This is a genomic window from Azohydromonas caseinilytica, from assembly GCF_012927045.1.
GTDB classification, from domain to species: domain Bacteria; phylum Pseudomonadota; class Gammaproteobacteria; order Burkholderiales; family Burkholderiaceae_C; genus Azohydromonas; species Azohydromonas caseinilytica.
In genome coordinates this window covers 1-42,830 of the sequence record NZ_JABBFW010000038.1, presented here as the reverse complement: position 1 = coordinate 42,830, position 42,830 = coordinate 1, and the positions used below count along the sequence as shown (strand labels likewise).

Annotated in this window: 35 protein-coding genes and 2 pseudogenes; 20 read left to right on the top strand and 17 right to left on the bottom strand. The window is 69.7% G+C overall.

Annotated features, from left to right (window positions below; translation table 11 throughout):
- Positions 1-166: 166 nt before the first annotated feature.
- The 8 genes from HHL10_RS27560 to peaA all read right to left on the bottom strand — a co-directional run bounded on the left by HHL10_RS27560 (position 167) and on the right by peaA (position 9,857).
- Positions 167-787, bottom strand: a complete 621-nt coding sequence (locus HHL10_RS27560; RefSeq protein WP_169163623.1) for a fibronectin type III domain-containing protein — start codon at positions 785-787, stop codon at positions 167-169.
- Positions 788-1,509: 722 nt separating this feature from the next.
- Positions 1,510-2,877 (bottom strand): flavin-dependent monooxygenase QhpG, encoded by a 1,368-nt coding sequence (gene qhpG, locus HHL10_RS27555; protein WP_169163622.1) that lies wholly within the window; start codon positions 2,875-2,877, stop codon positions 1,510-1,512.
- A complete protein-coding gene (qhpE, locus tag HHL10_RS27550; RefSeq protein ID WP_169163621.1) occupies positions 2,870-3,532 on the bottom strand; it encodes a subtilisin-like serine protease QhpE in 663 nt (220 codons plus the stop codon). The genes qhpG and qhpE overlap by 8 nt, the downstream gene beginning before the upstream one ends.
- Positions 3,529-5,274, bottom strand: a complete 1,746-nt coding sequence (locus HHL10_RS27545; RefSeq protein ID WP_169163620.1) for an ABC transporter ATP-binding protein — start codon at positions 5,272-5,274, stop codon at positions 3,529-3,531. Before HHL10_RS27545 ends, qhpE begins: the two co-directional genes overlap by 4 nt.
- A gap of 7 nt (positions 5,275-5,281) precedes the next feature.
- Positions 5,282-6,394: a quinohemoprotein amine dehydrogenase subunit beta gene (gene peaD / locus HHL10_RS27540; protein ID WP_169163619.1), complete on the bottom strand. Its 1,113-nt coding sequence runs from the start codon at positions 6,392-6,394 to the stop codon at positions 5,282-5,284.
- A 40-nt stretch (positions 6,395-6,434) separates the two neighbouring features.
- Positions 6,435-6,755, bottom strand: coding sequence for a quinohemoprotein amine dehydrogenase subunit gamma (qhpC, locus tag HHL10_RS27535; RefSeq protein WP_169163618.1), 321 nt, complete (start codon positions 6,753-6,755; stop codon positions 6,435-6,437).
- Positions 6,752-8,185 carry a quinohemoprotein amine dehydrogenase maturation protein gene (peaB, locus tag HHL10_RS27530; RefSeq protein ID WP_169163617.1) on the bottom strand — a complete coding sequence of 478 codons (1,434 nt, stop codon included), beginning with the start codon at positions 8,183-8,185 and terminating at the stop codon, positions 6,752-6,754. The genes qhpC and peaB overlap by 4 nt, the downstream gene beginning before the upstream one ends.
- A gap of 37 nt (positions 8,186-8,222) precedes the next feature.
- Complete coding sequence (peaA, locus tag HHL10_RS27525; RefSeq protein WP_169163616.1) at positions 8,223-9,857, bottom strand: quinohemoprotein amine dehydrogenase subunit alpha; 1,635 nt, start codon at positions 9,855-9,857, stop codon at positions 8,223-8,225.
- A gap of 375 nt (positions 9,858-10,232) precedes the next feature.
- Here peaA and HHL10_RS27520 point away from each other — a divergent pair, with 375 nt between their 5' ends.
- On the top strand, positions 10,233-11,264 hold the full coding sequence (locus HHL10_RS27520; protein WP_169163615.1) for a helix-turn-helix domain-containing protein: 1,032 nt from the start codon (positions 10,233-10,235) through the stop codon (positions 11,262-11,264).
- 35 nt (positions 11,265-11,299) lie between these two features.
- Here HHL10_RS27520 and HHL10_RS27515 read toward each other — a convergent pair whose 3' ends face one another.
- Positions 11,300-12,121, bottom strand: a complete 822-nt coding sequence (locus HHL10_RS27515; protein WP_235971836.1) for a TorF family putative porin — start codon at positions 12,119-12,121, stop codon at positions 11,300-11,302.
- Between HHL10_RS27515 and HHL10_RS27510 the strand changes: the two genes are divergently transcribed.
- The 7 genes from HHL10_RS27510 to HHL10_RS27480 all read left to right on the top strand — a co-directional run bounded on the left by HHL10_RS27510 (position 12,120) and on the right by HHL10_RS27480 (position 17,937).
- On the top strand, positions 12,120-12,365 hold the full coding sequence (locus tag HHL10_RS27510; protein ID WP_169163613.1) for a hypothetical protein: 246 nt from the start codon (positions 12,120-12,122) through the stop codon (positions 12,363-12,365). The two genes, HHL10_RS27515 and HHL10_RS27510, sit on opposite strands and share 2 nt — an antisense overlap.
- 31 nt (positions 12,366-12,396) lie before the next feature.
- On the top strand, positions 12,397-13,425 hold the full coding sequence (locus HHL10_RS27505) for an AraC family transcriptional regulator (protein ID WP_169163612.1): 1,029 nt from the start codon (positions 12,397-12,399) through the stop codon (positions 13,423-13,425).
- Positions 13,426-13,626: 201 nt separating this feature from the next.
- A complete protein-coding gene (locus HHL10_RS27500) occupies positions 13,627-14,877 on the top strand; it encodes an MFS transporter (protein WP_169163627.1) in 1,251 nt (416 codons plus the stop codon).
- 174 nt (positions 14,878-15,051) lie between these two features.
- Positions 15,052-15,285 (top strand): hypothetical protein, encoded by a 234-nt coding sequence (locus HHL10_RS27495; protein WP_169163611.1) that lies wholly within the window; start codon positions 15,052-15,054, stop codon positions 15,283-15,285.
- A 129-nt stretch (positions 15,286-15,414) separates the two neighbouring features.
- Positions 15,415-16,218 carry an AmmeMemoRadiSam system protein B gene (amrB, locus tag HHL10_RS27490; protein WP_169163610.1) on the top strand — a complete coding sequence of 268 codons (804 nt, stop codon included), beginning with the start codon at positions 15,415-15,417 and terminating at the stop codon, positions 16,216-16,218.
- Entirely contained in the window at positions 16,215-17,288 is a 1,074-nt protein-coding gene (amrS, locus tag HHL10_RS27485) for an AmmeMemoRadiSam system radical SAM enzyme (protein ID WP_169163609.1), read from the top strand. The genes amrB and amrS overlap by 4 nt, the downstream gene beginning before the upstream one ends.
- A gap of 409 nt (positions 17,289-17,697) precedes the next feature.
- Positions 17,698-17,937: a hypothetical protein gene (locus HHL10_RS27480; protein WP_169163608.1), complete on the top strand. Its 240-nt coding sequence runs from the start codon at positions 17,698-17,700 to the stop codon at positions 17,935-17,937.
- 11 nt (positions 17,938-17,948) lie between these two features.
- Here HHL10_RS27480 and HHL10_RS27475 read toward each other — a convergent pair whose 3' ends face one another.
- Positions 17,949-18,974, bottom strand: coding sequence for a methyltransferase (locus HHL10_RS27475; RefSeq protein WP_169163607.1), 1,026 nt, complete (start codon positions 18,972-18,974; stop codon positions 17,949-17,951).
- A 325-nt stretch (positions 18,975-19,299) separates the two neighbouring features.
- On the opposite strand from HHL10_RS27475, the gene HHL10_RS27470 reads away from it, so the two are divergent.
- Positions 19,300-19,812, top strand: a complete 513-nt coding sequence (locus HHL10_RS27470; RefSeq protein WP_169163606.1) for a hypothetical protein — start codon at positions 19,300-19,302, stop codon at positions 19,810-19,812.
- A gap of 55 nt (positions 19,813-19,867) precedes the next feature.
- Here HHL10_RS27470 and HHL10_RS27465 read toward each other — a convergent pair whose 3' ends face one another.
- The 3 genes from HHL10_RS27465 to HHL10_RS27455 form a co-directional block, all read right to left on the bottom strand.
- Positions 19,868-20,179, bottom strand: coding sequence for a cupin domain-containing protein (locus tag HHL10_RS27465; RefSeq protein ID WP_169163605.1), 312 nt, complete (start codon positions 20,177-20,179; stop codon positions 19,868-19,870).
- Positions 20,180-20,260: 81 nt separating this feature from the next.
- Positions 20,261-21,274 carry an AI-2E family transporter gene (locus tag HHL10_RS27460; RefSeq protein ID WP_169163604.1) on the bottom strand — a complete coding sequence of 338 codons (1,014 nt, stop codon included), beginning with the start codon at positions 21,272-21,274 and terminating at the stop codon, positions 20,261-20,263.
- A gap of 85 nt (positions 21,275-21,359) precedes the next feature.
- On the bottom strand, positions 21,360-22,310 hold the full coding sequence (locus tag HHL10_RS27455; protein ID WP_235971834.1) for a cytochrome c oxidase assembly protein: 951 nt from the start codon (positions 22,308-22,310) through the stop codon (positions 21,360-21,362).
- A gap of 210 nt (positions 22,311-22,520) precedes the next feature.
- On the opposite strand from HHL10_RS27455, the gene HHL10_RS27450 reads away from it, so the two are divergent.
- Genes HHL10_RS27450 through HHL10_RS27425 form a run of 6 tightly spaced genes read left to right on the top strand, consistent with a single transcriptional unit; the run spans position 22,521 to position 30,769 of the window.
- Positions 22,521-25,649 carry a response regulator gene (locus tag HHL10_RS27450; protein WP_310734692.1) on the top strand — a complete coding sequence of 1,043 codons (3,129 nt, stop codon included), beginning with the start codon at positions 22,521-22,523 and terminating at the stop codon, positions 25,647-25,649.
- A 16-nt stretch (positions 25,650-25,665) separates the two neighbouring features.
- Complete coding sequence (locus tag HHL10_RS27445) at positions 25,666-26,514, top strand: CheR family methyltransferase (protein ID WP_235971833.1); 849 nt, start codon at positions 25,666-25,668, stop codon at positions 26,512-26,514.
- Positions 26,511-27,104, top strand: coding sequence for a chemotaxis protein CheB (locus tag HHL10_RS27440; RefSeq protein WP_169163603.1), 594 nt, complete (start codon positions 26,511-26,513; stop codon positions 27,102-27,104). Before HHL10_RS27445 ends, HHL10_RS27440 begins: the two co-directional genes overlap by 4 nt.
- Positions 27,101-28,321, top strand: a complete 1,221-nt coding sequence (locus HHL10_RS27435) for a hybrid sensor histidine kinase/response regulator (protein ID WP_169163602.1) — start codon at positions 27,101-27,103, stop codon at positions 28,319-28,321. Before HHL10_RS27440 ends, HHL10_RS27435 begins: the two co-directional genes overlap by 4 nt.
- Positions 28,318-29,151 (top strand): alpha/beta fold hydrolase, encoded by an 834-nt coding sequence (locus tag HHL10_RS27430; protein ID WP_169163601.1) that lies wholly within the window; start codon positions 28,318-28,320, stop codon positions 29,149-29,151. The genes HHL10_RS27435 and HHL10_RS27430 overlap by 4 nt, the downstream gene beginning before the upstream one ends.
- 4 nt (positions 29,152-29,155) lie before the next feature.
- Positions 29,156-30,769 carry a hybrid sensor histidine kinase/response regulator gene (locus tag HHL10_RS27425; RefSeq protein ID WP_310734691.1) on the top strand — a complete coding sequence of 538 codons (1,614 nt, stop codon included), beginning with the start codon at positions 29,156-29,158 and terminating at the stop codon, positions 30,767-30,769.
- Between the two features lie 72 nt (positions 30,770-30,841).
- Here HHL10_RS27425 and HHL10_RS27420 read toward each other — a convergent pair whose 3' ends face one another.
- Positions 30,842-31,051 (bottom strand): hypothetical protein, encoded by a 210-nt coding sequence (locus HHL10_RS27420; protein ID WP_169163599.1) that lies wholly within the window; start codon positions 31,049-31,051, stop codon positions 30,842-30,844.
- A 234-nt stretch (positions 31,052-31,285) separates the two neighbouring features.
- Entirely contained in the window at positions 31,286-32,140 is an 855-nt protein-coding gene (gene trfA, locus HHL10_RS27415; protein WP_169163598.1) for a plasmid replication initiator TrfA, read from the bottom strand.
- Positions 32,141-34,318: 2,178 nt separating this feature from the next.
- On the opposite strand from trfA, the gene HHL10_RS27410 reads away from it, so the two are divergent.
- The 4 genes from HHL10_RS27410 (at position 34,319) to lon (ending at position 39,072) form a co-directional block, all read left to right on the top strand.
- Entirely contained in the window at positions 34,319-34,957 is a 639-nt protein-coding gene (locus tag HHL10_RS27410; RefSeq protein WP_310734690.1) for a nucleotide-binding protein, read from the top strand.
- Complete coding sequence (locus HHL10_RS27405; protein WP_169163596.1) at positions 34,954-35,973, top strand: ParB/RepB/Spo0J family partition protein; 1,020 nt, start codon at positions 34,954-34,956, stop codon at positions 35,971-35,973. Before HHL10_RS27410 ends, HHL10_RS27405 begins: the two co-directional genes overlap by 4 nt.
- 209 nt (positions 35,974-36,182) lie before the next feature.
- A complete protein-coding gene (locus HHL10_RS27400; RefSeq protein ID WP_169163595.1) occupies positions 36,183-36,590 on the top strand; it encodes an Hsp20/alpha crystallin family protein in 408 nt (135 codons plus the stop codon).
- Positions 36,591-36,639: 49 nt separating this feature from the next.
- The gene (lon, locus tag HHL10_RS27395; RefSeq protein ID WP_169163594.1) at positions 36,640-39,072 is read left to right on the top strand and encodes an endopeptidase La; all 2,433 of its coding nucleotides are present in this window, start codon (positions 36,640-36,642) and stop codon (positions 39,070-39,072) included.
- Between the two features lie 242 nt (positions 39,073-39,314).
- On the opposite strand, the gene HHL10_RS27390 is transcribed toward lon, so the two are convergent.
- Positions 39,315-40,883, bottom strand: coding sequence for a methyl-accepting chemotaxis protein (locus HHL10_RS27390; RefSeq protein ID WP_169163593.1), 1,569 nt, complete (start codon positions 40,881-40,883; stop codon positions 39,315-39,317).
- A gap of 676 nt (positions 40,884-41,559) precedes the next feature.
- Between HHL10_RS27390 and HHL10_RS27385 the strand changes: the two are divergent.
- Positions 41,560-42,527, top strand: a pseudogene (locus HHL10_RS27385) (helix-turn-helix transcriptional regulator).
- Here the strand turns inward: HHL10_RS27385 and HHL10_RS27380 are convergent.
- A pseudogene (locus HHL10_RS27380) lies at positions 42,481-42,830 on the bottom strand (MFS transporter); the annotation flags it as partial. The pseudogenes HHL10_RS27385 and HHL10_RS27380 overlap by 47 nt on opposite strands.

Sequence of the window (42,830 nt, the reverse complement as noted above, 5' to 3'; positions counted from 1 at the left end):
CACCAGCGCAGTCCTTCACCGATCGCCGTCAGACGCAGCCAAGACCGCGTTCATTGCGATACCGCGGCAGGACTTGAACCTCGGCGCGCTGGGTAGCCTCCGAAAACTCTGCCGCCCACGCTCCTAGATCCGGCGCAGCCCTGGAAACAGCCTCCCGCCCTGGAATTCAGGGAATCTTCTTGGTGGCTTCGGCCGAATAAGCGCTTTCCTTGCCGGAGGCATCGACCGAGGTCACCGCGAAATAGTAGGTCTTGCCGCCGGGCAAGGACGGGATGGAATAGGTGGTGTTGGTGACGTACAGCCCGGAGCCCTTGGGCTGGTTATAGGCCTGCGGCGAGGTGCCGTAATACACGCGGTAGCCGGCGACACTGCCCGAGGGCGCGCTCCAGCTCAGCAGCGCCGAGCCGGTGGTCGGCGCGGGGGCCGAAACGGACTCGGTGTAGTGATCACACTGCTTGCGGATGCCGGGGGCGGGATCGGCACCGAAGGTCGCGACGCTGCAGGTCACGGTACCGAGAATGTATTTGCCCACCCATTGCGTGCCCGTGCCGAAGCGCACGTAGCGGCTGCGGCCCAGCGCGAAATAACCGCCCTCGTCCGCCAATTTCGTCCAGGTACCGGCGGAGGTGGGCGTTACCTCGGCGGCAATCTCCACGGCATTTTCCGTATCCGACATCGCGGCCTGCGCCTGAGCCTCGGAATCGCCGCCACCACAGGCGCTCAGAAGGGTGGCCATCGCGAGCGCGGAAAGCAGTGCGATGTTCTTGTGCCGGATCTTGGATTGCATGGTGTCAGTAAATTCAGACCAAAGACTGCCCAGGCCGATCCGGGAAGGACAAGCCGGGAACGATTATTTATTTCGTCCGCCGAAAAGCCAGGATGGGTACAGCCTCAGGCACGAAATGCCCGCGCCATACTCCCGCCCGACGCTTTCAAGCTCCAGAAACTCATGGGGATATGCCCGCATTTCGACCGAGCCCGGCCAAAATGAAAGGGAGGTGTTACAGGATGCACAACGCCTGCGGCACGCAGCCGCAATGCAATGACGGCAAGCCGTTAAGCCGCCGCCGCACGTCCACCCTTTTTCACGCCACAGGTCGTGAAACCAATCACGGATTTTGACCTAAACTTTCAGAATCTTGGCGCATGAGATGGTGTCGGAATGCTGCCGGCCCGAACCCGCAAGGCTTTACCGACCAACACTTCAGAGAGGTAAACGGAGTTTTTTTATTACTTAACTCACACTTTGGTTCAACATCACCAAAATTATCAAGGCCAACGCGATAAGTGGAGAATGATTTTCCCGTCGCTTCCGCAATCCTGGACCAAACCAAGGAAAACGAAATTCCGGCATTGGTCGATAATCGAAACTACTGGCCGCTTGCCGCTCCAATTAAATAACCATTGAAAATGCAAGCGGCCTATTGCCTCCAAGAAGCAATAGGCTCACGGCGGTGGCGAAGGCGCGGCGCGTGCGGGCCGTGGCGCCCGTCGCGTCATCCGCCCGCCTCAAGCGGCGGCTGTGCGGTCGAGCCGGTGCGCGCGCAGCCAGTGCAGCGCCTGCCGCACCGCGTCCGGCGCGCCGCCGAGCTGCCGGGCGAGCTGCGGCAGGTCGGGCTCGGCCGGGCCGGCCTGCAGCGCCTCGTGCAGGCGCGGCAGCTCGATCCCGCCGAGGAAGCGCACCCCGCGCGGGTGCTCCGGCGTGCGCACCACGCGCCGCTCGACGATGAAGCCGTCCTCCACCACCGGCTGGCTCACGAAAGCCGCACCGGCTGGCGGCTGCGGCGCCGGGCTCAGCAACGGTATGTGGCCGAGCGCGTGCACACCGCGCCAGAACGGTTCACCGGCCCAGCGCGTCTCGGCCGCGTAATGCCCGGCCGCCGTGCGCAGCCGCTCCAGGAAGATCTGCCGGATACGGTCCTCGTGATAGCCACGGGCCAGCGTCGCCAGCGCCGGGCGCTGCAGCAGCGTGCGGATCGTCGGCGCGGTGGCCAGGGCGCCGGACAGGGCCTCGAACAGGCCGTGGCCCGACAGCGGGTCGCAGGTGTAGGCTGCATCGCCCACGCGCAGCCCGTCCTCGAGGCCGCACGCGCCGCGCCAGACGGTCTGGATGCCGCGCACGCCGATGTCACCCGCCGGCTGCAGCGGGCCCAGCAGCGCGTGCGTGGCGGACAGCCGCGCCAGGGCCGCGGCATGCGCCGCGTCCGCATCGCCGCCCTGCGCCTTCAGGCGCTGCGGCTGCATGACGAGCTGCACCGTGGCGGCGCCGTCGGCGTCCAGCGTGCCCCAGGCCCAGCCGTCGGCAAAGGATTCGGTGAAGGTGCTGCGCCGGCCGCGCCGCTGGGTGCGGAAGGCGCGCGTCAATGCCAGCGCCGGCGCGCCGGCGTAGCGGTCCGGCGCCCACTTGGGCGCGCTGCGCCCCCGGCTCTCCACCACGAAGCGCGCCGTCGTCATGCGCGGTACGCCTGGGGCATTTTCCCAATGGATGCGCCAGTCGCCCGGCCCGCGGTGCTCGGCCTGCCGCACTCGCCCGTCTTGCAGCGCCACGCCGGCCTGCCGCGCGTCCCGGGCCAGCGCGGCGTCGAAGGCTTGGCGCTCGACGATGAACTCGCCGTTCATCTCCACCTGCGCGCCGGCCCAGCTCGACAGCCGCCGCCAGGGCGCGCCGGCCAGCGCCAGCGCGGTGTCGCAGCCCAACTGCCGCAGCCCTTGGGCCGCCCGGTGCGACAGGCCCTCCACCGCCGGCTGCAGCCGCGGCCGGCCGATCACCAGCGGCTGCAGTCCCAGGCGCCGCAGCGCCAGGGCCAGCATCAGCGCGGCCGGGCCGGCGCCCAGGATCACGATGTCCGCCTCCGCGGCGCTCCTCACTTCAGGCATGGCGTCGCTCCGGTCCCACCCGGCTGGCTTCTTGAAAACAGTGCTGGCGCATGGCCAATGCCGGCAGGCCCTGCGCCAGCAGCGCTGAGGCCCGGCCGCTGAAGCGCGCCGCGGCGTAGCTGGCGCCGCCGCCCCGGGCCGGCGCGCCAGGAACCAGGAAGGGGCAGGCGCCGACATCCACCTCCGGCTGCCCCAGCCAGGACAGTTCACCCGGCCCGCAGCGCGCATCGCCCGACACCGCGATGCAGTCCGCATACGCCGCCGGCCACACCGGTCCACCGCGCGCCGGCGCCGCCGCCACAAGCAGCACGCCGGCCGCATGCGCCGCGGCACAGGCCCGCTCCAGCGTCGCGCTGCGGGTGCGAAGGCCAAGACTCATGTTGACCAGGTCCACGCCCTGGCCGACGAGCCAGTCCAGCGCCGCCACCACGTCGTCCACCCCGGCGTCCAGGCGCTGGTGAAACACCCGGGCGCCGAGCAGCCGCGCCGTGGGCAGGCCTTCCAGCACCAGCCGGGCCACATTCGTGCCGTGGGCGAGCGCGGCAGCGCCGAAGGCGTCCGGGCTCGGGCCACCGAAGCTCCTCACCGCCTCCACCGAGGCTGACAAGGCCGGCGCCACGCCGCCGTCAATCAAGCCGATGCGCACCGTCTTCATGAGCGCTGCTCCACCGCCGGCCCCGGCAACTCGATCACTTGGTCGAACTCGCCCTCGTGCGTCGAGCGGTGCGAGACGACGATGCGCGTGCAACCGGGCAGCAGCGCGCCGATGCGCCGCAGCGTGCGCAGCTCCAGGGCCTCGTCCAGCGCCGAGGTGCCCTCGTCGATCACCAGCACCGCCGGGTTCATCAGCAGCGCCCGGGCCAGCGCCACGCGCTGGCGCTGCCCGCCCGAGAGCGTGGCGCCGCGCGGGCCCACGACGCTGTCCAGGCCCTGTGGCAGCTGCGGCAGGAACTCCGTGACGCCGGCCGCCTCAGCGGCGCGCTCCACCGCCTCGCGGGTCGCCTCGGGCCGACCGTAGCGCAGGTTCGCCTCCAGCGTGCCGCCGAACAGCGCCGCCTCCTGCGCCACCACCGCCACGCGGCGGCGTAGCGCGTCCCGATCCAGCGTGCGCAGGTCGGTCCCGTCCAGCAGCACCCGGCCCTGGTCAGGGTCGAAATGCCGGTGCAGCAGGTCCACCAGCGTGGACTTGCCGCAGCCCGAGGGGCCGCGCAGCAGCACCCGGCTGCCGGCGGGGATGCGGCAGCTCAAGGCCTCCAGCGCGGGGCGGGCGCTGCCGGGCCAGGTGAAGCGCAGGTCGCGCAGCTCGATCTCGCCGCGCAGGCCGTCCAGGCCCGCGCCGCCCGGCCGCGGTGCCACGTCCGGCTGGCGGGCCGTCAGGTCCGTGATGCGCTCCATCGCCACCTTGGCGCGCTGCCAGGCCAGCACCAGCCCGGTGAGCGTCTGCACCGGCGCGCTGGCGCGCTGCACGCAGCTGGCGAAGGCCACCAGCAGGCCCAGCGTCACGGCCTCGCCGCGCAGCATGGCGAGGCTCCCGGCCACGAAGATGCCGATCACGCCCAGCGACACCAGCAGCGTCGGCAGCCCGCCGCCGAGCTGTCCGAGCAGTTGCAGCCGCAGCGACTCGCGCCGCAGCGCCGCGTGCAGGGCGGCCAGCTGCTCGCCCTCGCGCGCCTCGGCCACATGGGCCTGGATGTGCTTGACCGCGCCCAGGCGCTCGACCAGGAAGGACGACACCTCCACCCCCGCCTGCCGCGCGCGGCGCGACAGCGCCTCCAGCCGCGGGCGGATCAGCGCGCTCAACAGCGCGTTCAACGCCACCAGCACGGCCAGCATCAGCATCAGCTCGCCATTGAGCAGGCCCAGCACCAGCACCGTGCCGACGAGCGTCAGCACGGCGTTGAGCGCGGTGAGCATCGAGTCGATGGCGAAGCGCTGCACCTCCCCCAGGTCGCCCTCCAGCCGCGCCATCAGGTCGCCCTGGCGCGCCTGGGCATGGAACGCGGGCGAGAGCGCGAGCAGGTGCGCGAACAACGCTTCCTTGAGGCCATGCAGGATGCGCATCGAGGCCAGCACGTGCAGGCGGCGGCAGGCCAGGCCGATGCCCAGCGCCGCCAGCGCCAGCGCCACCATGGCCGCGCCGCTGCGCACGATGGCGCCGGCGTCGCGCGCCAGCACGCCCTCGTCGATCAGCGCCTTGGTCAGCAGCGGCTGCGCCAGGCCGGCGGCCACCGCCAGCAGCGACAGCGCCAGCACGGCCAGCAGCTTCCAGCGCTCGCGCCACAGCAGCGGTTGCATCCAGCCGCGCAGCACGCGCAGACCGCGCGCGTCCGGGCCGTTGCCGGCCTCAGTTTGGACCGCGGGCCAGGCCGCGGCGCGATACAGCCCCCGGGCAGCCATGGCGTCCTCAGCGCTTGACCACGCGCAGCGAGGCGATGGACTGGTCAGCGTTGCCCGGCATGTTCACCGCGCCCAGCTTCTTCATGCTGCGGCTGTCGTAAAAGGCGACCACGCCGCCGGCGCCGCCGAGGTAGACCTCGCTCCCGTCGGTGGACATGTTGACGCTGTAGAAGGAATGGTCCAGGTCCACGCGCTCCGACTTGCCCGTGCGCAGGTCGGTGCGTGTGAGCTGGTTGAACACGGTGAACACCTCGTCGCGCCTGACCGGGTTCACGACCGAGGAGAACAGCACCACCGAGGCGTTCTCGAACTCCTTGAAGCGCACCTGGTCGGTGGCCAGGTCCAGGGTCCAGAGCCCGGCCTTCACCGCGTCGGGGCTGTCGGGCTTGCGGTCGGTGCGCGGCACGAAATACGGCGTGACGAAGACGTTGCTCTGCTCGCGCTGCAGCCAGAAGTTCAGCGTGTCGGCCTGGCCGAAGTGGGGTCGCTGCCAGGAGCGGAAGGGGTGCGAGCCCTGGACCGCGCCGGTCTGCGGATCGAGCTTGAGCATCTCCCAGCCGAAGGCGTAGAGCGTCTTGCCGCCCGGCGCCCACAGCAGGTTGGACACGCGCCGCGGCGCCGGCAGCTTGCGCACGGGCTCGGCGCCCAGGCCGGAAGCCGTGTCGTAGACGGCGATGTGCGGCTCCAGCGGGCGCAGCTCGCCGGGCAGGATCTCGTTGCGCACGGTGTAGACGGCCAGCTCCTTGCCATCGGGGCTGATGTCGATGCCGTTGAAGGATTTGCCCCGCACGGCGCCCTGCGTCAGCTCGGCGCGGAACACCTCCTTGCCACTGTCGATCTCGATGCCGGAGACGGTCTCCCAGTGGTTGTGCAGCACGTAGGCCACCCGGCCGTCGGGCGAGATGGCGATGGCGCCGGGCCCGTGGCTCCTGGAGCTGTTGGGCAGCGGATGGGCATGGACGAGCCTGCGCTCCTGCGCGTCGATCACCACCAGCGTGCCGGGACGGCAGGCGGTGACGATGTAGTCCTTGGCGGCGGCGGCGCCGGCCAGCGCCGCCAGCAGCGCGGCCACGCCGGCCTGGAGGGCGGCCTGATGCCAAGTGGGTTGCGTGTTTCTCATGGGGTTTCCTCGACAACCGAAAGCTGGAAAAGCCGCGGGCTCACTTGGGAAACACCGAAGGCAGCTTCGCCCAGTCCTGCGCGGCGCTGTCCACGCCCTCGCTCCAGCCGCGGTGGCTGTTCATGCTGTCGGGCACTTGGGCCGGCCACCAGCAGGGGTCGGAGCAGCCGTAGAGGTCGGCCTCCATGGGCTGGCACAGGCCGGCCACGCCGCCGAAGGCGTCCAGCTCCCAGCCGGGGTCGAAGGTGGTGGTGCAGCCCACGACGGTGGTGGACAGCGCCACCACCTTCTCCACGCCCTCCTCGTCCGGGGCCTGGTCGATCTGGTGGGCTTTCTTGTTGAGGGGCTTGAGGCGGTTCACAGCTCGGTGCTCCTGTGGCTGACGTGGCGGTGCAGAAAAGCGGGGTTCTTGTCCATGAGATCCAGGTAGATCTCGATGCCGAAGTCCACCCACTCGCGCAGCAGCTCGCAGTAGTGGTAGACGGGCGAGTGCGGATCGCTGAAGTGCGCGTAGGACTCGTGGTAGCAGCCGCCGGCACAGAGGTTGCGGATGCGACAGGTGGAGCAGCCGCGGCCGGAGCGGTCCAGCGCGTCCTCCAGGAAGCGGCCGAGGGCTTCCTTGGCAATGCCCTCGCGCACGTTGCCGAAGGTGGGCAGCTCGGAGCCGGTGAAGCGGTGGCACAGATTGAGATCGCCCTGGTGGTCCACCGCCAGCAGGCCCAGCCCCGCGCCGCAGGGCAGCGCCTTGCGCCGGCCCTCGTAGAGGTCGCTCATGAGCTGGTGCATGTTCGAGAAGCCGATGTTCTCGTTGCGCAGCGCGGCGTCGCGGTAGGCGCGGCCCAGGCGCTTCATGGACTCGAACAGCGCGCGCAGCGCCTCGCCGTCGAGGTTGAAGGTGTCCACCGGGTTGCTGGTCACCGGCGCAAAGCCCACCTCGGCAAAGCCCAGCTCATCCTTGAGGTGGCGGTGGATGGCCTCCACGTCGGTGTAGCCGGCGCTGAGCGTGACGCGTGCGCCCACCGGCTTGCTGCGGTAGCGCGACAGCAGCAGCCGCGTCTTGGCCGCCACCACCTCATACGTGCCTGCGCCGCCGATGGTCTTGCGCCGGCGGTCGTGCACCGCCTGCGGGCCGTCCATGCTGATGGAGATGCCGAAGCGGTGCGCATCCAGCCAGTCGATCAGCGCCTCGGTGAGCAGCGTGGCGTTGGTGGTCAGCGACAGATCCAGCGCCTTGCCCTCCTCCGCGCAGCGCCTCTCGGCGTACTCGGTGGCGGCGCGGATCAGCGGCATGTTGCTCAGCGGCTCGCCGCCGAAGAAGACGATGCTCACGCGCTCGCGCCGGGCCCCTTCGCGCAGCAGCAGCTCGATGGCCTGCTGCGCGGTGTCCAGCGCCAGCTTCTGGCCCTTGCTGGGCGTGGTGAGGTCTTCCTTGTAGCAATAGGTGCAGCTGAGGTTGCAGCCGGTGTTGACGTTGAGCACCAGCGTGCTGAGCGGGAATTCCGTTACCTTCACGTCCGGGCCGGTGTCGGGCACGGCCGGGTCCGGGCGCAGCACGCCCAGGGCGCGCAGGTCCTCGATGGCGCCGCTGACCGAGGCCGGCGAGGCTTGGCCGTCGAAGCGCCGGCGCAGCTCCTCGGCATGCACGGTGGAGAGCGGGCGCACGAAGTCCAGCACCTCGGCGGTGACGGGATCGAGATCGAACAGGCCGGTGCTGGGGATGTGCAGCAGCACGCGGCGGTCGGGCAGCTTCAAGTCGTGGAAGCTGTGGGCATCGACATGCAGGGGGGCCATGGCGGGTCTCCTGGTGAATGGCTTTCGGCTCGGGGCTTCAGCGGATCGGCGGGTCGTTCCAGCGCTGGACCGTCACGTACAGCGGCACGGAGGCGCTGAGCTGGCGCCGGCCGTCGCTGACCCTGGCGGTGGCCTTGAGCTCGCCGGCGTTGTTGGTGCCGAACCTGCGCGCCGGGTTGGGGCCGGCATCGGCGGGCCAGAACAGGCCGTTGGCCTCGATGCGGCCCACGGCGAAGTCCAAGTCGCCCATCTCCGCCGCCGCGGCATGGAGGTTGTCCAGCGACCACTGCGCCGGCAGCGCGCCGATGCGGATGTCATCCTTGGTGCCGCGCTTGCCGTCGGGCCCGGACGCATAGCCAATGGCTTCCAGTTGCGCCGGCATCTTCGCGCGCGAGCCGCCGTTGCCGCCGAGGCGCGCGAAGGGGTGCTCGGGCTCCACCTTCACGTAGTCCACGCGCCGGTACACCGGCAGCCCCCCGGCAAGCAGCGCCTCGCCCACGCGCACGCTGCGCAGCCCATCCCTGGCGCCGCTTCGGGCCGCCACTTCCACGACCAGCCTGTCGCGCTGGCGCTCCACGACCTTCAGCACGCGCAGGTCCGGGCCGAGCTGCAGGTCACCGTCTAGGTTGGCGCCGTGGATGGTGAGTTGCCGGGTCTCGCCGGCACGCAGTGCCGCGGGCTGTACCGACAGGATGACGGCCGGGCTCTGCGCCTCGGCGCGCACTGCCACCAGGTCGCCGCCCAGCACGTCGTTGTCCGCGGCAAACCAGCGCCCGGCCATGCGCTGCCCGCCCGGCTCGATGCCCAGCACCTGCTTCACCTCCCCGGTTTCGCCCTGGCGCAGCGAGGCGCGCCATTCGTGCTTGGTGTAGACGAGGCTGCGGCCCTCGGCCTTCTCCACGCGCCCGTCGGCGTAGCGCAGCGTCATGGCCACGGCGTAGCGGTCCTCGCCGCCGGGCTGGATCTGGGCCTCGCCCTCGTAGGCGCCCCAGCCCGGCCGGTAGCCGGCCACGCGCCAGCGCCCGCTGGGATCGGCCGCCGGCGCCGCCTGCCACGCGCGCCAGGCGGGCGTGTCATAGGTATTCAGCTTCGCCAGCACGCCCACCACCTCCTTCGAGGCGATGTCGAACCAGTTGCGGTCGCGCCCGCCGGCCGAATACTCGATGGACGGAAATTGCCCGACATGGAAATTCACCAGCCGGCCCCAGTCCTGCGGCGTGCGGCGCTGCAGCTCGATGCGCGCCGCGGAATGGCAGCGGGTGCAGGTATCGGCCACCACCTGGCTGGCCGGCGCACGCTCCAGGAAATTCGGGCGCCGCTCCAGGATGTAGCGCCGGTCCTGCGTTTCCTGCGGCGCCAGGCCGAAATTGTCGGCCAGGTATTTGACGACCGCCTGCCGCTCCTCGGTGCTCAATTTCACGCCATGCGCATACTCCATGCGCACCACCGTCATGTCCCAGCCTTCGGGTGTGCGGCGGCCGTCGCTGATGCGGAACCAGCGGTTTTCACCCTGCGCCGCGTGGCAGGCCACGCATTTGGTATTGATGAGGTCTTGGCCCGACAGCACCGATTCCGCCGACCAGGCTGGCCCGGCGCCCAGTGCAGCCAATAAGCCGGCCGCCGCCAGCGCGACGGAATAAGCCTTGGACAAGCGATTCGAAACTCTGTACATGGCGGGCCTGTTGCGTGGTGAATGGAGACTTTCAATATCCGGCACCGCGGTGCACCGTTCGAGCGTGCGACGCACCGGGCCAGTGCAGGCACTTTAGGAATTTGACGGGGCGCGGGGTATCGCAAAACGGCCAAGCGCCGAGCCGGACTATCAAGAAACGGCCAAGCTGAAACGGCGCAAGCTGCGGGCCATCCCCAATGGCATTCCGACGGCCCGCGTCTATGCTTGGCAGCGGCAAAACCACTAAAACGCACGCCCTACGGGACGTGACGCTACCCCCGCCGCGTCACTCAAGGCGCCCTTGCCGGCCTGCAGTTATTCCTCCATGGCGTATCTCTTGCGTACCGGTAGCGCAGCCCAATCAGCAGTCACACCATGCACAGTTCTGTTTCAACTGCGTGGCCCCGGCCCGGTGCAACGCGCACCAGCCTGATCCGCTCCACCGAGGCGGAGGACCCTTTTCTCCAAGCCCGCAGCCTGGACCGCTGGTCACAGGAATACACCCAGCTCACCAGCGGCCTGTTTTTAGGGCGGACCGTGGATTTGTCCCTGGGTCCGGTCCAATTGTTCCGCGAGACCATGAACCAGGCGGTGGACCAGAAAAGCCATCCGCTGTCCGAGGCTTATACGGTGGGCATGGCATTTCAGGCCGGGGGTACCTGGCAAAACAGGGAATTGGGAGCCGACACGCTGTTCATATTGCCGCCGGGCGAGCCGGCCCGGCTGCGCACGCCCGCTCATTCGGACATCGTGGTGGCCACGATCGACCGCCTGGAATTCCAGCGCCAGGCCCAGCAGGAACTCGGCGTCGAAGCCGATTTCCTGTTCCAGGGCCCCATGGCCCGCCGCCTCGACGGCGCGGCCGCGGCGCGCTTCCGGGCCACGCTCAACCGGTTTCTGCTGTGCGCGCTCGATGCACCGCAAACCCTCGATGCCGCTGCCGCGCGCAAAAGCATGGCCGATGGCGTCATCCAGGCCTGCCTGCAGGCGCTGAACCAAGGAGCCGAGGCGGAAAAGCCCTCGCGCGACGGGCACCGGGTGCATCGCGCCATCGTGGAGCGGGCCCGGGAACACATCCTGGCCCACCGCGAAAATCCGCCCACCGTGGCCGACCTGTGCGCTTACCTGAACATGAGCCGACGCGGCCTGCATTACGCCTTCATGCAGGTGCTGGACATCAACTCCGTGACCTTCATCCGCAACGTGCGGCTGCACGCGGTGCGCCGGGCCCTGCTGCAAGGGGCGCCCTCGGTTTCCGCCGCGGCACGCGAATGGGGTTTCTGGCACCTGGGCATGTTTTCCTGCTACTACAAGGAATTATTTGGTGAGCTGCCCTCGGAAACCACCAAGAAATCTCCTCAGCTCAAACCCGTGCGCTGGCTGGCCACTGACCTTGTACTGAATTGATTGAAGGGGCCGGACATTTCATCCGGCCCGGCATTTCAGAACGAATGGCTGACGCTGGCCAACCATTGGGTGCCCACCACGTTGCGCCCACGCCCGTCAGCATCGAAAAAAGTCCATAACGGGACACCATCCTTTTCAGCGTGACCATTGTGATGGCTGGCACTCAAGGACAATTGCCAAGGCCCGATCGTGCGGGTCAGGCCTAGGCGTAGATCGGTGAAACTGTAGTCACCCAGCTCATGCACATCCTGCCGCCCGGCATGGAGATTCAATACCCAGCCCGGCGCCAGCTCGGGATTCCAGTTCAATTCCAGGTACGTCGAGCCTCGCGTGGAGGCTTCCCTGCCGGTAAAGGGGTCGAAAGCCAGGCCCGCAAACCGCTTGCTGATCGCGTAGCTGGCTGCGGCGCTGACACTGCCTTTTGACAATCCCAGCTTCAGCTCCTGCGTGTCGTACTTGATGCGACGGCCATCGACCGCGTAATAAGCGCCCGGAAACCAGTAGCTGAAAATGCCCAGGTCGGCCACATAGCCGCCACCCAACTCCTGGCGATAGCCGCCGTACAGGTCGATCTCCGAGCCCGAGCCGTTGTTGTAGGCGGCATGGGAAACGCCGGAGCCCCAGAGGCCGGCATACCAGCCGCTGGCATGGGAGAAATCCACGCTGGCCTGGACCGTCGGTTTGCCCTGGGTTTGCGAGATGCCGCGAAACAGGTATTGAGATATCAGCGCGACGCTGCCGCTCGTGGTCCACGCGGCGGCAGTATCCTGGTTTTCTGCCTGCTGCGCCTGCGCGCCGGCATTCAGCATGAAGACGCCGGCCAGTGCCGCGCCCACGAAGGTGGAAAGGGAGGTCATGGAATATTTCCTTTTGCGCATGGCGCCGTCTTCACCGAAGAACGAGGTTTTGGAAGGCAGCGCTTTTCAGCGTCCGGCCCGGACTGCCTGGCAAGTCCTGCAACCTGGACGTGGAATCAATATCGGGGCCCGGCAGACGAGCGGGTATCAAGAAACGGCAAGGCAGGCGGCGGCACTGTCGGGATTCGGCCAGACATCCGCCGGAGCCGGGGCACTGGAGGCCATGGCCGTGGGCGCCACCTAGAATCCCTGCCTTTTTCGGAACGGCCCAGGGCATGACCGCGGCGCAAGACAAAGGCACGATCTCCATAGGCCTGGTGCACGAGGCACTGCAGGTAGCCATGGAACGCGGCCTGGATGTGCGCGCGGTGCTGGAGCAAGCCGGCATCGACGCCGGCCTGCTGGACGCGCCCAGGGCGCGCGTGCCGGCGCTGGCCTATGCGCGGCTGTGGGCGGCGCTGGCCGATGCGATGGACGACGAGTTCTTCGGCATGGACCGCCACCCCGTGCGCCGCGGCAGCTACCGCCTGATGTGCCACGCCGTGCTGAGCTGCGACACGCTGGGCCACGCCCTGCAGCGCATGCTGAGCTTCCTGCGCGCGGTGCTGGACGACCTGCACGGCGAGCTGCGCGTCGAGGGCGAACACGCCCTGCTCATCGTCCACGACCACGGGCCGCCGCGGCGCATGTTCGCCTATGCCACCTGGTTGATGCTGGTGCACGGCCTGGCCTGCTGGCTGGTGCGCCGCCGCCTGCCGCTGCTCGACGCCGCGTTCCGCTGCCCCGAGCCAGCCGAGGTCGCCGACTACCGCACGCGCTTTTGCGAGCGGGCCAGCTTCGGCGCGCCGCTGACGCAGGTGCGCTTCGACGCGCAGCTGCTGGAGCTCAAGGTGGTGGAGAGCGAGGACAACCTGCGCGCCTTCCTGCGCGGCGCGCCCGCCAACCTGCTGGTCAAGTACCGCAACGAGGCCAGCCTCAGCGCCGCCATCCGGCGCCGGCTGCGCAGCCAGGGGCCCGACGACTGGCCGGAGCTGGACGAGCTGGCCCGCAGCCTGGCCATGTCCGGCACCACGCTGCAGCGCCGCCTGCGCGACGAGGGGCTGAGCTACCAACGCCTCAAGGACGAGCTGCGCCGCGACATCGCCATCGAACTGCTGTGCAGGGCCGCGTTGCCCGTGGCCGACGTGGGCGCGCGCGTGGGCTTCCAGGAAACCAGCGCCTTCCACCGCGCCTTCAAGAAGTGGACCGGCGTCAGCCCCGGCCTCTACCGACGCGGCCGCCACGGCGCCACCGCCGAGGCTTGAGCCGGCGGCTACGCCGTGGCGGTGGTCCAGCGGATTGGCTGTCCCGCTGGATGGGACCGGCGGCCTCTGAACGGGAATAAGTAGAAACCCTAGGCCGTCTGCGACTTGCTGCACCGCAGCAAACTCGGACGGCGCTCATGGTCGGAGTCGAAGGTGGTTTTGGCAGGGCGCGTGTCGCTGTCGCCCAACCCCGTCCTGCCCATGCATTCATCCCCGTCGCTGTCCGCTTCCTCGTCTTCCGCTGCGTCTTCCTCTCAAGCCGTTCCGGCCGCCGCCGCCGCGCAGCGCCAGCGGGCGTTCTGGCCGGCGGTGGTGGCGCTGGGCGTCGGCGGCTTCGCCATCGGCACGGGGGAGTTCGTGATCATGGGTTTGCTGCCCGAGGTGGCGCGGGACCTGGGTGTCAGCATTCCGCAGGCCGGCCATGTCATCAGCGCCTATGCGCTGGGCGTGGTCCTGGGCGCGCCGGTGCTGGCGGTGCTGGCCGCCGGCTGGCCGCGCCGGACCCTGCTGCTGGCGCTGATGGCGCTGTTCGCCCTCGGCAACTTCGCCAGCGCCCTGGCGCCGGGCTACCTGTCGCTGAACCTGCTGCGCTTCATCGCCGGCCTGCCGCACGGCACGTACTTCGGCGTGGCCGCGCTGGTGGCTGCCGCGCTGGCGCCGCCGGAGCGCCGTGCCAGCGCGGTGGGGCTGGTGATGTCCGGGCTGACCAGCGCCACGCTGGTCGGCGTGCCGATCGCCGCCTGGCTCGGCCAGCATGTGGGCTGGCGTGCGGCCTTCGTGCTGGTCGGCGCCATCGCGGTCCTGGCCTGCGTGCTGGTGCGCCGCGGCGTGCCGGACCTGCCCGCCGCGCAGGGCGCCAGCCCGCTGCGCGAACTGGGCGCGCTGGCCAAGCCCCAGGTCTGGCTGACGCTGGGCATCGGCGCCATCGGCTTCGGCGGCATGTTCGCGGTGTTCAGCTACATCAAGCCGACGCTGATCGAGGTCGCCGGCCTGTCCATCGACGCCATGCCGCTGATGCTGGCGCTGTTCGGCATCGGCATGGTGGTGGGCAACCTGGTGGGCTCGCGGCTGGCGGACAAGTCGCTGCGCGGCACCATCGCCGCCCTGCTGGTGTGGAACGCCGTGGTGCTGGGCAGCTTCGCGTTCACGGCCGGGCAGCCCGTCACGGCCTCGATCAGCGTGTTCCTGATCGGGACCATCGTGGCCATCGCGCCGGCGCTGCAGATCCGGCTCATGGACGTGGCGGGCGAGGCGCAGACGCTGTCGGCGGCGCTCAACCACTCGGCCTTCAACATCGCCAACGCCCTGGGCGCCTGGCTGGGCGGCGTCGCCATCGCGGCCGGACTGGGCTGGACTTCCACCGGCTGGGTCGGCACCGCGCTGGCGCTGGGCGGCATGCTCATGTTCGCCGCCTCGCTGCTGCAGGAGCGCCGCGCCGCGCGCAGGGGCTGAGACGCTGCGGCTGGCCCATCCCACTCAGGCATTTGCGCGATCTCCTGCAGCGGTTACATCCTCGAACACAGTCAATAGGGTAAACCCTAAGCTGTTCGTTTATAATTGCTGCATAGCAGCATGAAACTGCCGCATGGGGAGAGCGTTTCTCCCTCACCGAGTTGGGAGGTTTCCATGATGTATTCGAGCTTTGACATCGGCACGGTCCGTGTTCAAGCCAAGCCGGTGTCCGCACCGGTGGCCGCCGACGGCGTGAAGCGTGCCCTGCGCGCTGCCTGGAACCTGCTGGAGCGCCTGGGCCGGGCCCGCGCCCGCCGCGAGATGCTGCAGGTGGCCCGTGAGCTGCAGGCCAGCCGCCCTGAGCTGGCCGCGCAACTGCGCCGCACCGCCACGCAGAGCTGGCTGTAAGACGGGGACGGCGCCTCGCGGCAGCGAGGCGCCCGGGGCGCTGGGCGAAGCGCCACAACCCTGCCGCGGACAGTGTTCCGCGTTGCTCCCGCCGACCGCGCTGGGCACAGTCGGCACCAGGAGTTCGCCATGCCAGCGCTGCGCCCTGCCGTCGTGGACGGCCTGTTCTATCCCGCTGCGCCCGCGGCGCTGCGCGAGGACATCGATGCGCTGCTGGCCGGCGCGCGCGCGCCGCAGCCGTCCCGCCCCCCAAAACTGCTGATCGTCCCGCACGCCGGCTACAGCTACTGCGGGCCGGTGGCCGCCGCGGCCTATGCGCTGCTGCAAGGACTGCCAGCTCACGGCGTGCGCCGCGTGGTGGTGCTGAGCCCGGCGCACCGGGTGCCGTTGCGCGGGCTGGCGGCGCCGACGGCGCAGGCCTTCGCCACGCCCTTGGGCGAGGTCCCAGTGGATCAGGCGGCGCTCCAGGCACTGGCGGACCTGCCTCAGATCCGCCGCGACGACCATGCGCATGAGCACGAGCACGCCATCGAGGTGCAACTGCCCTTCCTGCAGGCGGTGCTGGACGACTTCTCGCTGGTGCCGCTGGTGGTGGGCCGCGCCGTTGCCGACGAGGTGGCGCAGGTGCTGGAGCGGTTGTGGGGCGGGCCGGAAACCCTGGTGCTGGTCAGCTCCGACCTCTCGCACTACCTGCGCTACGAGGACGCCCAGGCGCTGGACCGGGCCACGGTGCAGCGCCTCCTGGCGCGTGACGCCACCCTGCAGCCGCACGAGGCCTGCGGCGCCGCCGCGATCAACGGCGCGCTGCTGATGGCGCGGCGCCATGGGCTGTCGGCCCGGCTGCTGGACCTGCGCAACTCCGGCGACACCGCCGGCGACCGCGAGCGCGTGGTCGGCTACGGCGCCCTCGCCTTCCAGGAGGCCGATGCATGAGCGGGCACCCGGCGCGCTGGTGGCACCGGCTCGACGATGGCCGCCTGCAGTGCGACCTGTGTCCGCGCGACTGCAGGCTGCACGAAGGGCAGCGCGGGCTGTGCTTCGTGCGCCGGCGCGTGGACGAGGCCATGGTGCTCACCACCTACGGGCGCAGCTCGGGCTTCTGCATCGACCCGATCGAGAAGAAGCCACTGAACCACTTCCTGCCCGGCTCCAGCGTGCTGTCCTTCGGCACCGCCGGCTGCAACCTGGCCTGCCGCTTCTGCCAGAACTGGGACATCTCCAAGAGCCGCGAGATGGACCGCCTGATGGACCAGGCCTCGCCGCAGGCCATCGCCCAGGCTGCACGCGCGCAGGGAGCGCACAGCGTGGCCTTCACGTACAACGACCCGGTGATCTTTGCCGAGTACGCCATGGACACCGCCGACGCTTGCCGGGCACTGGGCATCCACAGCGTGGCGGTGACGGCGGGCTACATGCACGCGGCGCCACGGCGCGAGTTCTACGCCCGCATGGACGCCGCCAACGTGGACCTGAAGAGCTTCAGCGAGGCCTTCTATTTCAGGCAGACCGGCGCGCACCTGGCGCCGGTGCTGGACACGCTGCGGTACGTGCACCACGAGACGCGCTGCTGGCTGGAGATCACGACCCTGCTCATTCCCGGCCTCAATGACGGCGACGCCGAGCTGCGGGCGCTGGCGCGCTGGGTCGCCGACGAGCTGGGCCCGGAGGTGCCGCTGCACTTCACGGCCTTCCATCCGGACTACAAGCTGCGCGAGCTGCCGCCCACGCCGGCGGCCACGCTCACGCGCGCGCGCCGCATCGCGCAGGACCACGGGCTGCATTTCGTCTACACCGGCAACGTGCATGACGCCGAAGGCGGTACGACGTATTGCCCGGGCTGCCAGGCCGCGCTGGTGCAGCGCGACTGGCACCTGGTGACCCGTTGCGAGCTGCAAGCCGACGGCTTGTGCCCGCATTGCGGCACGCGCGTGGCCGGGCATTTCGGGCACGTCGAGCGCGGATTCGGACGGCGCCGCATTCCGGTGCGCATTGGCCTGGCTTGAGGCCCTTGAGGCTGACCAACTCAAACCGAAAAACCGGTTTCTCGCGCCCCATGGAAGGGGCTGAACACCGTCCATCGAGGCTCAACCACACCACGGCTGCCTCAATTTTGGGCACACCCCTCCAACCTCAATGAAATCAATGGCTTGCGCACGCCGCGTGCAGGTACACCACAGACTTGTCCACAGCGGCGGGGGGTAACTGCCGTCGGCACGCGGGCCGCGCGGCCCGCCGGTGCAAGACCGGCGCCGCATGGACTCCAGGGCGGGCCTGTTCGTGGTCCGCAACAGCGCGCCGCCGTCATTCGTGAACAACTTCACGGGGTCGGACCGAGACGGAGTCCCGCGTGTCCCGGCCCCTGAGTGGCATCAATACCCTTGGGCGACTCCAAGAAGTAATGAGGACCAGCCGATGAGCGCATACCGACAGTTCACCGTTTCCTTCTCCACGCCCGAGGGCGAGGAGCAGTCCGCACGGATCGAGCTGTCGAGCAGCTGCGCCGCCCTGGCCGACAACACCCTGCTGGACAAGGTGCTGGCCGACGCGCTGCTGCGCTGGGAAGAGGTGTCCGGGGTGGAGGTCGTCGCTGTCGAGCTCAAGGAGCGCGGGCTCCAGCTCAACGGCTCGGAAGAGCAGGCCTGCCATGCCTGAAGTTGCGCGGGCTACTTGTAGGCCACGGCCGCGCTGCCCGGACCGGCCAGCGGAATCACCTCGGTGCGCGTGAAACCCACCTCACGGGCCCAGCCGGCGAAGTCCGCGCCGGTGTAGTCGAAGGCGTCGCCGAACTCGATGAGCATGTTCAGCGACATCAGCAGCCCGAAGGCGTTGTGGCGGCGCTCGTCGTCGATCAGGTTGTCCACCGCGATGAGGCAGCCGCCCGCGGGCAGCGCCGCGTAGGCCTTGCGCATGAGCTGCAGCTTCTTCTCCAGGTTCCAGTCGTGCAGGATCATGCCCATCGTGATCACGTCGGCCTGCGGGAAGTCGTCGCGGAAGAAGTCCAGGGGCCGGGCCTGCACGCGCGCGGCCAGTCCACGGCGCTCGATGTGGCGGCCGGCAATCACGCTCACCTCGGGCAGATCCAGCGTCGTGCAGCGCAGGTGCGGGTGGCGCGCGGCCACGATGCATGACAGCTGCCCCGTGGCGCCGCCGATGTCGGCCAACGTGCGGTAGGGGCCGAAGTCGAACTTCTGCGCCAGCAAGCTGAAATTGCCCGCCGAGATGCCGCTCATGGCGGCCATGAACTGCTCCAGCCGCGCCGGGTCCTCGTACAGCTTGGCGAACATCGGCTCGCCGCTGTGCTTGATCTCGTTTTGCGGCTGGCCGGTCCTGAGCGCTTCGGTGAGGTCACCCCAGAACGGGTACAGCCGGGCGTTGGCCATCTCCAGCATGCCGCCGATGTAGGCCGGCGAGCCGCGGTCGAGGAAATGCTGGGTCTCGGGCGTGTTGCTGTAGGCCGCCTGCTCGCCCCGGCCTTCGCGGCGCAGGAAGCCCAGGGCCAGCAGCGTATCCAGGAAATCGGGCACCGCGCGCGGATGCAGCCCCAGCTGCCGGCGCAGTTCCTCGCCGGTGCGCGGGCCGTCGGCCAGCGCCGTGAACAGGCCCAGCTCGACGGCCGACAGCAGGGCCTTGGAGCCCCAGAAGGCCGTGCCGGTCTGCAGGATGCGGTCGGGGGACAGGGAAGCGGTCATGGGAGTCTCCTTCGCGTGCGGTGCGTGGTGCCTGGACGGCGTGCAGCGGCGCTGCAACGGGGAGGCAGTGTCCGCAGCGCGGTGCCCGGGCGCATCGCCCGGAGGGTGGCAACCGGCTCCCGCCGTCGGGCCCCTCTTGCGGGCCGGCAGCCGCCATGCAAGCAGGGCCCGCCCGCACAGGCCGTTTCTGAGCGCCACGCTCCCACCCCTCGCCCGGTCGGGCGGCATCACGGCTCACCGCTTGCTGTGACCCGGACCACACCGGCCAGCGCCCGGGCCGCCGCCCGCACGCTCCGGTCGTCCCCGGCTTCACGAGGAGTGAGACATGCAGGCAGCAGACAGGGTTCGGGGCGTGCTGGCCGCGCTGGCCCTCGGCACGGCGGCCTTGGCGCAGGCCCAGACCGGCGGAGACGCGGGGGGCAGCAGCGGCAACCCCAGCGGCAACAGCACGCCGACCGGCCCGGGCGGCAGCAGCGGCGGCGCCATCGTGGTGGCGCCGCCCCAGGGCGGCTCCGGCCTCGGCGGCAGCGGTGCCCCGGTCGCGCCGGGCCAGGCCGGCCAGCGCGACGGCGGCTCGGGCACGGGCCTGGACATCGACGGCCGCGTCATCGACGGTGCCAACGGCGGCGGCAAACCGCCGGCCAGCAGCAAGACGGTACCGGACAAGCGTCCGGGCACGGGCGGACACCCGGGCAGCGGCTCGGCCGGGAGCGGCAGCGCCACGACCACCAGCCCCTCCACGCCTCCGGCTTCGACACCCGGGCGTGGCGGCAGCCCTGCGCCGACCGGTTCGAACAGTTCAACGGATTCGACAGGAAGCAGCAGCGGCGCGCGCTGACGCCTTCAGACTCCCGGTCGCGGCCCCGCCCGCGCGCGTCACAAGCGCATCGGGCTCACACCGAGCCTTCCTTCTCGACCACCAGCACCCGGGCCGCTCCGCGCGGATGCGCCACGTGCTCGCAACCCTCGTCCGCGAAGAAGACGTCCCCGGTCTCCAGCACGGTTGAGCGCTCAACGCCCTCGACGCGCCAGCGCATCTCCACGGCGCCGTCGAGCACCGCGAACACCTCCTGGCCGTCGTTGACGTGCCAGCGGTAGGGCTGGTCGGTCCAGTGCAGCCGCACGGTGGTGCCGTCCATGTTGGCGATGTCCAGCGCGCCCCAGGCCCGGTCGGCCTGGAACTCCTTGGCTCGGACGATCTTCATGCGCTCTCCTTCGGATTCGTGATCAACGGTCCGCAAGTATGCGCAGGCCCGCGGACGGCCGAGTGGGAGGTGCCGGGCCGCTCAGGCGCGTTCGCCCTCGGCAGCCGGCTGGCGCTGCGGCTCGGCCTGCGGCTCCCGGTCGCCCAGGACGTCCTCGACGTAGAGCTTGGTCACGAACACCCGGGCCACCACCATCATCGGCGTGCCGAAGACCACGCCGACCGGTCCGAACAGCACGCCGAAGATGAGCGTGGACAGCAGCGTCAGCACCGGCGGCAGCCTCACCGCCCAGCGCTGCACGAAGGGCTGCAGCAGGTACTCCTCGACCTGCTGCAGCGCGAAGAACAGCAGCGCCACGTGCAGCGCCGCGCGCGGGCCCTCGATGAAGGCCAGCAGCACTGACAGCACGCCGGCCACGATGGCGCCGAAGAAGGGCACGAAGGTCAGCAGCCCCGTGATCAGGCCCAAGGCCAGCGCCAGGGGCGCGCCCAGCAGCGCCAGCCCGACGGCAGTGGTCACGCCCAGGAACAGCATCGAGAGGCCCTGCCCCAGCAGCCAGCACCCCAGTGCCTGGCCGCTGGCGTCCAGCGCCCGCACCGCGCGCTGGCGGCAGGCCGGCGGCACCAGGCGCAGCGCGCCGCGGCGATAGCCCTGCACGTCGGTGGCGAAGTAGACGCTGACGATGGCCATCAGCACCACGCTGCCCACCGCGCCGAGGGTGGTGGTCGTGGCCGTGGCCAGCCAAGTGCCGGTGCTGTCCGAGCTCATGGCGCTGCGCACCACCTCGATCAGCTGCTGACCAAGGGCATGGCTGCTCAGCCAACGGTCCAGCAGGGTCAGCGCCTGCGGCAGCTCCTGGCGCAGCCGCGAGAGCTGGTCGGCCAGGGCCCCACCGGCAATGGCGAACACCGCGGCGAGCAGCGCCAGCACCAGCAGAGCCGCCAGCAGGCCCGAGCGCTGGGGCGAGAGCCTGAACCGGCGCTCCAGCCGCCGCGCGATGCCGCGCAGCACCGCCGCGAGCACGATGCCGCCGAAGACGAGCACCACCACGTCGCGCAACAGCCACAGCAGCGCCAGCAGCAGGACGACGGCCACGGAAAGGGTCAGCTTCTGCGGGAAGGTCCGGGTGTCTTGAGGTGCGGCGGGCATGGTGATGGAGGGCGCGGGGCGGGCCGGGCGCTCAGCCTCCCGGGCTCGTGGTCGAGAGCGTACGGGCGGCATCCATCCAGCGCGCGAACAGCACCAGGGCCGCCACCATGTACACCACCCCGCCCGGCACCCACATGATCAGGCCGCCGAGCTGCTGGTCCTCCAGCGCGCTCAGGCCGCCGTGCGCGGCCTGGGCCGCGTACACCGGGTACCAGAGGCGTTCCGACATGGTCAGCAACGCGCCAAGCACCGCCGTGTGCAGCGCGGTGGTGAACAGGTAGAAGACGGCCACGCCCTGCCGCGAGCGCCCGCCGCCGGCCTGGAACAGGCCCCACCAGAACAGCAGCGCCGAAATGAAGAAGCTCAGGTGCTGCAGGTCGTGCACCCCGTCATGGCGTACGGCGGCCTCGAACAGCACCGGTGCATGCCAGGCCCACAGCACCACCGCGTGCAGCCACCAGGCCGTCAGCGGCGCGCCGAGCACGCGCACCAGCGCCTGCAGCCCGGACTGGCGCGTCCAGCGCGCGGCCGGCGAACGCCAGCGCTGCGGCAGCCCCCACACCAGCGCGGCCAGCGGACGGCCCAGCACCAGCAGTGGCGCAGCCACCAGCATCAGGACCTCGTGCTGGACCATGTGCAGCCAGAAGCGCTGCTCGCCCAGCGCGTCCAGCGGCGACAGCACCGCGGCGCCCGTGGCCAGCCAGCCCAGGGCGAAGCCCGCGGCCTCCCAGCGCCTCAAGCCGGCGCCGACGCCGGCCCCGCGCCACAACCGCGCAATGCCCAGGCCCGCCAGCGCGCCCACGGTGAGCCACAGCGCCCACAACCAAGCCTGCGGCGCCCAGGCCTGCCACAGCGGCCGGGTGTCTGCATGCCCCACGGCATGGGCAGCGACCATGGGCGCGGCCAGAGCAGCCAGCACCGGCAGCGCCTCGCGCAGGCAGCGCAGCCAGGGCATCGCGGCGGACGGTGGAGGTGCGGGCATACCGGCGGTCCAAAGGCGCCCCCCTGGGGGCAAGCCCCATTCCCAGGCTGCGGCGGTCACTGCCTGTGTCAACCAGCTCATGGCCCCGGTGCCTCGCGCCCTGCGCATGGAGCAGCAAGAGAGCAATCAGCGCACGGAATTTGCTTGTGATCTGGGTTTGCTTACAGCTTCTCCGTGTTGTCCAAAGACTCCCGCATCCTGGCTCTGTCCGTGCTTCTGCTGGTGACCATCCTGGTCATCGACGCCATGACTCCACGCGGCTACACCGAGTGGGCCCTGTATTTCTTACCGATTGGGGTGACGCTGTTTCAATCGCGGCCCTCTGGCCCCTTGGCCGTGGGCGTGGCGAGCGCGGCGCTGGTTTTCCTGGGCATCTGGCTGTCTCCGCCCGGTGCGGACCTCGACATGGTGTTCATCAACCGCAGCGTCGGTGCGCTGTGCCAGTGCGTGGTGGCCGTCGTCATCTGGCGGGTGCTGAACGTGCGCGGCGACATCCAGCGCCTGCTGTGGCTGCAGCAGGGCGAGACCCGCATCAGCCAGGCGCTGCTGGGCGAGCGCTCGGTGCAGGAGCTGGGCCGCTCGGCGGTGCAGGCGCTGTGCGAATTCACCGGCGCGCAGGTGGGCGCGGTGTACCGGCTCGACGGCAAGGTGCTGTCGCTGGCCGGCGGCCACGGGCTGGACGAGACGGCGCTGCCGGCGCAGTTGCCGCTGCAGCATGGTCTGGTGGGCGAGGCGGCGCAGCCGGGCGCCACGCCGCGCGCCGTGGCCGACGTGCCGGCGGGCCATCTGGACATGAGCACCGCGCTGGGTCACAGCACGCCGCGGCACCTGCTGCTGGCGCCGCTGACCTCCGATGGCCGCCCCTGCGGCGTGGTCGAACTGGGCCTGGTGCGCCGCGAGCCGCCGCAGCGGCGCGAACTGGAGCTGCTGGCCGCCTGCGCCGAGCCCATTGGCGTGGCACTGCGCACCGCCATCTACCGCCAGCGGGTGTCGGAGCTGCTGGAGCAGACCCAGCGCCAGAGCACCGAGCTGCAGGCTCAGCAGGAGGAGCTGCGCGTGACCAACGAGGAGCTGGAGGAGCACGGCCGTGCCCTGCAGGCCTCGCAGGCCCGGCTGGAGACGCAGCAGGCCGAGCTGGAGCAGACCAACGTGCAGCTGGAGGAGCAGACCCAGGCGCTGGAGCGCCAAAAGCAGGTGCTGCTGGCCTCGCGCACCGAGCTGCAGGCGTACGCGCGGCGGCTGGAAGAGGCCAGCCGCTACAAGTCGGAGTTCCTGGCCAACATGTCGCACGAGCTGCGCACGCCGCTCAACAGCGCGCTCATCCTGGCCAAGCTGCTGCGCGACAACCGCGAGAACAACCTCAATGCCGAGCAGGTGAAGTACGCGCAGGCGATCTTCGACGCCAACAACGACCTGCTGGTGCTCATCAACGACATCCTGGACCTGTCCAAGATCGAGGCCGGCCATGCCGACCTGGCGGCAGAGCCCATCGCCCTGGCGGACCTGCTGGAGCGCATGAAGACCTCCTTCGAGCCGCTGACGCGGCAGAAAGGGCTGCGCTTCGAGGCCGAGGCGGCGCCGGACGCGCCGGCGCGCCTGGTCGGCGACCGCCAGCGGCTGCAGCAGATCCTGCGCAACCTGCTGGCCAACGCGGTGAAGTTCACCGACCGCGGCGAGGTGGCGCTGCGGGTCGAGCCCGCCGCCGGCGGGCGCGTGCGCTTCACGGTGCGCGACACCGGCATCGGCATCGCGCGCGAGCAGCAGCAAGTCATCTTCGAGGCCTTCCGCCAGGCCGACGGCAGCACCAGCCGCAAGTACGGCGGCACGGGCCTGGGCTTGTCGATCGCGCGCGAGCTGGCGCGGCGCATGGGCGGCGACATCACGCTGCAGAGCCAGCCCGGCCGGGGCAGCACGTTCACCCTGGAGCTGCCGGCGGACATGAGCGCTCAGGCCGAGGCGCTGGCCCAGGCGCAGACGCAGGCGGAGCCCGCGGCGCCGGTGCTGCCGCCACCGCCGCCCGCGCCGGTCTGGTCGGATGCCGCCACCACCGCCCCGGCGAGCCCGGCGCCCTCGTCCGCGGCGCCCGCCCCGGCCCCGGCGGTGCCCGCCGCCGCGCCCAGCGGTGACGCCGGCGGGGTACCTGACGACCGCGGGCAGCGCCGCCATCCCGGGCGACTGATCCTCATCGTCGAGGACGAGCCGGCCTTCTCGCAGGCGATGCTGCGGCTGGTGCGCGAGCAGGACTTCGATGCCGTGGTGGCCGCCAGCGCCGCCGAGGCGCTGCGGCTGGCGCGCGAGCTGCGGCCGCAGGGCATCCTGCTCGACATCATGCTGCCCGACGGCTCGGGGCTGACGGTGCTGGAGCAGCTCAAGCGCGACCCGGCCACGCGCCACGTGCCGGTGCACACCGTCTCGGCCCTGGAGCGCGGGCAGACGGCGATGGAGCTGGGCGCGGTGGGGCACCTGCTCAAGCCGCCCACGCAGGAGTCGCTGTCGCAGGCCATTGCCGCCATCGAGCAGCGGCTGCAGCAGCCGCTGCGCCGGCTGCTGATCGTGGAGGACGACCCCACGCTGCGTGAGAGCCTGCAGCGGCTGCTGGCCGACGGCACGCTGGAGATCACGGCCGTGGGCACCATGGCCGAGGCGCTGCAGGCCCTGGAGGCGGGCACCTTCGACTGCATGGTCACGGACCTGGCGCTGCCTGACGGCAGCGGCTACGACCTGCTCGACCGCATGGCCGCCATGGACGGCCGCGCCTTCCCGCCCGTGATCGTCTACACCGGCCGCACGCTGACCCGCGACGAGGAGCAGCGGCTGCGGCGCTACTCCAAGTCGATCATCGTCAAGGGCGCGCGCTCGCCGGAGCGGCTGCTCGACGAGGTGACGCTGTTCCTGCACAGCGTGGAGTCGGCGCTGCCGCCGGCGCAGCAGCAGCTGCTGCGCCAGGCGCTCAAGCGCGACGCCGTGCTCGACGGGCGCCGTGTGCTGCTGGCCGAGGACGACGCGCGCAACATCTTTGCCCTCTCCAGCGTGCTGGAGCCGCTGGGCGTGCGGCTGGAGATCGCGCGCAACGGGCGCGAGGCGCTGCAGCGGCTCGAAGCCCAGGACATCGACCTGGTGCTGATGGACATCATGATGCCGGAGATGGACGGCCTCGAAGCCATGCGCCGCATCCGGGCCGAGGCGCGCTGGAGCGCGCTGCCCATCATCGCGCTCACGGCCAAGGCCATGCCCGAGGACCGCGAGCGCTGCCTGGAAGCCGGCGCCAACGACTACATCGCCAAGCCCATCGACGTGGACCGGCTCGTGTCGCTGTGCCGCGTCTGGTGCCCCAAGTGAGCAGGACGGCCGCCCCATGACCGCGATGACCGACATCGACGACGAGGACACCGAGCTCTTCGACCTGGAGGTGCGGCTGCTGCTGGAGGCGGTGTACCTGCGCTACCAGCACGACTTCCGCGACTACGCCATCGCCTCGGTGCGCCGGCGCATGCGCCAGGCGCTGCAGCACTTCGGCTGCGCGAGCCTGGCGCAGCTGCAGCACCGGCTGCTGCGCGAGCCGCACACCTTCCAGCAGGCGCTGCGCTTCTTCACCGTGCACGTGTCGGAGATGTTCCGCGACCCGCCCTACTGGCGCGCGCTGCGCGAGCAGGTGGTGCCGCTGCTGCGCACCTATCCGTCGCTCAAGCTGTGGGTGGCGGGCTGCAGCAGCGGCGAGGAGGTCTGGTCGCTGTGCATCGTGCTGGCCGAGGAAGGCTTGCTGGAGCGCAGCATCGTCTACGCCACGGACATCGACCCGGCCGCGCTGCGCAGCGCGGAGAGCGGCATCTTTCCGCTGCAGCGCATGGCCGACTTCAGCCGCAACTACCTGGCCGCGGGCGGACGCGGCTCGCTGTCGGACCACTACCGCGCCCTGTCCCAGGGCGCGGTGTTCGATGCCGCGCTGCGCCGCCAAGTCGTGTTCGCCGACCACAGCCTGGCCACCGACAGCGTGTTCTCCGAGGTGCACCTGGTGTCGTGCCGCAATGTGCTGATCTACTTCAACCGGGCACTGCAGGACCGCGCCGTGGGCCTGTTCCGCGAGGCGCTGGTGCACCGGGGCTTCCTGGGCCTGGGCAACCGCGAGACGCTGGCCTTCGGCGCGCACGCCGAGGCCTTCGAGAACTGGCTGGCCGAACAGCGCATCTACCGCAAGCGCCTATGACGACCCCCACACCCTTCATCCCGCGGCGCGACGCCGAGGCGGTGGCGATCGGCGCCTCGGCCGGCGGCGTGCAGGCGCTGCGCGAGCTGCTGGGCGCGCTGCCCGCCGACTTCACGCCGGCGCTGCTGGTGGTGCTGCACCTGCCCTCCGGGCGCGAGACCCGCCTGGCCGAGCTGCTGGGCGCAGTTTGCGCGCTGCCGGTGGCCGAGGCGCTGGACGGACAGCCGGTGCACGGCGGCACCGTGACGCTGGCGCCGCCGGACTACCACCTGCTGGTGGAGCCGGACCGCACGCTGTCGCTGTCGGTGGACGACCCGGTGCTGTTCTCGCGCCCGGCCATCGACCCGCTGTTCGAGTCGGCGGCGGCCGCCTTCGGCGCGCGGCTGCTGGCGCTGCTGCTCACCGGCGCCAGCACCGACGGCAGCGCCGGGCTGGCGGCGGTGCGGCGCCATGGCGGCCAGGCCTGGGTGGAGGACCCGGCCACGGCTTGCGTGCCGACCATGCCCGCCGCGGCGCTGGGCCATGCCGGCGCCGACGCCGTGCTGACCCTCGACGAGATGCGCCGCCGCCTGGCGGCCTGCCCCCCATGATTGCCAACGAAGCTCCCGACGCCGCGCGCGCCGACGCCGACCCCGTCAAGCTGCTCGTCGTGGACGACGTGCCGCAGAACCTGCTGGCGATGCAGGCGCTGCTGCAGCAGCCCGGGGTACAGCTGCTCACCGCCTCCTCCGGCGCCCAGGCGCTGGAGCTGCTGCTGCAGCACGAGGACGTGGCGCTGGCATTGCTGGACGTGCAGATGCCCGAGATGGACGGCTTCACGCTGGCCGAGCTGATGCGCGGCTCCAGCCGCACGCGCGACATCCCGATCATCTTCGTCACGGCCTCGCCGCGCGACCCGGCGCGGCTGTTCCGCGGCTACGAGAGCGGCGCGGTGGACTTCCTGCACAAGCCGCTGGAGCCGCATGTGCTGCTGGGCAAGGTGCGCGTGTTCGTGGAGCTGCACCGCCAGCGCCGGCTGCTGCGCCAGCGCAACGAGGAGCTGGAGCGGCTGCTGAAACTCAACGAGGTGATGATGGCCGTGCTCTCGCACGACCTGCGCACGCCGCTGTCGGCCATCATGATGAGCGCCGAGGTGCTGCGCCACTTGGCGGCCAATGACGCCGCGCTGCGCGCCGCGCTGCGCGTCAAGAGCAGCGGCCAGCGCATGTCGCACATGATCAGCCAGCTGCTGGACTTCTCGCGCATCCGCTCGGGCTCGCTGGCGCTCGATGCCCAGCCGCACGACCTGCGCAGCGTGGCCGATGCCGCGGTGGCGGAGCTGCGGCAGGCGCATGCGCAGGCGCGCATCGAGGTGCTGATCCATGGCGATCTGCGCGGCCGCTTCGACGCCGACCGCATGGCGCAGGTGCTGTCCAACCTGGTGGGCAACGCGCTGCACCATGGCGAAGCGGGCCAGCCCGTGCGGGTGGTGCTCGACGGCAGCGAGGCCGCGACGCTGCGCGTGCTGGTGCGCAACGCCGGCCGGCTGCCCGACGAGGCGCTGCCGCGCCTGTTCGAACCCTTCAAGGGTGCCCACGAGGGCCGCCCGGAAGGGCTGGGGCTGGGTCTCTACATCGTCCAGCAGTTCGTGCACGCGCACGGCGGTCGGGTGTCGGGACGCAATACCGTGGAGGGCGTGGAGTTCGAGGTCGTCCTGCCGCGCCATGCGGACCAGGCGCCCTCGGCCACGACATCTCCTCAACCGGAACCGGTCACGACCAACGTGCCCAATCCCCTGTCATCAGCCCTGGACGGGCCGCCATCATGAGCAGTGCACCCGCCTCGGAACGCAGCCTCGACCTCCGCCGCCGGCATCACCTGAACGTGCACGGGGAAGGCCCGGCCACCATGGTGTTCGCCCATGGCTTCGGCTGTGACCAGCACATGTGGCGCCTGCTGGCGCCGCATTTCTCGCGGCGTTACCGCACGCTGCTGTTCGACCTGGTGGGCAGCGGCGCCTCGGATCTCAAGGCCTACGACCGTGACAAGTACGCCACGCTGCAGGGCCACGCGGCGGACCTGCTGGAAATCGTCGACGGCCATGCCGAAGGGCCGGTGGTGCTGGTGGGCCACTCGGTGAGCGCGATGATCGGCATGCTGGCCTGCATCGCGGCCCCGGAGCGGGTGGCGGCGCTGGTCATGGTGGGGCCCTCGCCCTGCTACATCAACGACGCCGACTACGTCGGCGGCTTCAGCCGGGCCGACATCGAGAGCCTGCTCGACACGCTGGAGAGCAACTACCTGGGCTGGTCCAGCACGATGGCGCCGGCCATCATGGGCGCGCCGGACCAGCCCGAGCTGGGCCAGGAGCTGACCAACAGTTTCTGCCGCACCGATCCGGACATCGCCAAGCATTTCGCCCGCGTGACCTTCCTGTCGGACCACCGCGCCGAGCTGCCCTTGCTGGCCACGCCGACGCTGATCCTGCAGTGCAGCGACGACCTGATCGCGCCGCGCCCGGTGGGCGAGTACATGGCACGCCGCATCCCGAACTGCGTGCTGCGCATCATCGACAACGTCGGCCACTGCCCGCATCTGAGTGCGCCTTCGCCCAGCATCGATGCCATGGAGAGCTTCCTGCACCAGCAGGGGCTGTAGCGCCGTGCCCGCGCCGCCCGACCTGCCCGCGCCGGAGCTGCTGTTGGAGCAGGCGCCCTGCGGGCTGCTGCTGGCGCGGGCCGACGGCAGCATCGCCGCCGTCAACCAGACCTTCTGCGGCTGGCTGGGCTACGGCAAGGCCGAGCTGGTGGAGCAGCGCCGGGTGCAGGACCTGCTCACCATGGGCGGGCGCATCTTCCACCAGACGCATTGGGCGCCGCTGCTGTCGATGCAGGGCTCCATCGCGGAGCTGAAGGTGGAATTCGCGCACCGCGATGGCCAGCGCCGCATCCCGATGCTGGTCAACGTCGTGCGGCGCCGGCATGGCGGCACGGTGTTCGACGAGCTCTCGGCGGTGGTGGTGTACGACCGCCACAAGTACGAGCAGGAGCTGCTGCTGGCCCGCCGCCATGCCGAGACCGCGCTGGCCGAGCGCCGCGAGGCCGAGCAGGCCCTGGAGCAAAGCCGGGACGCGCTGCGCCGGCTCAACGAGCAGCTCAGCGAGGCCGACCGCCGCAAGGACGAGTTCCTGGCCACGCTCGCGCATGAGCTGCGTAATCCGCTGGCGCCCATGCGCAACGTGCTGGAGATCCTGCGCCTGAAGGAGCTGCCGGACCCGCAGCTGCGCTGGGCCCGCGACGTGCTGCAGCGCCAGGTCGGCCACATGACGCAGCTGGTGGACGACCTGCTGGAGGTCTCGCGCATCACGCAGGGCAAGCTGCAGTTGCGGCTGCAGCCATTGGAGCTGGCGCCGCTGGTGCAGGGTGCCGTGGAGGCGGTGCGCCCGGCACTGCAGGCCGCGGGCCACCGGCTGGCCCTGACGCTGCCGCCGCAGCCCTTGTGGCTGCAGGCGGACCCGGTGCGCCTGACGCAGGTGCTGGTCAACCTGCTGGGCAATGCCGTGAAGTACACGCCGCAGGGCGGCCACATCACGCTGAGCTGCAGCGTCGAAGGCCATGAGGTGGTGATGGCCGTGGCTGACAACGGGATCGGCATCGCGGCCGAGCACCTGGCGCGCGTATTCGAGATGTTCTCCCAGCTGGAACCGGCGCTGGAGCGCGCGCATGGCGGGCTGGGCATCGGGCTGGCGCTGGTGCGTGGCCTCGTGACGCTGCATGGCGGCACGATCAGCGCGGCCAGTCCGGGGCTGGGCCAAGGCAGCGTCTTCACCGTGCGGCTGCCGCTGCTGCAGGACCAGCCGGCGGATGTGGCGGCCGAATCGGCAACTTCCGGTGCCGGCTCGGGCCGCCGCGTGCTGGTGGTGGACGACAACCAGGACGCCGCGCACACCCTGGCGCTGCTGCTGGAGCTGTCAGGCCATGCCGTGGCGACGGCCGCTGACGGCGAATCGGCGCTGGAGGTGGCGACGCGCTGGCGGCCCGAGGTGGTGCTGCTGGATATCGGCCTGCCGGGCCTCAATGGTTACGAGGTGGCGCAGCGCCTGCGGCAGTTGCCCGATGGCGGACGCCTGCTGCTGGTGGCGCTCACCGGTTGGGGCAACGAGCAGGACCGGCGCGCCGCGCTGCAAGCCGGCTTCGATCACCACTTGACCAAGCCCGTGGACCCGGAGGTGCTGCAGGGCCTGCTCAGCAGCGGTACGGACTTGGCAGGACGCTGATGCCCGTTGCGGGTGAATGAGGCATGGCGCCCACGGCGTGCCGGCCGTGGCGGGGCAGAGCACCCTGCCCCGTCAGGCGCCGGCCGGGCCGGGCTTTGTGGAATGCACCGGGTGGACGACCTCGCCATCGACCCGCACCTCGTCGCCGATGACCTCGATCAGCATCGAGCCGTAGCGGTGTTCCCAGACGAAGCGCTGGACCCCTTCGGCGGCCAGCGGAAGGCTGGCCTGGGGGGTGGGCTCGCGCAGCTTCAGGACTTCTTCACGCAGAGGTGCATTCATGGTTGAAGGCAATGGGGCTCGGTGCTGCGCGGAGCAGGCAGCGGGCCGGGACGTCACAACCAGTACCAGACGCGACGCAGCCAGACCGGCACGCGGTTCCGGGCGGGACGGTAATGCTGGCGCAAGGTACTGAGGCTGGTGCCGCTGGGCGTGGTCATGTTAACTCCTGCGGAATACTGTATGAAAGCACAGTGTACCCAGTGAGCCTTGCATGGCAACGATGGTGTGGCGTGTTCAGCTGGCGGGCAGCACCTTGCTGGCCTTGCCCTTGGTGCTGCGGGTGACGTGGACGATGTCCGAGCCGTCGATGGTCCAGTTGTCCAGGAAGCCCTCGTTGACCAGCTGCTGCAGCGCCACGCGCAGCGCCTTGCGGAAGTCGGTGAGGCGGGTGGCGCGTGAGCCGGTGAGGCCCTTGAGCGTTTCCACCTTCAGCGGGTAAGGCGCCTCGTGGGTGGAGAAGTAGCTGTGCAGGTACTTGGCCAGGGCGCTGCGCAGGCGCAGGCGCTGTTCCCACCAGAGCTGCGTATACGTGCTGGGCCCGAACAGCTTGATGATCTCCGGCTCCAGCCAGACGGTCCATTTCGCCTTGGGCTCGTCCGAGTCGGCCGACTTGCCGGTGAACTTGCGCAGCAGCGCGCCCTGGTAGAGGTAGAAGCCGTCCGAGCCCGAGGTGTCGGAGCTCAGGCGGATGCTGGTGAACTGCAGCCGGTCGAAGCTGGCCTTGAGGCGGTTGTAGCCCTCGACGCTGCGCTTCCAGCCCAGCTCCTTCAGGAACGAGTAGGCCGTGAAGCTCACCGCCTCGCCCAGCGGCTGGCAGCGGGCCAGGTGGATCAGCTGCAGGAACACGTCCTCGTCATCCTGGCGCAATTCCTCGCCCCGCACGGTGAGTACCCAACCGGCCAGGGTCTGGATGGTGCGGTGCTCTCGGTAGAAGTTGCGCGGCTCGTTCTGGTTGCCGACGGTGAAGAGCGAGGAGCGGGCAATGGGATTGGGCAGGCCTCGGACACGGTCATGCCACAGCGGCAACTGGGTCGGCTGAGCGGCCACCGGAGCGCGCGGATTCGACGGTGGGGTTCGGTCCTGTGGCATGTCGTCGAGGAATCTCTGCAGTGCAATGACGGCTGGGAGTCAAAGGGCGAGGCGGTCGGGACGGCTTCCAATTTCATCGGTCCATGCTGCTGCGGCGAGGGCTTGGAGTGGGAGCCAGAAGGCGCGGGGCCCGGGAAACGGGAGCCCAGCCTTGGCGCTGCGCTGCCGCCGGGCGAGTGTCAGTGAGCAGCTGAAGGCGCCGCAAGCCTACATCGACGCCTTCTGACTCCCGATGCACGTCCGCGGACTCCCGTTTCGTCCCGTACGGGCCGCAAACCACGCCCGCTGACTCCCGATATTGCTTCCGGCACCACTTGCGGAGCGCCTTCCGATTCCCATGGGATCGCGGCACCGGCCCGCCTGCGCCCTTTGACTTCCGAGCGATCCCGGTTCAATGGCATGTCCAAGGAAGGCCCGCGCCGGGCTGGCTTCCCGACGCGCACCGATGTTGCGGATTGCGGCGGTCGGTACGCCACGCCTTCTGACTCCCGCCACGCGCGTTCTGATTCCCAGGCCAGCTTGGACGCCTCGTGGGAGGCAAGCCCTGGCGGCTGGCGGTAGTTGGCCTCCTCCAGCGAGTCACGCCTGCTGACTCCCACTTGGGCCAACGAATGAGCGCCGACAGTGCTGCACGGCCATCGGCCTCCCGGGCCGTCCTGACAGCATCACGGCGACTTGAGCGACGGCTTGGCCGTGAGCGCACGACCGGGAGTCAGCAGGCGTGATGGCACGGAGTCTGAACGGTCCAGGATGAGCTGTTGCGACTGCAGCGAGGATGAAGCGTGGTCCTGCATGCCCAATGCGGTGTAGCCGGTCAGATCAGGTTTTCTTTTTGCCACGCCTTGTGACTCCCACCGGGTTTCAGCCCGAAGGCTCGACTTGGGCCGGGAACTGCAAGGCTCCCCTTCCCCTGAGCGGCTGACATGGGCGTACTGACGCATTCGACCGGTAATGACCTGCCGCGCCTTTTGACTCCCACCCCGGCGGGATTCAAGAAGGATTCACAAGGATTCAAGAAGATTCAGGCCTGTGGATAACTGCTCCAACTCCTTGATCCGCTTCGTGCTTCTGACTCCCAGGTGGGAGTCAGAAGGCGACAGGGCGGGAGTCAGCGGGCGTGGCCGGCGGGAGCCAGAAGGCGTGGGGGTCGGGAGTCAGAAGGCAGGTCGGGCACAGCCCGCGGGAGCCGGAACCGGGAGTCAGAGGACGAATGAACGGGAGTCAGAGGGCGGTCTGTGGATAACTCGAGTGCGGTTTTGCACGAGCCGCGCTGTGGCATCGGACCTTGCTGGGAACCAGAACCGACGTGGCCTGCTGATCCAGCTCGAAACTCCGCCTCGCGGCACGGGCCCGCCTGCCGTACCGGTGGTCGCGCTTGCACCAACGCTTTACTACCTCAAATACTGCCTCTCAATATCCGGCTCGGTGTTCGCTGCGCTTGGGCGAACCGGACGTGGCGCGCCAGCGGGGCCAGCTTGGATTGCGGTCGGTGTCGCCCCTGACATCCAGGTGGTGCACCTTGAATGCCGCAGCAGACGCGGTGCAATGTTTTTGCATGTGGCAATCAGCCGGAGATTCGGAAGCCTCCTGATGTCGCACCCCGCGCGGCCATCGCTGGTCTGGGCAGCATCACAGGCTCAGTGACCTGCTCTCGCGCCTACGCTTCGGAGGCAGCACCTTCGGAACAGGTGGACGGCGCGGCTTGGCCCGTGCCACTCGACGGACCAAGCAGTTTCATGTCTCACTTCTCTCCTTAAAGCAGGCCGGCTGGAGAAGCACTGGGGGAAAGCCTAAAACCCCCGAGCTTGGGAGATCCCAAAAACCTGACGGTTTGACACGTGCTCGCATCCGGGCTTCGGCGGGTCCGGGCTTGGGACGTCCCAAGCCATCTTGTTCAGTGGCGTGTTGGCGCGGCAACTCGGCCCCTGAGCCCGGCTGGGGAGCAGTTGCCACTGCTGCTTCCAGATCGGGAACGCTGCCCCGCACCGATCCCGCAGGGGGCGGCAGTCCCATTTAGCCAGGCGCACCATTTCGGGCCGACCGGCCACTTGTCGGGCAAGGCAGCGTGGCGTCGAGCCGACAGATAGGGAACTTTGGAGTCACCACTTCAAGGCTCAAAGCCAAAAAGCAAAGAACTATGTCCGCGGTCTTGCAGAATTCGCAGCAAAGGAGGCGAATGTGATACTGACCATTGCAAACATCAAAGGTGGGGTGGCAAAAAGCACCATGGCCGTGTGTCTGGCGACCTTGGCCGCGTCCGAAGGGGCGTCGGTGGTGATCGTGGACGCGGATGACAAGGGCACCTCGACGGACTGGGGCAACGCCCGCTCCGAGGACGGCGTGGAGCCGGCCATCAACGTGGTGGGCGTGATGCGCCAATGCGCGCGCACCATCGCGGCGCTGGCGCGCGAGTACGACCTCGTGGTGGTGGACATCGGCGCCGGCAACAAGGCCGTCATCAAGGAGTGCGCAGAAATCTCCAACCTCGTGCTGTTGCCCTGTGGTCCGATGCAGCCCGAGATCTCGCGCACCGTCCAGACCCTGGCGCTGCTGCAGGATGTGCAGGTTCCGGTCTACGTGCTGCTCAACCGGGTGGCGCTGCATCCCCGGGCCAAGGAAACGCAGTTCGTGCGCCAGCAGTTCCGCGACGCGGGCGTGAAGGTGTTCGAGGCCGTGCTGCCGCGCCGCAAGATCTGGGAAGCCACCGGCAACGGCCTGGCCATCCACGAGCTTCCCGGCGCCGACCCGGCTGTCGTCGAGATGCGGGCCGTGTACGACGAGGTGGTGCGTCGCATCAGCGAAACGGAGGCGGCATGAGCCTCAAGCACAAGTTCCGCCCCATCAAGCTCGATCCCCAGCGCGTGGCCCGCGCCGAGGCCGAGGGCGCGCGCGTCAGCGCCGAAGACGCCGTCCCGGCACCGTCACAGCCGCCCGCCGTGAAGGCGGAGGGCGCCCCCATCATCGCCACGCCCCCGGCTGACACCCCGGCTGCGCCGCCCGGCGACGCGGGGCTTGGGACGTCCCAAACCGCCGGGCCGCGCTGGGAAGAAGGCCGCGTCTATGAGGTGCCGCATGAGCGCATCCGCCCCAATCCGGTCAACCCGCGCGTCTTCTACACGGCCGAAGCCATCGTGAAGATGGCCGAGTCGCTGCGTGCGGAAGGTCAGACCACGGCCGCCACCGGCTACGTCGAGGACGACCATGTGGTGCTGATCGAAGGGCAGACGCGGCAGCGGGCCAGCCAGCAGCTCGGCTGGCCGACCTTGCGCGTGGAAATCCGGCCCAAGCCCGAAAGCATTCGTACCCTGTACGAGACGGCGCGAGCCGCCAATGACGCGCGCACCAATCCCTCGAACCTGGACGAGGCACTGCGTTGGAAGGAGCTGCTGGAGCAGGGCGTCTATCCCAGCCAGCGCAGCCTGGCCGCGGCGCTGCGTATCCACGAGGCTGACGTGAGCCGGGTGCTGTCGCTGGCCCGCATGCCGCAAAGCATCCTGCAGGCGCTGGCCGAGGTGCCGGCACTGCTGGCTGCGCGCACCCTGGCCTCGATCCGCGCCTACTGGGAAACCTGCGGCGACGACCGGACGCTGGAGCTGGTGGCGCAGGCGCGCAGCCGCGGCCTGGGCTTCCGCGAGATCGACAGCCTGCGCAAGGCGGCGGAGAAGGGGCCGTCACGGCGGCCGCATGCTTCCCGGCTGCGCATCAGCTTTGGCGGCGGCAAGGGCGAGCTCAAGACCTTCGAGGACGGACGCATCCAGCTGCTGCTCGAAGGCCTGACTGCTGAAGAGGCCAAGGAGCTGCAGCTGCGGCTGCAGAACGTGTTGGAGGCTTGAGCCAGCCACGCTGGCTTCGGGCGGCAGGGCCCGCCCGCCCGTGCCGCACCGGGTATCTATGCTGGCTGGTGCCGTTGCGCGGGCTGCGGCCACCGGGCGGTCTTGCAATCGCCTGGTCGATCCCCAAACAAGAAGCAAAGCGCGCGAGGCGCGCCGTTTGCCTTCAAGGCAGAGCCGCCTGAACGGCACATCTTGTTTGGTGGAGCTTCATGGCCAGCAGAAATGACCTCGATGCCTGGATGTGGGTCCAGGCCTGTGAGCTGGTGGGGCAGGCTCAGCGCCTGCACCAGCAGTTCTTCCGGCCGGCGGGGCCCGACCCGCGGGCCGCAGCCTGGGAACCGCCCGTGGACGTGTTCGAGGACGAACGCGAAATCGTCATCGTCGTGGCGATGCCGGGCGTGCCGGCTGAGCGGGTGCAATTGAGCCGCGAGGACGGCGCGCTGTGGGTGCGCGGCGCCCGGCCGCTGCCGCTGTCGGGCAGCGGACACCGCGTGCGCCACCTGGAGATTCCGTACGGCGTGTTCGAGCGGCGCATCGCGTTGCCGCCTGGCGCCTTCCACGTCGGGCCACCGCAGCTGCGAGACGGCTGCCTGGTCCTGCACCTGCTCAAGCTGTAGGAAGGCCGCCATGCGGTCGCCCCTTCCCTCTCCCATTGCCATGTCATCCATGCTCGACTCATCCGTTTCGGGCGCCGCTGCCGGGACGCCTGCCACGCCGGCGTCCGCGCCGTCCGGCGCCAAGCCCCCCTTGAAGCCCATTCCCGAGGATGCGCTCATCGTCCTGCCGCTGTTCGACACGGTGGTGTTTCCGCACACCGTCGTGCCGCTGCTCATCGCGCGCCCGCGCTCGCAGGCCGCGGTCCAGGAGGCCATGCGGCAGGAGCGGCCGATCGGCGTGCTGCTGCAAAGCCGCGTCGAGGCTGAGGACCCGCGGCCCGACGACCTGCACTGGGTCGGCAGTAGCGTCGCGGTGCTGCGCTACGTCACCGGACCCGACGATTCACACCGCCTGGTCGGGCGCGGACTGCGCCGGTTCCGGGTGCTGCAGTTCCTCGACGGCTGGCCTTTCCCGGTGGCCCAGGTGCAGTACATCGACGATGCGGACCGCGCGGATGCAGAAATCGAAGGCCGGGCGCGCGCTTTGAAGACCCGCTCGCTGGAGACCCTGCAACTGCTGCCACAGGTACCGGCCGAGATGACCGCGGCGCTGCAAGCCCTCAACAGTCCGGCGGAACTGGCCGACGCGGTGTCCAGCGTGCTGGACATCCCGGTGGCCGAGAAGCAATCGCTGCTCGAAACCTTCGACCTGAGGTCGCGCCTGGACCGGTTGCTGGTCGCGGTCACGCACCGCCTGGAAGTGCTCAAGGTGTCGCGCGACGTGGCCGACCGTACGCGCGAATCCATCGGGGACGTCAACCGCAAGCACCTGCTGCGCGAGCAGATGCGCATCATCCAGAAGGAACTGGGCGAAGAGGAGGGCAATGCCGCCGAGATCGCGGAGCTCGATGCCGCCATCACCCAGGCCGGCATGCCCGAGGAGGTGGAGAAAGCGGCGCGCAAGGAGCTGCGGCGGCTGGAGCGCATGCCCGAGGCCGCCGGCGAGTACTCGATGGTGCGCACGTACCTGGACTGGCTGGTCGAGCTGCCCTGGCGCAGCGAGCCGACGGCGACGATCGACATCGCCGAGGCCCGCCGCATCCTCGACGCTGACCATTTCGGCCTGGAGAAGATCAAGCGCCGCATCCTGGAGCACCTGGCCGTCCACAAGCTCAACCCGTCCGGGCGCAGCCCGATCCTGTGCTTCGCCGGCCCGCCGGGCGTGGGCAAGACCTCGCTGGGCCAGAGCATCGCCAAGGCGACCGGCCGGGCCTTCGCGCGCGTGAGCCTGGGGGGCGTGCACGACGAGTCCGAGATCCGCGGCCACCGCCGCACCTACATCGGCGCCTTGCCGGGCAACATCATCCAGGCGCTGCGCAAGGCCGGCACCACGCACTGCGTGATGATGCTCGACGAGATCGACAAGCTCGGCGCCGGCGGCATGCATGGCGACCCGGCCGCCGCGCTGCTCGAAGTGCTGGACCCGGAGCAGAACAACAGCTTTCGCGACACCTACCTGGCGGTGCCGTTCGACCTGTCGAAGGTGATGTTCGTCTGCACCGCCAACATGCTCGACACCATCCCGGGCCCGCTGCGCGACCGCATGGAGGTAATCCAGCTGCCGGGTTACACCAACCAGGAGAAGCTGCAGATCGCACGCCGTTACCTGCTGCCGCGCCAACTCGCCGCCGCGGGCCTCACGGCTGGGCAGTGCCAGGTCACGGACGCGGCGCTGGCGACCATCGTGTCCGACTACACCCGCGAAGCCGGCGTGCGCAACCTGGAGCGCGAGATCGGCAGCGTGTGCCGGCATGTGGCCGTGCGCATCGCCGAGGGGGGCATCGAGCGCATGAGCATCGACGCGGGCGACCTGCACGCGGTGCTGGGCCCGAAGCGCTTCGAGGCCGAGGTGGCGATGCGCACCGGCATTCCCGGCGTGGCCACCGGGCTGGCCTGGACGCCGGTGGGCGGCGAGATCCTTTTCATCGAGGCGGCGCGCACACCGGGCAGCGGCCGGCTCATCCTCACGGGCCAGCTGGGCGACGTGATGAAGGAGAGCGCCCAGGCCGCGCTGTCGCTGGTGAAGGCGCAGGGTGCGGCGCTGGGCTTGGCTTCAGAAGGTCTGGACAAGGCGGACATCCACGTGCACGTGCCCGCGGGCGCCACGCCGAAGGACGGCCCCAGTGCCGGCGTCGCGATGTTCATCGCATTGAGCTCACTGCTCAGCGGGCAGCCGGTTCGGGCCGACGTCGCCATGACCGGCGAGATCAGCCTGCGCGGCCTGGTGCTGCCGGTGGGCGGCATCAAGGAGAAAGTGCTGGCCGCGCTGCGCGCCGGCATCAGCACCGTCATGCTGCCGGCCCGCAACCGCCGGGATCTGGAAGACATTCCGGAAGAGGCGCGGGCGCAGCTGCGGTTCGTGTGGCTGGAGCGGGTGGACGAGGCGGTGGCCGTGGCACTGGAGCTGGAGCGGGTAGAGAAGGTCGCTGCGGACCAGCCATGAGGCGTCGAGGCCCTGTTTTCTGACGCGGGAAGTCAGCTGTTCCTGCCGCCGCGGCGCATTGCTCCCGAGGCGCCGCGGCTTATATGTCTACCAGCGAGCCGTGAAAGCATGGTTTGCCCGGTTTTCTTCTATGCAAGATTAGACAACCTTATCTGGATTAATGATCCTTAGGCAGCCAGCTTAGCTTTCCGCTTGATGGAGGCGTACAGCCGGAATCGAGTTCAACCGCGGCTGCAACGGCTTCAATGAGTGCTGCCGACGCATTCGCCCTTGCTTCCCGCAATGCGAAAGATGTGGACCGTGTCGGCCACGAGCTTCGCCTGGTGATGTAGCGAATGTGCGGCCAAGGCCAGCTGTTCCACCATGGCCGCGTTCTGGCGCGTGATGTCCCCCAGCTGGCTGACCGAGTCGTTGGCGCTCGTCACGCCGTGTGCCTGTTCATGCTGCGCACGGCTCATGTCGGAGATGAGACGGAATACCCGCTCCACCGCTTGCGCGTTCTGGTGAACAGTCCGGCCCGTGGCTTGGGCCAGTGCGTTGCCACCCTCCACGCGAGCGGTGGCGTCACTGATGAGGTCCTTGATCTCGCGGGCCGCGTCGGTCGTCTTGTTGGCCAGGGTGCGCACCTCGCTGGCGACCACGGCGAAGCCGCGCCCGGCCTCGCCGGCGCGGGCCGCCTCCACCGCGGCGTTGAGCGCCAGGATGTTGGTCTGGAACGAGATGCTGTCGATGACTTGGATGATCTCGCCGATGCGCTGCGACGCCTCGCGGATCTTGCCCATGCGCTGCACCATCTCCTGCATCGACTGGCCGCTCTGGCGCGCCGCGTCGGCGGCATCCTGCGCCAGACCGCGTGCCGTTTCGGCGTGCTCGGCGCTGTGGCGCAGCGTGGCGGCGATCTGCTCCACCGACGACGCGGTGTGCTGAAGGCTGCCGGCCTGGGTCTCGGTGCGCGCGCCGAGGTCGCCGTTGCCGATGGCGATTTCCTGGGCGGCGCTGCGGATGCCGTCCACCTCGCGCCGTACGTCGCCCACGATGGCTTGCAGGCTCACGTCGAGCTGCGCCAATGCGCGCTTGAGCTGGCTGACCTCGTCGGCGCCGGCCCTGGGCACGGCGCTACCGAGCTGGCCCGCAGCCATGCGGTTGGACGTGGCGATGGCGTCGCGCAGCGGCATCACGGCCAGATGGCGCAGCCACAGCGCCATGCCAAGCCCCAAGCCCAGCCCGGCGCCCACGCTCAACGTCCAGTGCAGCCCGCTGGCGGCCAGCGCCGCGTTGCCCAGCGAGGTACCCAGGCTCATTGCCACGATGCGTCCGCCCAGGCCCCAGCGCAGCATCGTGCGCAGCCGGCCCCTGAGCGAGCGCTCATGCAGCGCGCCGTGATGCAGCCGGTAGCGCCGCGGGTCACGCCGCATCTCGGCATACAGTGCCTCGGCGCCGGCCACTTCTTCGCGCGAAGGCTTCACGCGCACGGACATGTAGCCCACCGTGCGACCGTCTTCCACCACCGGTGTCACGTTGGCGCGTACCCAGTAGTGGTCTCCGTTCTTGCAACGGTTCTTCACCAGGCCGGTCCAGGGCAGGCCTTCGGCCAGCGTGGCCCACAGATCGCGGAAGGCCTCGGCCGGCACGTCCGGGTGCCGGATCATGTTGTGCGGCTGGCCCAGCAGCTCCTCACGCTGGTAGCCGCTGACCTTGATGAAAGCCGGGTTGCAGTAGGTGATGAGGCTCTTGAGATCGGTGGTGGAAACCAGCGTGGTGCCTTCCTCCAGCATGTACTCATGGCCCGTCACAGGCCCGGTGTTGCGCATGGTGTCGTCCTCGTTGGAGCACGCCAGCTGGGTATCAACGCCGGACCTGCAGGCCCGCTTCCACCCAGCGTGGCCGGCCGATGGACTTGGTCACCCTGCCCGGTGACCGCCGTGGGCGGTCACCGGACAGAGGCTTGACTGGACGAACGCATCGCCGCGGACGGACTCGGGCGTTTCGACCAGGGTGTCGGTGCTCATGGACTGTCTCCTCAGGAATTTCATAACCAGCATAACAGTGCATATTTCGTTGCGCTCATGAAGTATGTTGCATATCGCTATGCGGCTGTTGATCTGAATCAGTATCAAGTGATTGCTCCTGCGATCTGCAGACGGCGACCGGTTTTTCACAACCATGGCAAGGACATGGATGCGATGAGAAGCTTGTCGATCCATGGCCCGACTGATGTTTGCTGGAATAGCCGGGCTGGGACACCGAAGTCTGCTTTCAATCGGGCGGCGGTATAAGCGCACTAAAGTGCATAATGCTTTGGGAATACCGGGCCCTTTGGCCTTGGCGGTCCTGCCTGGCCAAGTGCCCTGGCTGGAACGGAACGCCTGGGCCGCACGCGCCCGTGGAGCGACAAGGCCTGCTTCACAATCGGGGGGCTGCCAGCCGCGGCCGAATCCCTGTTGTCCGGGGCGCTTGCGAGCCAGGCCAGCAGCAGTCAAAGCATTCATGAATGTCCGCGCAGCAGCGTCCGAGCTGGGACTTGATTCGGGTGAAGAACGAAGCCCACTCCTGGACGCCTTCGGCGAGCGCTTGCGCACGCTGCGCGCCCGGCGCGGCATCACGCACAAGGCATTGGCGCAGGCAGCCGGTGTGTCCGAGCGTTATCTGACCCATCTGGAGCATGGGCGAGGCAACCCGTCGCTGCTGATCTGGACCTGCTGGCGCGAGCGCTGGAATGCGCCTTGTCGGAGCTGGTGGAGGACTTCTTTGCCGGCTCGGCGGAACTGCCCTTGATCCGCGAACTGCTCCAGGGGCGCAGTGAGGAGGAGATGCGCCGGGTACGGCTGACCATCGGCGACATCCTGGGCACCGGTGGTGACCGCCGTGCCACGGGCCGGCGCATGGCACTGATCGGTCTGCGGGGTGCGGGCAAGACGACGCTCGGTCGGATGTTGGCCGAGGCGCTCGACATGCCCTTTATCGATCTGGGCAAGGAAATCGAGAAGGCGGCCGGCTTCAGCATCCGCGAAATCCAAGACCTGGATGGACCGGTCGCCTACCGCCGCTATGAGCGCCGTACCCTGGAGGAGGTGCAGCTGTACACCGAGTGCGTGATCGCCACCCGCGGCGCACTGGTGTCCGAGGCCGCCACCTTCAACCTGCTGCTGACCCACTGCATAACGGTGTGGCTGCGGGCCGATCCCGAAGACCACTTGCGACGCACGGCATGGCAAGGCAAGCCGCACCCCGCGGCCGTCAGCGCCGAAGCCCTGGACGACCTGCGCAGCATCCTCCAAGGGCGTGCGCTGTTCTATGGGAAGGCCGATGCGGTGCTGGACACGAGCCGGCAGTCGCTGGACCAGAGCCCGGCGCTGTTACGCGCAGAGGGCTCATCCAGGACCATTGTGGGATGGCCTCGCGCCGGGCTCACTTGGGCTCGACCCCGGCCCCCACGGGCACCGGACCGGCACTGACGACCTTCACGCTGTGCGGGTGAGCCGAGGCCGAGCGGCCGTGGTTGATCATCGCCACGGCCACCGCGGCGATGACCGCGGGAATCGCGATGGCGATGAAGTTCTGCTGCAGCGGCAGCGCCATGCCCACCAGCGCGCCGATCACGATCGGCGCCAGGATCGCGCCGCTGCGGCCTACGCCCGAGGCGAGGCCGATGCCGGTGGAGCGGATCGCCATGGGGTAGAACTGGCCGGCGTAGGCGTAGGTGACGATCTGCGTGCCGATGGTCGAGGCACCGGCGAGGCCGACCACCACGAACAGCG

Bases quoted from the DNA above. Each gene is read 5' to 3' on its own strand.
- HHL10_RS27560 (WP_169163623.1), bottom strand. From the start codon at position 787: ATGCAATCCAAGATCCGGCACAAGAACATCGCACTGCTTTCCGCGCTC.
- qhpG (WP_169163622.1), bottom strand. From the start codon at position 2,877: ATGCCTGAAGTGAGGAGCGCCGCGGAGGCGGACATCGTGATCCTGGGC.
- qhpE (WP_169163621.1), bottom strand. From the start codon at position 3,532: ATGAAGACGGTGCGCATCGGCTTGATTGACGGCGGCGTGGCGCCGGCC.
- HHL10_RS27545 (WP_169163620.1), bottom strand. From the start codon at position 5,274: ATGGCTGCCCGGGGGCTGTATCGCGCCGCGGCCTGGCCCGCGGTCCAA.
- peaD (WP_169163619.1), bottom strand. From the start codon at position 6,394: ATGAGAAACACGCAACCCACTTGGCATCAGGCCGCCCTCCAGGCCGGC.
- peaB (WP_169163617.1), bottom strand. From the start codon at position 8,185: ATGGCCCCCCTGCATGTCGATGCCCACAGCTTCCACGACTTGAAGCTG.
- peaA (WP_169163616.1), bottom strand. From the start codon at position 9,857: ATGTACAGAGTTTCGAATCGCTTGTCCAAGGCTTATTCCGTCGCGCTG.
- HHL10_RS27520 (WP_169163615.1), top strand. From the start codon at position 10,233: ATGCACAGTTCTGTTTCAACTGCGTGGCCCCGGCCCGGTGCAACGCGC.
- HHL10_RS27510 (WP_169163613.1), top strand. From the start codon at position 12,120: ATGGAATATTTCCTTTTGCGCATGGCGCCGTCTTCACCGAAGAACGAG.
- HHL10_RS27515 (WP_235971836.1), bottom strand. From the start codon at position 12,121: ATGACCTCCCTTTCCACCTTCGTGGGCGCGGCACTGGCCGGCGTCTTC.
- HHL10_RS27505 (WP_169163612.1), top strand. From the start codon at position 12,397: ATGACCGCGGCGCAAGACAAAGGCACGATCTCCATAGGCCTGGTGCAC.
- HHL10_RS27500 (WP_169163627.1), top strand. From the start codon at position 13,627: ATGCATTCATCCCCGTCGCTGTCCGCTTCCTCGTCTTCCGCTGCGTCT.
- HHL10_RS27495 (WP_169163611.1), top strand. From the start codon at position 15,052: ATGATGTATTCGAGCTTTGACATCGGCACGGTCCGTGTTCAAGCCAAG.
- amrB (WP_169163610.1), top strand. From the start codon at position 15,415: ATGCCAGCGCTGCGCCCTGCCGTCGTGGACGGCCTGTTCTATCCCGCT.
- amrS (WP_169163609.1), top strand. From the start codon at position 16,215: ATGAGCGGGCACCCGGCGCGCTGGTGGCACCGGCTCGACGATGGCCGC.
- HHL10_RS27480 (WP_169163608.1), top strand. From the start codon at position 17,698: ATGAGCGCATACCGACAGTTCACCGTTTCCTTCTCCACGCCCGAGGGC.
- HHL10_RS27475 (WP_169163607.1), bottom strand. From the start codon at position 18,974: ATGACCGCTTCCCTGTCCCCCGACCGCATCCTGCAGACCGGCACGGCC.
- HHL10_RS27470 (WP_169163606.1), top strand. From the start codon at position 19,300: ATGCAGGCAGCAGACAGGGTTCGGGGCGTGCTGGCCGCGCTGGCCCTC.
- HHL10_RS27465 (WP_169163605.1), bottom strand. From the start codon at position 20,179: ATGAAGATCGTCCGAGCCAAGGAGTTCCAGGCCGACCGGGCCTGGGGC.
- HHL10_RS27455 (WP_235971834.1), bottom strand. From the start codon at position 22,310: ATGCCCGCACCTCCACCGTCCGCCGCGATGCCCTGGCTGCGCTGCCTG.
- HHL10_RS27445 (WP_235971833.1), top strand. From the start codon at position 25,666: ATGACCGCGATGACCGACATCGACGACGAGGACACCGAGCTCTTCGAC.
- HHL10_RS27440 (WP_169163603.1), top strand. From the start codon at position 26,511: ATGACGACCCCCACACCCTTCATCCCGCGGCGCGACGCCGAGGCGGTG.
- HHL10_RS27435 (WP_169163602.1), top strand. From the start codon at position 27,101: ATGATTGCCAACGAAGCTCCCGACGCCGCGCGCGCCGACGCCGACCCC.
- HHL10_RS27430 (WP_169163601.1), top strand. From the start codon at position 28,318: ATGAGCAGTGCACCCGCCTCGGAACGCAGCCTCGACCTCCGCCGCCGG.
- HHL10_RS27420 (WP_169163599.1), bottom strand. From the start codon at position 31,051: ATGAATGCACCTCTGCGTGAAGAAGTCCTGAAGCTGCGCGAGCCCACC.
- trfA (WP_169163598.1), bottom strand. From the start codon at position 32,140: ATGCCACAGGACCGAACCCCACCGTCGAATCCGCGCGCTCCGGTGGCC.
- HHL10_RS27405 (WP_169163596.1), top strand. From the start codon at position 34,954: ATGAGCCTCAAGCACAAGTTCCGCCCCATCAAGCTCGATCCCCAGCGC.
- HHL10_RS27400 (WP_169163595.1), top strand. From the start codon at position 36,183: ATGGCCAGCAGAAATGACCTCGATGCCTGGATGTGGGTCCAGGCCTGT.
- lon (WP_169163594.1), top strand. From the start codon at position 36,640: ATGCTCGACTCATCCGTTTCGGGCGCCGCTGCCGGGACGCCTGCCACG.
- HHL10_RS27390 (WP_169163593.1), bottom strand. From the start codon at position 40,883: ATGCGCAACACCGGGCCTGTGACGGGCCATGAGTACATGCTGGAGGAA.